Raw genomic sequence first — 56,217 nt, 5'->3', positions numbered from 1 at the left:
GCGGGTTCTGGTCGAATTCCGTGGGCGGAACGTCAGGCGAGAAGCCGAACACGCGGGACCACTGGGTCAGGTCGTAGTTCGAGTCGAAGAAGAACGCGCCAACGACGTAGTCGAAGCCGTCGAACAGCCCGCCGGCAGCGCGCAGTTCCTGGCTCCACTGGGTGTAGTGCTGGCGGCGATCGACATAGTAGAGGTCGACGGACGACCCGTCGAAATCCTGCGTCTGCTTCTCGCGGCTGTGACGCCAGCCGGTGATCGAGGTGAGCGTTACGTCGCCCAGATCGAAGTTCATTTGCAGCGTGGCGTTGGGGGCGTTGTAGTCGCTCGTCGCGGCCGCACCGAACGTCGTGTAGAGGTCGGTCGTGGTGTTGCGGTTGCACTCTTCGGCGGGCTCGAATGCGCAGAACACTTCGCTGCTGTTCGCAAGGTTGCTGACCACCGGGTCGAAGGTCTGCTCCACGTTCTCGACGGTGATCTGGGCGTCGAAGGCCGAACCAATGGGCTTGTAGATCAGGCTGGCGCCGTAGCTGTCGCCCTTGCTCCAGCCGGCGCTCGTGTCGCGTGTCTTGTTGTAGTAAAAGCCGTCGGTTTCGTTGTGGAAGTACCAGGCCTTGATGCCCCAGTTTTCGCCATCGCCGTAGTTGAGAATGGCCTTGGCGGACCATGTGTTCCAGCGGCCGTAGGTCAGTTCGGCCTTCACGCCCGGTTCCATGGTCGGCTTGGTGCGGGTGATGCTGATGACACCGCCGATGGTGTTGGCGCCGAACAGCGTGCCCTGCGGACCGCGCAGAACCTCGATCTGGGCGATGTCGAAGGCATCCTGCAACTGACCGGTATTGGTGCCGATGGTCACACCGTCGACAACCACACCGACGGTCGGCGTCTGGGACTTCTCGACGTCGGCATAGGTCAGGCCGCGGATCGAGATGTTGGCGGCCTGTGCGCCCGAGTTCTGCTGGGTGATCAGCAGGCCCGGAGCGGCGCCCTGGAGATCGCCGATGTTAACGGCCGCCTTGTTTTCCAGCATCGAGGCGTCGACCGCGGTGATGGCGATCGGCGTGTCCTGAAGCGTCTCGTCGCGGCGGCGTGCCGAAACGATGATTTCATTCGGGTCGACAGCAGCTGTCTCGGCGCTGTCTTGAGCCATGGCCGGAACGGAAAAGCCGCAGAAGGCGGTGGTGCAGAGCGCAAGAACCCACGCTCCGCGAAAACGTGCGGATGCCATCAGATATCCTCCCTTGCGGCTCGATTTTTCGAGACCGCTGTAAATTGCATCGCCGTTATGCAACGCTTCGTCGAGAAACAGACCTGCCACTATGATCAGGTGCGGCGAGAAATGTGATTGCCGAGGAACGTCTGCAATCGCGATGGAGAGATGACATGTCTGAAAACCGGCGTTTCCTGCTGATGCGCAGACCCGAAGGCACCCCGGAAGAAATCGATTTTGCTCTGCAATCGAGCGAAATTCCTGCGCCGCCCCCCGGTGGGATCGTGGTCCGTAACCGTTTTGCGTCGCTGGATCCGGCGCAGCGCGGATGGATGGACGATGCGGAAAGCTACATGCCGCCGATCCCGCTCGGAGATCCGGTAAGGGCGACGACGGTGGGTGTAGTGCACGCCTCGGACAATCCGGACTTTGCCGTCGGGCAGTGGGTCATGGGGCTGAACGCGCTCGAGGACTATTCGGTCGCCTCCCCCGGCGGCTTCACCATGCCGATCGATGCCGATGCGGTCGCCTCGCCTTCGAACTATCTGTCGGCACTGGGGGCCGTGGGGCTCACGGCCTATTTCGGCCTGCTGGAAGTGGCGCAGCCGCAGGCGGGGGAAACGCTGCTGGTCTCGGGCGCGGCGGGTGCGGTCGGCTCGGCGGTAGGTCAGATCGGCAAGATCAAGGGGTGCAGGGTCGTCGGCATCGCCGGCGGACCGGAAAAGTGCCGCCGCCTGATCGATGACTACGGCTTCGATGCGGCCATCGACTACAAGGGCAAGGATCACGAGGCTCTGGTCGAGGCGATTGCCGAAGCGGCTCCGGACGGCGCCAACATGGTCTTCGAGAACGTGGGCGGCCCGGTGATGGAGGCCGAGGTGTTCAACCTGGCGCACCATGCCCGCATCGTTCTGTGCGGCCTGATCAGCGAGTACAACGCGCCCGAGAAGGTAGGTCTGCGTAACCTGTGGCAAGTGCTGGCCCGGCGCGCGACGATCCATGGTTTTCTCATTGCCGATTATGCCGAGCGCTTTGCCGAAGGCGGCGCGCAAATGGCGCAGTGGCTCGCCGAAGGAAAGCTGCGCATGGACGAGGACGTGCAGAAGGGGCTGGAGAATGCCTATCCCGCCTTCATGCGGCTGTTTACCGGAGCCAATACCGGCAAGCTCGTGCTGAAGATCGCATGAGCGGCCGGCTGCATGGCCGCCGTGCCATCGTTACCGGTGCCGGATCGGGCATAGGCGCTGCTGTCGCGGCAAAGTTGCTTGCGGACGGCGCAGAGGTGTTCACGGCCGATGTGCAGGGCGATGTGGACTTTACGGCGGATCTGACCCGAGACGCCGTAAACACACGCCTTGTCGCGGAGGCTGTGGAGGCGATGGGAGGGCTCGACACCGTCGTACCCTGTGCCGGCGTCAGCGCCTTTCACCCGCTTGAAGGTCACGACGACGCCTATTTCCTGCGGGTGCTGGATGTGAACCTGATCGCGGTGTTCCGGCTCGTGCGCGAGGCGACACCGCATCTGAAGGCCCATGGGGCCGGGCGCATCGTCACGATCGGGTCGACGACGTCGAGCTATGGTGACGAGGGGCTGTGCGCCTACGCGGCCTCCAAGCATGCTGTGCTCGGTTTCACCAAGTCCGTCGCAGCCGAGCTTGGCCCGTTCGGGGTTACGGCAACGTGCGTCCAGCCGGGCGCCATTGCCACGCCCATGACCGCCCCGGCTTTCGAGCAGATGCCCGAATACCAGACCTTCTGGGAAAACAAGGCGCCGCTGCGGCGTCTGGGCCGGCCAGAGGACATCGCCGATGTCGTGGCCTTCCTGTGCAGCAAGGCCGCGCGCTTCGTCTCCGGACATGGCCTATGGGTCGATGGCGGCGCGATGGGACGGCATTGAAGAAACTAGCGCGGTTCGGCGTTACACACTGAGGTAATCGGCCGACTGCGGCGTCTGTTCAGCATTCCACGGCAAAGTCCATCTGCGGGAAGGCTGGATCGATGCGCTTGAACCTGATTGTCCTGGGCCTGGCTCTTCAGGCCTGCTCTACGCCGGCGCTTGCGGCGGAAGCGAGTGTCATCGGGGCTTCGGCGGAGGCCGCCATGCCTGCAAGCGTTGCCTGGTCGGTGACGGATCGGGCCATCATCAACAAGGCCAAGACGCGAAGCCTCGCCAACGACAGCGGTACCGACGGGTGGGGGCTGGAGTACGTCTCGCTGCGGTCACTGCATCTGGATGGCTTGCCGCTTGTCGCCACGCGGCTGAAGATTCACGCGCGCCACCTGAAATTCGCTGCCTGGCATTATGTGGGGACGGATACGGCACTGGGCCTTAGCGCCTTTGCCGGAACGACGAGCCGGCTCGATCGGTCCTCCTCGATTTTCCCCAAAAAGACCAAGGCCCAATATGCGGGCGTGGAGCTGGCTCTGGTGCAGGGCGAAAACTGGCGGCTGCGCGGCGACGTGTTCTATCAGGGCGGCTGGGGTGGACGCTCGCTTGAAGCGGATGCCATCCGCATGACCAACGGGGAACCGGCCAAGGCACGCGGCCTGCGCGCGACGCTGGAAGTTCCCGTTGCCGAGAGCGGCGCGATGCTCAGCCTCGTCGCGGACGTGGGGCCGAAAGCCCTGGCGCCGGGAGAACCTGTTCACCATCGCCGGCAATTGGGCCTCGGGCTGACAGCCTCGTTCTGACGCAGCCCTTCAAACAGAGCAAAAGGGCGACAGGTTGCCCCGCCGCCCTTGCTGGGAGAGCTGGTGAGTGCGTGACCTATCCCTTCATGACCGGCGCAGGCGTCTGGCCAGTCTCGTCGAGATAGTAATCCACCCACTTGTGGAAGAACTGGTTGCCCGGCTCGTTGCGGCCGAACACCTGATGGGTCATGGCGCCGCTTTCGAGCCCGTTCTGGACCTGCAGGCCCAGCAGATAGTCTTCCTCCTCCACGACGTTGAAGAAGAAGTCGCACATCTCGTCGAGGGACTTGAGGCCTTCCTCGGTTTCGGGTTTCTTCGGGAAGCAGTAGTTCATCACGGTTACGTTCTTATCCGGCGCATCCCCCGGGAAAAGCTGCGCGAACTGGCACATCTCGGGCGCTAGGAAGAGCGCGAAGTTGGGGAACAGCATGCGGATGAAATCGTAGCCGTTGTTCTCCTGCTTGCCCCAGTCCTCGCGCGGGAGGTCGTGAAGGCGGGTGATCGCGTTCTGCGGAAAGCCGATCAGGATGTGTGGTCCGTGCCCCTCGTAGATCGCCCGGTTTGAGGGCGAGCGGGTGGCCACCGTGTTCGTGTGCGCCGCCTGGAAGTGATAGCCTTCCAGATAGCCGTCGTAGGCGACCTTCCAGTTGGCGCCGTGCATGACCTTGCTCTTGTGGAAGTACCACTTTTCCAGTTCGAGGTCGGCGAAGTACTCGTACATGTCACCCAGCCAAGCCCTGGCATCGATTTCCAGACCTGGCGTGAGGATCACGAAGATCATGCCCGCCACTTCATCGCAGGGCAGTTCAGTCATGTTCAGGGTGGAGCGGTCGACGTCGCCGAAGGTGCTCGCTTCGGCAATGCCCATAAGATTGCCGTCGTTGGCGTAGGTCCAGCCATGGTAGGGGCAGGCGAAAGCCTTGCAGTTGCCCCGGCCTTCGGGCGCAAGGTGCGCGGCGCGGTGCTTGCAGACGTTGAGGAACGCGCGGGCCTTGCCGTCCTTGGCGCGCGTGATGACGACGGGCATGCCCATCACGTCCATCGCCTTGTAGTCGTTGACTTCGGGCAGCTCGATGGTGAGCGCCAGCATCAGCGGAACGCGCTTGAAGATGCGCTCCTTCTCGCGCTCCCAGCGCTTGGCGTCGAGGTAGTTGGTGACGGGCACATGGAAGACCTCGGGCGCCTGATCGGTCGTTCGGGTCTCAACGAAATTGAGCATCCGTTCGGCGGCGTTGGCGTACTTGTCGAAATTCTCGGTCATCGGGGGGCTCCCTCAATCGGCCAGGTACGTGTCGAGTGTCTGGTGAAAGTGGCGGATGCGCACTTCCTGATAGTCTCCCAGTTCCACGCTCTGGTTCTTCGAGACTTTCAGGCCTTCGTGGGTCAGTTCCATGTTGGACATGTCCTGATCGACCACGCCGCCCAGCACGCCGAGTTCGGGCGCGTCGGACCAGTCCTCGTCCTCACCCAGCATGTGCATCGGCACGCCCTTGGGGCGGGGCTCGCCTTCGGGTACGCGGGCGATTACGCGCACTTCCATCAGGCAGTGGTCCTGATCGGGCCAGGGCCGCCAGCGGTAGACGATGTTGGGCATGAACCCGCCCCACGGCGCGAAGTTCGGAAAGACGTTGTAGACCAGCGCGTCGAGCAGCTCGCTTTCCGAGATCTGCGAGTAGTCGCCGCCGAACATCTTCTGCGACGTGGCCCGCATCGCTTCACCGAGCGCCTGCCGCGCAGTCCGGCCCTCGGGTACCTCGACCGCACCGGCATCGTCCTCGCCATCGTAGTTGTCGGCGGAGCGGCCGTTGTACTTGCCGAACTCCTCGATGATCCACTGCTCGGAAAGCTTCTTTTCCGAGATGTGCGGGCTGACGACGCCGAAGGGCGTGTAGTTCACGTTCACATGGTCGGAAAGAACGTGATAGGCCGCGTTCGCATCGCCGGTGAAAGGCATGAGCTGCGGGTGCGTGACGTAGGCGTGGTAGCTTTCCATGAAGGCTTCCATGGTGATCTTCCAGTTGGCCTTCACGACCTTGCCGACCCACGCGACCGTCACGCATTCCTCGTGCTTCCAGCGCTTGAAGTACTCGGGCAGCGGGCTGAGGAATTCCTCCAGCGAGGAGCCTTCTTCGCTTTCGCGCACGAAAATGTAGCCCTGCCAGCGACCGACGCTGGCTTCGGGAAGCTGCATCTTCTCGTCGGAAAGATGGCCGAAGTCCCAGCGGCACGGGATGTTGCGCAGCGAACCGTCCGGGTTCCACGAAAAGCCGTGGAAGGGGCACAGGAACTGGTCCGCATTGCCATTGTTGGTGGCGAGCTTGCGGCCACGGTGAAGGCAGACATTGTGGAAGGCCTTCACTTCGCCGTCGGCCTGCCGCACGATCAGGTAGGAACGACCGGCGTTCTCATAGGTGACGTAGTCGCCCGGTTCGGGCAGATCCTCTTCGCGCGCGGCGAACTGCCACACGCGGGGCCACATGCGTTCATTCTCGAGCGCGAAGAATTCCGGATCGTAATAGCGCTTCGCATCGATCGGTTCGGAGCCGAGATAGCGGTACTGGTCCTGCGCGACGAAGTCCGGCGGTGCGATGTCGTCTGCAGCAAGAATGTCTTCCCAGCCCGGGCCGGGACAACGGGCGGGAAGGAAATCGTCGCGGGAATCGAAATCAGCCATTCTTGCCTCTCCGTTTCTTCGTTGGAGAGGAAATCTCACAAAGCCCGTTTCAGCGCTTGATCGAGGTCAAGAAAAGCGCCCATTCTGACCTGACATTTGTGATAGGAAGTGCAGCTTAAAGGCGGGATTGAAGTCAATAACAGGCACAATTGCCTTTTTCTGATTGGCGCCGGGCTTCTACCTAACAAAAAAAGCGGCGAGCCCAACCGGACCCGCCGCCAGATTCCCTGTGTGAGGGTGGGAAAAGGATCGATCAGTCGATCAGAATTGCACGCGCTTTGTGAAGGCGCCGTCGACCACGATGTTCGCGCCCGTCATCGCCTTGCAGGCAGGCGAGGCGGTGAAGACGATCGCGTTGGCCAGTTCCTCGCCGGTGGTCATGCGGCCAGCCGGAATGGCGCCGACGATCTGATCGAAGAACTCGGGCGCGCCTTCCTTGATCTGCGGCCAGGGGCCGTCCTCGGTCCAGACCGGGCCGGGGGTGATGCAGTTGGCGCGCACACCCTCTGCTGCCAGTGCCTGCGAGAGCGCCGCGCTGTAGTTGATCACCGCTGCCTTGAGCGCGTTGTAGGGCTGCACGCCCATGAATTCTTCCACGGCGCCGGTTGAGCTGATGCACACGATCGATCCGTCCTCGGACTTGGCGAGGAACGGGCGGGCAGCAGCGATGCCGCGGCGCATGGGGAGGATGTCGGTGCCCAGCACGGTTTCCCATGCGGCATCGGTGTCTTCGCCGGGATTGACCGAGGTGAAGCTGATGAAGATGTCGCAGCCGCCGAGCTCACCCGCTGCCTTCTCGACAAAGGCGGGAACGGTTTCCGCATCGGAAACGTCGAGCGCTTCGCCATAGGTCTTCACGCCGATCTTGGAGAGTTCGGCGACGACCTTGTCGACCTTGTCCTGGTTACGTCCGCAGATTGCGACGTCGCAGCCTTCCTTGGCCAGCGTGTGGGCGACCACGCGGCCGATGCCGCCGTTGGCGCCAAGCAGGATGGCTTTCTTGCCCTTCAATCCGAGATCCATTGATCAGTTCCTCTGCCGTTACCGGAATCGTGTTCCTGTTTCTTGCGAATGCTCCCTTTCAACCCTGGAGGCGAGCCGGACCACTACACTTTTGGTCAGGAATGAACGCATCCCTGCCGTGCTAGCCGTCCCTATCAGACAAAAAGACAGGAGAGCGACATGGCAAGATTGCAGGGAAAGCGCGCGGTCATTCTCGGCGCCAGCAGCCCGGACAACATGGGGCAGCACATCGCCACGCGGTTCCTCGATGAAGGGGCAAAGGTGCTTGTCTCGGGCCGCAAGGAAGGCCCGCTGGCCGACTTTGCCACGCAGCACGGATGCGAGTGGGCCGCGTGCGATATCATCGATCAGGCCAACGTCGATGCCTTCGCCGACGAGGCCGCGCGCAAGCTGGGCGGGATCGACATTGCCATCAACGCCACCGGCTGGGGCCTGCTCAAGCCGTTCCTCGACACCACGCACGAGGAACTCATGGCGATGACGATGCTGCAGTACGTCGGGCCGTTCCATTTCTATCAGGCCATGCTGCGCAAGATGATGCGGTCGGCGGGCGGGCAGGGCGGCTCGATCATCCAGATCAGCTCCGCTACGGCCACGATCATGCTCAACGATCATGCGGCCTACATGGGAACCAAGGCGGGCGCCGACCACGTAATCCGCTGCATCGCGCACGAGTTCGGCGCGGAAGGGGTGCGCGCCAACTCGATCTCGCCGGGCCTTACCGATACGCCGATGACCAATGACGCCAAGCAGGTCCCCGGCCTGTTCGACGCCTTTCTGGCCGGCTACCCGCTCGGCCGCATCGGCACCTCGGACGACATCGCTGCCGCTGCCGTTTTCCTCGCCAGCGACGAGTGCTTCATGACCGGAGAGAACCTGCAGGTGAACGGCGGGCTGACGCTGCGGCGCAATCCGATGAAGAGCGAGATCGACGCCGCCGTGGCCGCGGCGATGGAGGGCTGAACAGGATGAGTGCCGCCGAGATACCCGAAGTTGTTGCCGCGGCCGATGTCGCCCAGTGGGCGCGGGAGGTCGATGTCGTCGTCGCCGGGCAGGGCGTCGCCGGCACTTGCGCCGCGCTCGAGGCGCACCGTGCGGGCGCGGACGTGCTGATCGTCGAGCGCGCTTCGGGCGGCGGCGGGGCAAGCGCCATGTCGTCCGGCATCTTCTATCTGGGCGGAGGCACAGCGGTACAGGAAGCGGCGGGCTACGAGGACGACGCCGAGCAGATGGCCGCGTTCCTCATGGCCAGCTGCGACCCGCTCGATCCCAATGCAGCGCTTGCGTTCTGCAGGGACAGCAAGGCGCATTTCGACTGGCTGGAAGCGCAGGGCGTGCCGTTCGAACGCAGCTACTTCGGCGGCAAGGCGGTGTTCCTGCTGGATACCACTTGCCTGATGTGGACGGGCAACGAAAAGGCCTGGCCCTATCGCGAAGCGGCGCGACCGGCTCCGCGCGGGCACAAGGTGGCGGGCGCCGGCGAGAATGCGGGGGCAGCGGGCATGCAGCCGCTCATTCAGCGCTGCGAGGACGAGGGCATCGCCGCGATCTACGACAGCGCCGTGATCGCGCTGGTGAAGGACGACGACGGCCGAGTGGTCGGCGTCAAGGTCAAGCAGACCACCGGCACCTTCTTCGTCAAGGCCCGGCGCGGCGTGATCATCGCCTGCGGCAGCCACAACCTGTGCGAGCCGCTGCTGAAGGAACACCTGCCGCTCTTGAGCGAGACCAGCGAACCGCTGGCGATCCCCAGCAACGACGGCGCCGGTGTGCGGCTCGGCCTGTCGGCGGGCGCCCATGCGATCGCGATGGACGGGGTAATCCCAACGGCCTCGATCTATCCGCCCGCGCAGCTCATCAAGGGCATCATCGTCAACCGCAACGGCGAGTGTTTCGTGGCCGAGGACGTCTATCATGGCCGTCTGGCGAATTTCGTGATGGAGCAGCCGGGGCAGACGGCCTACCTGATCCTCGACGAGGAAATCTTCGCCTACCCCGAAAACCCGTTCAGCAATCATACGCTGGTCGACGGCTGGGAAACGATCGAGGAGATGGAAGCCGGGCTGGACCTGCCGACCGGTTCGCTGGTGCGGACCCTGGCGGACTACAATGCCGATGCCGAAAAAGGTGTCGACACGCGCTTTCACAAGCATCCCGACTGGATCAAGCCGCTCAACAAGGGTGCGTTTGCAGCGTTCGATATCAGCTTCGATAAGTCGAGCTATCTGTTCATCACGCTCGGCGGGATCAAGACCGACGAGGTCGGCCGCGCGCTCGACCTGAAGTCGAACGAGATACCCGGCCTTTATGTCGTGGGTGCCAGCGCGGCGCATATCCCGCGCTCGGGCAAGGCCTATGCCAGCGGCCTCAGTCTCGGGCCGGGCAGCTATTTCGGCCGCCGCGCGGGTGCCCACGCTGCCGGAGCGAACTGGATCTGAAGCACTTCCTGGGGAGGAAGGGCGGCGGCGGTATCGAAAGGTGCCGCCGCCGATTTCGTTTCAGGCTTCGGCGGCTTCCACCAGAGCCTTCACGTCGGCGCGCAACTGGTCCTTGCGGACCTTGCCCGAAGCCGTACGCGGGAAGTCCTCGCGAAACTCGAAGCGTTCCGGGATTTTCTGCTTGGCAAGGCCGCTGGCTGCCACATGTGCCGCCAGATCCTGTGCAGACGGCGCCGCTCCCTCGGCCAGAATATAGGCGCATACACCTTCGCCGAGACGAGCGTGCGGCATGGCGACTACGGCTGCTTCGCGCACCTGCGGGTGGCCGTGCAGCACGTCCTCTATTTCCTTGGCGGAGATATTCTCGCCGCCGCGAATGATAAGGTCCTTCTTGCGGCCGGTAATCGTGATCGCGCCTTCCGGACTGCGCACGCCGAGATCGCCGGTACGGAAATAGCCGTCGGTCGTGATCGCTTCACGGCTCTGCGCCTCGTCTGCATAGCCCAGCATCATCCCCGGGCCGCGCGCGAGGATTTCGCCTTCCTGGCCATCGGGCAGGTCGCGGTCCTCATAGTCGACGATCCGCACGCCATAGTCGACGATGGCGCCATCGGTTGTGGCCGCTAGGGTTTCGACGTTGGGCCAACCGAAAGTGACCAGCGGAACTTCCGAAGCACCGAAGACGCGAAAGGCGCGGCAGTTGGCGAACGCGGCATTGGCGGCAGGGATCAGGTCGTTGGGTACGGCTGCACCACCGCAGGCGAAGAAGCGGAAGCTTGGCAGGGGATTGCCTGCCTTGCGCGCTGCCGCAGCCAGCTCGACTAGGAACGGGGTCGCCGCCACTGTGCCGACGAGCTGGTGCCGGTCGATCAGCGCGAGTGCTTCCTCGGCATTCCAGCTTTCCATCAGCACAGTGCGCGTGCCGCAGATGAACGGGGCTTCGAGGCCGTTCGCGTATCCCGAGACATGGGTGACCGGGGAAGGCATAAGCGTGGCCTCACCGGGGGCAATACCCCAGTAGTCGCCGCTTTCCCGAAGGATGCGGGCAATCGAGACGTGGCTGTGCAGCACGCCCTTGGGCCTGCCGGTCGTGCCCGAGGTATAAAGCACCATCTTCACGCCGAGCGGGTCGACCTTGGGCCGCGCAAAGGACATGTCGCGTCCTTCGGCGATCAGCGCGGCATAATCATCCGGCCCCTCACCGCGTACGGTGAAGACATGATCCAGCTCGGGCAGGTTCGCCCGAATGCGAGTCGCCATTGCCGCGAAGTCATATTTGCGGAATGTGGATGCCACGAAGAAGGCCTTGGCGCCGCAGTCCCCCAGCATCAGGGTGACTTCATGGTCCCGGTAGATAGGCACGATCGGGTTGACGACCAGCCCGGACATGGCTGCGGCGGTGTTGATCACCATGGCCTCGCGCCAGTTGGGAACCTGAAAGGCGATCACGTCGCCCGGTCGCAGCCCACGGGCGTGCATCGCTGCGGACAAGGCTTCGGCATCGGCCACGATCTGTGCCCGCGAGACCTGCTCATCGCCCTCGATCAGGGCTACGAAACCCGGATCGGCCTCGGCAAGCGCGGTTGCCTGCTCGGCGATGGTGCGTTCGTCCCACACGCCGGTGCCGGCATAGGCGGCCAGATGCGGCGGTGGTATCTCAAGCCATGCCCAAGGTGGGCTTTTCCTCTCCGTCATGCCGCATGAGTGCCCTTGATCGATAGGCTAGGCCAACTGTCCAAAGTGCCAAGATTGCCGAAGGAACTAGCACCTTGTTCAGCTTGCCGCCAATCGGCCGTTCGCCCAGACTTGCCTTCGAAAAATCAAATCCGGGAGAAGACCGTGGACCGCTTGAAGCAGCTTGGCGACGTCGCAGAAATCATGCTCGACTACGTCGAGAACAAGAAGACCTTCCAGACCGACAAGCCGCTGCGGGTGCCGTCGAAGACCTATACCGACAAAGACCAGTTCAATGCCGAGATGGAGCTTGTGTTCAAGCGTACGCCGCTGATGCTGGCATTTACCGCTGAGTTGCCCAATCCCGGCGATTACAAGGCGATGGAAGCGGTCGGCATGCCGGTGCTGATCAACCGCGACAAGCAGGGCAAGGTCCGCGCCTTTCTCAACGTCTGTTCGCACCGCGGCGCGCCGGTCGCCGAAGGCAAGGGCAACTGCGCCCGCTTTACCTGCAAGTACCACTCCTGGACGTTCGGGGCAGACGGCAAGCTGATCGGCATTGCGGAGGCGAGTACGTTCGGCGATGTCGACAAGTCGCAGATGGGGCTGCGCGAGCTGCCGTGCGAAGAACGCGCGGGCATGATCTTCGTGTGTCTCACGCCCAACGCACCGATGAACCTCGATACCTACTTCCGGGGCTATCTTGAGGACTTCGAGGCGCTGGATTTTGCCAACTGGACCTATCTCGGCAACCGCACGATCGAGGGCGCCAACTGGAAAATCGCCTTCGACGGCTATCTGGAAGGCTATCACTTCAAGTCGCTGCATCCGGACACGATCTTTCCGCGAACGCCCTCGAATACCACGCATTACGAGGGCTTCGGCCCGAACATGCGTATCGGCTTTCCGCAGCACACCATTGCCGAGCAGCTCAAGGACGTGCCGCGCGAGAAGTGGGGCGAGTGCGAGAATGAAGGCTACGACTTCGTGCGCATCTTCTTCCCGAACGTGTCCATTTTCGTAGCGCCCGAGATCACCCAGGTCGCGCAGCTGTTCCCGGGGCCGACGCCCGACAAGAACCGCACGGTGCTCAACTACCTGCGCCGCGAGCCGGTGAAGGACGATGCCGACCGCGAGGCCGTGGAAGCGGCGATGAACTTCTTCCGCGACGTCACGTACGAGGAAGACTACGTGATCGGCATGCAGATCCAGAAGGGGCTGGAATCCGGTGCGCATGACGAACTGGTGTTCGGCCGTAACGAGCGCGGCAACCAGTTCTTCCACGAATGGCTGAACTGGTATCTCGAAGACGATCCTTCGACGCCCGAACCGAAGATGTGATCCTGAAACGCGAGCCGGGAGAGGGCCGCATGCACAAGCTTTCGCTGGCATCGGGCGTGTTGCCCGAATTCGGCGCCGTCGACGTCGTCGAGGCGGGGAGAGCGGCGGGATACGACGCGGTCGGCCTCTGGGTCGAACCGTCCGAGTGGACGGCGCAGACAACCCGCGAGACCCGCGCGGCGCTGAATGGCACCGGGCTGCCGGTGCTCGATGTCGAGGTCATCTGGATCAAGCCCGATTCCGCGCTCGACGATCATCGCAAGGTGATCGATGTCGGGGCGGAACTGGGCGCGGCCAACGTGCTATGCGTTTCGTCCGATCCCGATCACGGCGCTACGGCCGACAAGCTGGCGGCGCTGTGTCGGCATGCGGAGGGTTCGGGGATGCGCGTCGCGCTGGAGTTCGGGATATTCACCGAAGTGAAGGACCTGAGGCAGGCGCTCGCCATTCTCGATCGGGTCGGCCATCCCTTGCGGGCTGTGTTGATCGATCCGATCCACGTCGACCGCTCGGGCACGAGCATCGACCAGATTGCGGCGATCGATCGGGCGCTGCTGCCCTACGCGCAGATCTGCGATGCGCGCGGCGAAAGGCCGGAGCCGGCGGACTTCGATGCCGTAATCACCGATGCCATCGATTTGCGCGAACAGTGCGGCGAGGGCGTCCTGCCGCTGGCCGCGATGGTAGCGGCGCTGCCCGAGAATATCCCGCTTTCCATCGAGCTTCGCAGCGCGGCCCTGCGAGAGGCGTTTGCGCATCCCGCGCTTCGGGCCAGGGCGGTGCTCGATGCAACGCGCAGTTGGTTGGACGGGCTGACGTGACGGTTACGGGCATTTCGCTGCTCAAGCGCAGGGCAGGCATGAGCCGGGAAGACTTCCGCGCCTATTACGAGAACAATCACCGTCTCATCGGCGAGAAAGTCCTGGCCGGATACGCCACGCGCTATGCCCGCCGATTCATCGAACCTGCCGACGGTATCGATCAGGAGCAGGATTTCGACGTGATCCTGGAAATCGACTTTCCCGACGCGGCCACGCGCGATGCGTGCTTTGCCGCGATGGGCGATCCGGCGACAATGGCGACGATCGTCGAGGATGAGGAAAAGCTGTTCGATCGCAGCCGGATGCGGACTTTCAGCGTCTCAGAAAGTCGGTCGGAGATGCCGCCGCTCGGCTGATGCGAGCGGCGGCGTGCTGTTTCAGTCGTTGAGGACCGAGCGATAGGCGCGGCGGGTGAAGAGCCATTGTCCGTCACGCTTTTCCAGTTCGTCGTCGTAGCGGCCGGTTGTGCGCGTGCGCTTGCCGGTGTCGGGATCGTCGTAGATCTCGATGGTGTACGCGACGGTCTTCGCCCGGTTGCCCTCGATCTCGATGGCCCCCGGCTGCATGAAGTAGATCATCGGCTTCGACATCTCTTCGAGCCCGTAGCGCTTCATGGATTCGGTCCAGGCGTCGACGATCGTTTCCTTGCCGTCGAATCCGCCGAGGTCGGGGTATTCGGGCAATTCCCAGTAGGCATCTTCAGCCCAGATCGAGCCCCACAGCTCGGGGTCCCTGGTCATCACGCCGTGGGCGTGGGTATCCATCAGTTCGCGGATCGCGAGGCGGTCGTCGACGGGTCCGGTAAAGGCCATGATCTGCGTCTCCTTACCAGTCGTGCTTTTCGCCGTTCCACTTGAAGAACTCGCCGGTGTCCTCGAGCTTCCAGCCTTCGGCGAGCGCGATGATCTGATTGGCGCTGTCTTCCGGCGTGATCTCGGCATCGGGGCCGCCCATGTCGGTCTGGACGTAGCCCGGATGGATCAGCCCGACGACGATTCCGCGATCCTTCAGGTCGATGGCCACGGAGCGCATCATGCGGTTGAGCCCGGCCTTGGTGGCGACATAGGGATAGAATCCGCCGTAGGGCCAGGTCGAGGCGGCGAGCTGGCTGGAGAAGTTCATTACCTTGCTGCCCGCGCTCATGCGCGGCAGGAACGCGGCCAGCACGCGTAGCGGCCCCTTGAGCATGATCTCGATGGCGTCGTCGAAATCTTTCCAGTCCACCTTGTCGAGCTGCGGCGCCATTTCGCCGACGATACCTGCCACGTTGTAAAGCAGGTCGATCGGCCCATCGCCGGTCGCGGCTGCCCCGGCCTGCACGGATTCGTCGCTGCCGACGTCCATGGTATGGACCGTCAGCTTGCCATCGGAGCCTGCCGCCAGGTCATTGAGCGCCTCGGAACCGGCAGGGTTGCGGACGAGCGCATAGACGCGGTCCCCCTTGGCCAGATGCTGCCTGGCGAGTTCCAATGCGATACCGCGACCGGCGCCGGTGATTGCCACGTTGGCCATGGGATTCCTTTCTAGGGTCCTCTCGTCGAACCTGTGGCTCCGCCGCGTGCCGGCAGGCCGGATTCGATCTTCGTCTTGGGGCGAAGTCTGAAAGACGCGGGCGGCGCAGGCTACCTGTCACTTGTGAGAGCAACCCTGAGCTCCCGGCGTCAGCGATTCTCGTAAAGCTCCTGCATGGTACGGGCGGCAAAGCGCTGCAGGCGCTCCATGCGTTCGGGCGAGCCGAACATGGGGCCGTGCAGCAGCATGCCCATGTGGATCGCGCTGGTAAAATCGTTCGCGAGCTTCAGCAGATCCCAGTGGTCTTGCCACTGCGGGAAAGCCTCGATCATCTCGCTGGTCCACACCTCGTCGTAGCGGCGGGCGGCGGGATCGAAGATGGCCGCAAGCTCGGTGTCGGTGCGGGCGGCGACGGTCAGTTCCAGCCAGGCGGCATAGTCGCGGGTCTGGACGGAACGCCAGTGCGCGGCACAGGCGAGTTCGATCAGCGGCTCGTCCTTGCGCTGCTCCACGGCCTCGAAATAGTCGGCAAGGAAGGTGCGCATGCGGTGATAGACGACATGGTCGACGACGGCGGCGACGAGTTCCATGCGCGTCTGGAAGTGATGGTGCATCGCCCCGCGTGAAACGCCCGATCGCGCAGCCACTGCGGCCGTGGTCAGGCCGGGATAGCCATTCTCGACAAGGCAATCGACCGCGGCCGAGACCAGCCTTTCGCGCATTTTCGCGCTTTTGCGCTGCTGCCATTTCGCCGGCGGTTCGGTTTCGTGGGCGGGCTGCAGGGCGCTGAGCACCCGGTCCCGAATGGCTGTCGTCTGGCTTTGCATGGCTTCCCAAATCCTACTCGGCCGCTTGCGCGACTACCTAGCCAAATTCGCAGGTGGGCCGGAAGCGCACAAGCTAGCATAAAAACCGGCAGATGAGTCGGTTTATTCGAAACCGGCAGAAGAAGGTCGCGCCGGACAGCAAGATCCGGACGATCGGGAGAGGGGAGAGCCTGGGGATGAAGACCGCGCCGAAGAACTATCTGTCGTACCTGCTTGCCGGCACCTGCATGGCGGTGTCCGCACCTGCGCTTGCGCAGGAACAGGGCGCGCAGGGTTCGGCTACAGGAGGGCTGAAAGAGATCGTCGTGACAGCGCAGAAGCAGGCGCAAAGCCAGCAGGACGTGCCGATCTCGGTAACGGCTGTCACTGGGGAGATGCTTCAGGAAGCGCAGGTCAACAACATTGCGGACATGTCCAACTCGATCCCCAATGTGCAGATCAATACCTTTTCGAACTCGCCCGATTCCGCCGTCTTCACCATCCGCGGCGTCGGTGTGAACGACGCCGACCCTTATGTCGGCACGACCGTTTCGGTCGTTGTTGATGGTGTGGTTGTCGGTGTGAACACGGCTGCGCTGCTCTCGCTGTTCGATATCGATCGGGTGGAAGTGCTGCGCGGGCCGCAGGGAACGCTGTTCGGCGCGAATACCACCGGCGGCGTCATCAATGTCGTGACCAAGCAGCCCACCGGGGTGATGGGCGGCGAATTCGAGGCGGTCTACGGCAACTACAACCACCTCGAACTCAATGCGGCGCTGAACTTTCCGATCACCGATAACCTTTCGGGCAAGATCTCGATGCTGCACAATTCGATGGACGGCTATTTCCGTAACTATGCGGACAATCGCCGTATCGGCGAACGCAACATTACCACGCTGCGCGGTTACCTGAAGTACGAGCAGGGCGACTACGACGCGACGCTGATCGGCCAGTACGTGCGCAGCCGCAACGGATCGCAGACCGGCGTTATCGTGGCCGGGCCGGGCGAACTGTTCTATGTGCCCGGCCAGACCGACAACCCCTTCGATTTCAAGCGCGGGCTCAGCTACGATCAGCCGGACGCCAACGATCGCGATTCCTATGCGGCCACCTTTACCCAGAACCTGACGACGGGGATTGGCGATCTCACCTCGATCACGGCCTATCGCGAATACGACAACGATCTCTATTCGGACGATGATGCGACCACCAATGTGTGGCTGCAGACCCACCGCCGCATCAAGCATCACCAGTTCAGCCAGGAACTGCGCGATCTCGTCGATCTGAGCGATACCACCCGGCTGATTCTGGGCGGTTATTATTTCCGTCAGCACTATACGCTTGACCAGCAGGGCAAGCTCGACGGATTCCTTCCGGGACTCGGCCAGCCGCAGACGCAGGAGCAGACCAACTGGTCACTCTCCGGTTTCGCGCAGCTCTATCAGGATATCACCGATAACCTGCGCCTGCAGGCGGGCATTCGCTACAGCCACGAAAAGACCGAAGCCACCTCGACGACGGCCAACACCTTCAATGCTTCGGGTCAGTCGACCTTCAACGATCCCGTCATTCCGGGCAGCCTGATCGTCGCCAGCGGCAAGAAGTCGTGGGACAACGTGGGCTGGAAAGTGGGGCTCGACTACAAGATCAACCCGGACGTGATGCTCTACGGCTACTACGCCCGCGGCTTCAAGTCGGGCGGTTTTACCGGTCGCATCGCCATTGCGCAGGACATCGGGCCCTACAATCCGGAAACGCTCGATACCATTGAGGCCGGCTTCAAGGCGGACCTGCTTGATCGTCACCTGCGCGTGAACCTGGCCGCGTTCTACAACTGGTACTCCGACATGCAGGTGGTCCAGAACATCACCTATCCCTCGGGCGCGAATTCGGCCTCGATCGCCAATGCCGGCAGTGCCCGGACCAAGGGCTTCGAACTCGAAGTGAGTGCGGTTCCTGTTTACGGCCTGACGCTGACCGGATCGCTCGCCTACCTCGACGCCAAGTACAAGGAATACGACACGCAGGTCCTCGACCCGGCGACGGGCGGTCTTGTGCCCGCGTCCTATGCCGGCAACAGCCTTATGAACTCGCCGAAGTGGAATGCCGCGTTCGGGGTGAACTGGAAGCAGCCGGTGGGCAGTGGCACGCTGAGCACTAACGCCCAGTACAGCTACACCAGCTCCAAGTTCACCAGCTACACCAACCTTCCGGTCGAGCGCGTCGGTCCGGTGGAACTGGTGAATGCCAGCATGAACTGGGGCCCGGACGATGCCGGATGGAAAATAGGAGCGTTTGCGCGCAATCTGTTCAACGAAAAATACTTCAACCAGAAGCTGAGTCTGGCCGGGATCGGCACGCTAGCCTCGCTCGGTGCGCCGCGCGAATATGGCGTCAACTTCCGGTACAGCTTCTGAGAATGAACGGGAGAGGACGGGCATGGCAACGGTCATGACAACCGCATTCGATCTGGAAGCGGAAATCCGCGACCTTGCCGCGCGCCGGGACATCAACGCTGCCGTGCAGCGCTATATGCGCGGTCTCGACCGGCTCGACGCGGATTTGCAGCGCAGTGCCTTTCATGCCGACGCGGTGATCGACTGCGGGCTGATGAAGGGCGGTGTCGATGAATTCGTGACGTTCGCGCAGGATCTGCTCGCCGGGATGGACGCCACGCACCACCTGCTCGGGCAGGTGCAGATCGACCTGAACGGAGATGTCGGGCAGGGCGAGTGCTACTTCCAGGCCTGGCACCGCACGGCAGGCGAGGATGGCGGCGTGCGCGACCTGTTCATCGCCGGTCGCTATATCGACGATTACGCCTGCCGCGACGGCGAATGGCGCATTTCCGCCCGCACGCTGGTGACCGACTGGGTCAAGGACGATCCCGGTTCTCTCGATTTCTTCGAAGCCAATCCCTCTGCTCCGCGCGGCGCGCGGGGCGGGGCGGATCTCAGCCAGACCCGTACCTCCTCCCCCCAAGCCAAGATCTGAAAAGGAAGCCCCCATGAACGTCCAGAGCACAGCCTCGCGCTACTCGCCCGATTTCGACATGCCGGTGCGTGGCGATCCGATCACCGCCGAGCGTTACATCTCGAAAGAGTGGATGGACCTCGAGACCAAGAACCTGTGGCCCAAGGTCTGGCACCTCGGTGCGGTGATCGCCGAGTTCGAGGAACCGGGCGACATCGTGCGCCACAACTTCGGCAAAGAGTCCGTCATCATGGTCAAGCAGGAGGACGGCTCGATCAAGGCCTTCTACAATGCCTGCCCGCACCGCGGCAACCGCCTGATCCTGGGTGAACAGGCCAGCGTCGCGAAGATCACCTGCGCCTATCACTCGTGGACCTACGACCTCGACGGGACGCTCACCAAGGTACAGGACCCGGACGATTTCGAGGGCGGCAGCCCCTGCGGCAAGGTGCACTTGTCCGAGCTGCGCTGCGACACCTGGGGGCCCTTCGTGTTCTGGTGCATGGACGATGACGTCGCCCCGCTGCATGAATGGCTCGCCCCGTTCCCCGAGCGCCTGAAGGGCTACGGCGTCGACAACTGGGTGCGCGTGCTCAAGCTCTCGTGCGATGCGGACTTCAACTGGAAGATCATCCGCGACAACTTCAACGAGAGCTATCACCTCCCGACGATCCACCCGGAACTGTCGACCTTCATCAACGATGGCTTGCCCGACACGCTGTTCGAGATGTATCCCTCGGGCCACAACGCGATGTGGATGAAGGGCCACCAGGCGACCACCCGCGTCGACTACCACACCACCGAGGTACCCGCTCCGCTCGACGACGTGGCGCGGGCCTGGGAAATCGATCCGGCCGAGTACAACGGGCACACCGGCGATCTGCGCGCCGCGATCATCGAGGCGAAGCGCCGTCTTGGCCCGTCGCGCGGCTACACCAATTACGAGAACATGAGCGACCAGCAGCTCGTGGACTATTTCCACTGCACGCTGTTTCCCAATTTAACGCTCACCATGAGCCCGGAACAACTGCAGGTGCTGCGCACCGAACCGCATCCGACCGATCCCGAAAAGTGCATCTTCCAGCACTGGTGCCTCTATCCGCCGGTCGAAGGCATGAAGGAAGTGGTCACGCCGATCGGCAACGAGCCGCTCGAGCATGATGCCGTGGTGCGCCATTCGGTCTACGGGGACGGCGTGTCGCTCGGCTTCGTGGCGGATCAGGACCTTTCGATCGGCACCAGCCAGCAGCAAGGCCTCAATTCGCGCGGCTTCAAGGGCTGTATCCTGCCGGGTCAGGAAAAGCGCATCCAGCGCTTCCATGAACTGCTCAACGACTACGTTGCCGGCGTCGAACCGGCCGGCAAGGCGTAAGCGTCGTGGTTCCCGCTCCCGGTGTTCCCGGCAAACATTTCATGCAGGTCGCGATGATGGTCGACGACATCGAAACGGCCTGCGCGAACTGGACCCGGACCACCGGGATCGGGCCTTTCCTGCACGTCCCGCACGTGGTTCTAGAGGAATTCAGCTATCGCGGAGAGGCATCGTCCGGGCTCGATTTCTCGGTCGCCATCGCCCAGTCGGGCGGGATGCAGATCGAGCTGGTGCAGCAGCACAGCGATGGACCTTCCGCCTATCGCGACACCATCGCCAAGGGGGAAGGGGGCTTCCACCACCTGGCGATCTACACCGACGATTACGACGCGACCTATTCCCGGTACGTCGACGAGGGTTTCGTTGCCGCTGTCGACGGCACATTCGGCGGCTATCGCTTCAGCTACATCGATACCAGCGCGGCAATCGGCTGCATGGTCGAACTGATCGAGGCCAACCCGCTGCAGACCGACTTCTTCGAACGCATCGCTGCCGCAGCCTAGGGCTGGGATGGCGTGACCGATCCTATCCGCCCCGGCTTTCCGGCCGAGGCGCAATAACCAGCGATAAAAACAACACAACAACCACCCGGTGCGCCGGGGAGAAGACCGGGACGAAAAGGAACCAAGTCATGGCGACCCGTTACCTCGATACCCCGACCAAGTCCGATACGTACCCGACCCATCCCGACGCGCAGTTCCCGGTGGCGCGCGGCGATGCGATCACCGGTGATCGCTATTATTCCAGGGAATTCGCCGAGCGCGAATGGGAACACATGTGGAAACGCGTGTGGCACGTAGGCGGACGCGAAAGTCAGCTGGAAGAAACGGGTGATTTCATCGTCCATAACTTCAAGCATGAATCGGTGATCATGATCCGTCAGGAAGACGGTTCGGTCCGCGCCTTCTTCAACGTCTGCCGCCATCGCGGCAACCGCCTCGTCAATGTCGAGGAAGGCGGCGTCGCAAAGCACCTGACCTGCCCGTACCACAACTGGAAGTGGAACATTAACGGCGCGCTCGACGAAGTGCAGGACCCGGAGGATTTCCCCCAGGGAAACCCCTGCGGCAAGCTGCGCATGAAGGAACTGCCCTGCGAGACCTGGGGCGGTTTCGTGTTCTACAGCTTCGATCCCAACGTACTGCCGCTGATGGAATATCTCGATCCTATCCCGTCGCTGCTCGCCAACCGGGATCTTGCGAACTGGAAGCGCGTCGTGTGGCTGACGCTGCGGGTGAACACCAACTGGAAGTTCGCCAGCGACAACTTCAACGAGAGCTACCACATCCCGGCGGTGCATCCGCAGTTCCAGCCGATGATCGACGATCACTATTCGACGACGATCTTCGAGATGTACCCGAACGGGCACAACCGCATGATCGAGAAGCTGCAGCCTTCCAGCCGCTATGAGACCTCGGTCAACGTCATGCCGCTCTGGGCCGATGTGCTCAAGGAATGGGATCTCGACCCGGCCGAGTTCGAGGGCCGCGCGCAGGAGGCGCGCCTTGCCCTGCAGCAGGCCCGCCGCAAGCTCGGGCCGGAACGGGGCTATCATTACATGGCCCAGCTTTCGGACGACGAACTGACCGACCAGTTCCACCACACCGGCTTTCCGAACCTGACACTGACCGGCACGCCCGAAGGCCTGCACATGTTCCGCACCGAGCCGGACGCGGATGATCCGAACTGGTCGACCTTCGACTACTGGTACATGGTCCCCGAGGTCGAGGGCATGGACGAGGTCGCCACGATCTACGGCATGCGCCCTCTCGAAGAGGCCGAGCACCAGACCGAACTGTTCGGCGCCGAAGGCCAGCAGATCGCACAGGGCGATTTCCTTGCGCAGGACCTCTCGCTCGCCGTCACCCAGCAGCAGGGCCTGCGTTCGATGGGCTTCGAGCAGGCTTATCTCGCCGAACAGGAAACCCGCATCAGCCGCTTCCACGAAGTGATCAACGACTACCTCGAAGGCCGCCGCTGATACGCAGAAATCCTCCCTGGGGCCGGTCGCCGACGCGGTGACCGGCCCGCTTTTTACAACAACGATTTCAAGAGAGAGGAATACCCTAAATGACCGTTGCCTGCCCCGTCGAGGACCGCCTTGCCATTCAGGACCTGCTGATCGCCTATGCGCACGCGGTGGACAGCCTGCACGATGTCGACGGCATCTGCGATGTCTTCGTTGAGGACGCCGTGTTCGATCTGTCGGGCATCAAGTTCCCGAGCCTCAACGGCCACGCGGAGATCCGCAAGTTCTTCGAGGACACCTTCGATGCAATGTCCGCCCATGCCCACTACCTGACCAACTTCGCGATCACCTCCTACGAAGGCGGCTCGGTGGGCTCCAAGGCGTCCATCCGCGCCTATGTGATCGGAATGGGCAACTACAAGGCGGGCGGCAACATCGTCGTGAACGGCCGCTACTACTTCGACGTGATCCTCACGGAAGCGGGATGGAAGGCCACGCGCTACACGATGGACTTTCTGATCCCGCCTGCGGAATAAGCTGCTACCGGGGTGAGGCTCAATTGCCGAGCGTCACCCCGAATACCTCGCGGCGCGGCCAGCCGTCGTCGCCATAGACCGGCTCCACCCCGGCCACGGAATAGATCAGCACGCCGAACCCGGTCAGGTCCCAGTTTTCGAGGTGATTGCGCATCGCGAGGTAGGAATCGTGGCAGAAGTGGTTGAGCAGATCTTCTTCGCTTTCCCATTCCTCGTAAACCTGGATCTTGCCCGGCTCGAGCGGATCGATGGACCAGTTGTAGGCGACGCAGCCTTTCTCGGCGCGGCTGGAGGCGATGTGGTCCGCGCCTCCGGTTATGATGTCTCGGCAGGTGCTTTCATCGCCCGCATAAGTCAGCGAGCCGGCCACGATGATGCGCATGCAGAATTCCTCTCTCGATTGCGTTTGCTGTCGGAAGGCTAGGAACGGCGCAGATCGAGCGCCGCTGGCACTTTGCACAGGTGTCCACGCGGGCCCGAAAAGGGTTCATTCGCGGCCGAAACAAAATTGGCGCGTCCAAGCGCGGAGAGGACGGAAATGACGGGACGGATCGAAGGCAAGGTGGCACTGGTAACGGGTGCCGCCTCGGGGCTTGGAGATGCCATTGTGCGGCGCTTTGCGGCAGAAGGTGCGGCCGTGGTTCTGGCCGATATCGATGCTGACAACGGCCAAGCCCTGGCCAAGGAAATGGGGCCGAACGCCGCTTTCGTCGTCCTTGATGTGACCATGGAAGATCAGTGGATTTCCGCCTTCGAAGAGATCGATGCGCGGCATGGCCGACTGGACGTTCTCGTCAATTGCGCAGGGATCACGACATATGGATCGGTCGAGGAGGTAACGCTCGACGCATTCCGGCACGAGCTGGATGTCGATCTTCTCGGCCCGTTTCTTGGCTGCAAGCACGCGGTACCGCTGATGCGCAGGACCGGCGGGTCGGTGATCAATATCGCCTCGATGGCGAGCATCCGGGCCGAGCATTACCTGGTCGCCTATAATGCGGCCAAGGCGGGCGTCACCCATATGACCAAGTCCGTAGCGCTACATTATGCCAAAGCCGGAACCGGCATTCGCTGCAATTCTGTGCATCCCGGCGTGATCCACACGCCCATCCTCGACAAGGTGCTGGCGCAGGCCGAAGACCCCGACGCGCTCTACGCGGAGTGGCTGGCACTCCATCCCGTCGGTCGCATCGGCAAGCCGGAGGAAGTGGCGGCGCTGTGCCTCTACCTCGCCAGTGACGAGAGCGCCTTCGCCACGGGCGCCGAGTTTGTGCTGGATGGCGGATCGTCTCTGTAAGTCGACCTTTTCCAGCCTCTCTGATCGTCATCCCAGCGCAGGCCGGGATCGCGGGCGTCCGGGCACATCGGTTAGCGGACCCAGCCTGCGCGGGGGTGACGGCCATGCCGCCTCAGATCGGCAGGATCTCGTCGGTCTGGTGAATTTCCAGTATCTCGAACACGTTCCCGAAGAAGTCGCGGCAATAGGTCCCCGCATAGCCCCGCTTCGTGCCATCGGTATCGGTGGTGATGGTCGAAAGCTCTGGCGGCGTATGAACGGGGAGACCGGCGGCGACGATGCGGTCGTGGACGGCGGTGATGTCCTCCACTTGCAGGGCAATGTGGGTGTAGCCGTACTCGTTCACGCCGCGCCTGGTATCGAGTGGCTGCTGCTGCGGAGCGCTGTACTCGAAGACCTCGATCTGGAGATTCCCAAGCCGGCAGAAGAACTGGCGGGCAGCACTGTCCTCCAGCCCCACAACCTTGTCGATGAAAGGATTATCCGCCCATTCCAGTGGCGCGACCTCCTCCACGGCGCCGAGGACGTCGAGATAGAATTCGCGCGCCTTCTCCAGATCGGGCACAGAGACGCCGATGTGGTGGACGCCCAGCACGCCGGGAAGTTTCCGTGACATGGCGTTCTCCTCGATAGGGGTCAGGCGCTTTCCGTAGCCGCGCTGTTTGCGCCGACATTGCGCTGCGCCGCGTCGCGCCCGGCGATGAAGCCGAAGGTCATGCCCGGTCCCAGCGTCCCGCCGGCGCCGCCGTAGGCCTCGCCCAGCACTGCCGCCATGGCGTTGCCTGCTGCGTAAAGGCCGAGGATCGGGTTATCGTCCCAGTCGAGGACCTGCGCCTTGGCGTTGGTGCGGGGGCCGCCGGCGGTGCCGAGCGCACCGGCCTCCATCTTGACGGCGTAGAACGGCCCCTGATCGATCATGCCCAGCGTGCGATAGGGGGGATCGAATGCGGGATCGCCCCACATGTAGAAGTTGTCGTAGGTATTGTCGCCGCGCTGGAAGTCGTCGTCGTGGCCCTTGCGCACCATGTCGTTGAACCGCGCCACGGCCGCAACCAGACCGGCGGCGTCGATCCCCGCCTTGTCGGCCAGCTCCTCCAGCGTGTCGGCCTGCATCATGTAGGAAGGGACGGGCGAGCCCGGCATGGAATTGAATGTAGGGTACTTGTCCCTGTAGCGCTGGTCGATGATCAGCCAGTAGGGCAGGTTGGCGTATGTGTGGCTCCCCGCGTCGAAGGCGTGGAGCGCCTTGCCAACAGCATTGTAGTTGGCGGCCTCGTTCACGAACCGCTTGCCGGCGCGGTTGACGAGGATAGCGCCGGGACGGGCGCGCTCGTCCGAGCCCAGCAGGTAGTTCGGCTTGGCGGCGCGGTGTTGCGGCGTGAATTCCAGCACGCTCTGCATCCAGAAGGCATGCTGCATGTTACCCAACTGGGCGCCCGCATCGATTGCCATCAGGAGCCCGTCGCCCTCGTTCTCGGGCACGCTCACGGGGCCGGTGAGCGGACCGCGCAGGAAGGTTTGTACGAGCTTCTCGTTCCATTCGAAACCGCCCGTTGCAATCACCACGCCGCGGCGGGCACGCACCCGGAAATCGCGTCCATTGGCGTCCTCGGCGATGACACCGATCACTTCGCCGTCGTCCTTGATCAGCTTGCGCGCGCGCTTTTCGAATTCGACCGGTATGCCGCGATCGAGCACTGCCAGATAAAGCGATCCGATCAGGGCCTGACCCAGCCCCCGGTAATCTTTCGCCTCGCGCTCGGCGAGCGCTGCCTCGTCGAGCGTACCCTGCACCGCCTCCATCAGGCTGCCGCGCAGCGGATAGGCCATCTTGCTCGGGTTTACCCGGCTCGCCCATTTCCCGAGCCGTTCGAAGGAAAAGGCTTCGTTGTCGAGCGAACGGCCGCCGTCGGGTTTCGCGCCCGGCATGTACGGCTGGTAGTCGGGAAAATCGGTGAAGACATGGAAGCGGACAGGGGTCTTTTCCGCGAAGTGACGCAGCATCTCGGGCCCGTTTTCCATGAACGCCATAAGCGTGTCGGGGTCGAGCTGGCCCGGTGCGAGGGCATCGAGATAGGCGACGATGTCCTCGTCGTCCTCTTCGATCCCGGCTTCCTGCTGGTGGTGGTTACCCGGAATCCAGAGCATTCCGCCCGACATCGCCGTGGTGCCGCCGACCATCCCGGACCGCTCCAGTATCACGACCTCTTGGGCGCCGAAATCATGCGCGGAAATCGCCGCCGTCAGCGCCGCGCCGCCCGATCCCAGCACGACGACGTCGGCTTCCAGATCCCATTGGTGATGTGAAGACATTGTTGCTCTCCTTTTCTCAGACCTGGGTGAAGCCGCCGTCCATCACCAGTTCGTCGCAGGTCATGAAGCTGGAGGCTTCGCTGACAAGGAACACTACGCCGCCTGCCATTTCCTCCGGCTTGCCGAGGCGGCCGATGGGGTGGGTAGTGTTCATGGCCTGAACCGAGGCTTCGACCGAGGGCGCGGCACCCAGATCGACGTAGCGCTGCATGATCGATTTCAGCATCGGCGTTTCGATCCCGCCGGGATGCACCGAATTGACGCGGATGTTGTAGCCCAGCGCGGCGAATTCGGCGCCGAGGCACTTGCTCAACATGCGAATCGCGGCCTTGCTGGTGCAGTAGGCGGCGTTGAACGCGGCGCCGTTGATGCCGCCCACGCTCGAGAAGTTCACCACCGAGGCGCCGGCCTTGCGGGCCTTGCCGCCCGCCTTGAGCAGTTCGAGCATGATCTGGCAGCCGATAATCGCCGAATCCACGTTGACCGCGTTGACCTTGTGGAATTCCGATAGCGGCGTGTCCTCGAACTTGGTGACGATCGAGAACCCGGCGTTGTTTACCAGGGCATCGAGACGGCCATGGGTTTTGCGCACATAGCTTTCCACGGCGCGCCAGTCGGCTTCGCTGGTGACATCGTGCTTGAGGTAGTGGTCCGCGCCATCGACTTCGGCGCTGTCCTGAAGGTCGGTGGCGATCACGGTGGCGCCGGCTGCCTTCATGGCCTTTACGATCTCGCGGCCGATGCCGCCAGCCGCACCGGTGACGACGGCAACGACGTCGGGAAGGGCGATGGTCATGGTCTTGGTCTCTCCCGTGTGTTCTCGTGCCGCCGGGGGCTTAGACAAGCTGAGCCAGAGCGGGATCGAGAGTGATTTTCTGTGCCTCCGCGCGGGCTGAGCCTGTCGCAGCCCGCCGAGCCAGTGCGCTTATTGGGCGGTCCAGCCGCCATCGATGACGAGTTCGGCGCCGGTCATGTAGGAGCTGTCGCTGCTCGCCAGGAAGAACACGGCGCTGGCCAGTTCGGACGGCTCGGCGAGGCGGCCCATCGGTGTCTTGCCGGCGACCATGTCGACCAGATCCTGCGCCTTTTCGGCGACGCCGCTGTCGACCCAGCGCTGGAAGCCTTCCTTGAGCAGCGGAGTGACGACGAAGCCGGGATGCAGCGAATTGGCGCGGATCGGCATCTTCTTTTCCGCGAATTCGAGCGCGATCGACTTGGTGAAGAGCCGCACCGCGCCCTTGCTGGCGTTGTAGCCGGAGACCTCGCTCATGCCGACAAGGCCCATGATCGAGCTGACATTGATGATCGACGCGCCACCTTTCACGTCCACGCCGCTCTTTTCCATCAGCGGAACGAACGTGCGCACGCCAAGGAACACGCCGTCGACGTTGATGCTCATGATCCGGCGCCAGCCCTCCATCGAGGTTTCGGCGACGGGACCGGTCAGGTCGATGCCCGCGTTGTTGACGAGGATGTGCAGTTTGCCGTGCTGATCCTCGACAGCCTTGCGCACGCCCGCCCAATCATCCTCGCTGGTGACGTTGGCCTGAACATAGCTGGCGGCTTGTCCGAGGCGGCTCATCGTGGAGGTCGCCAGTTCGCTGTCGGCGGCTTCCAGATCGGTCAGGACGACTTCCGCGCCCTCTGCCAGGAACCGCTCGACGCAGGCGAGGCCGATGCCGCGCAGACCGCCGGTGACGAGGGCGACGCGCCCCTCCAGACGCTTTGAACCCAGATCGGTCATGGCCTCAGACTCCATTCATGCCGGCGGTGCTGGCACCGTCCATGGTAAATTCTCCGCCGGAGCAGAACGCCGCCTCGTCGGACGAAAGCCACGCGACCATGCCGGCCACTTCCTCGACCGTGGCCATGCGGCCCATCGGCGAGAGCCCCTCGTAAGCGCCGCGGGTGGCGGCGGGATCTTCCGATTTCTCGATCAGGTTGCGGATCATGGAGGTTTCCACCACGCCCGGCAGTACCGCGTTGATGCGGATCTTGTACTTCTGGTTGCCGGCATGGACTGCCGAAGACTTGACCAGCGCGATCACCGCCGATTTCGAAACCGAGTAAGCCACAAAGTTGCCCATGGCTCGGTGCGCATTCATCGACGAATTGACGATGATCGATCCGGTCGGGCCGTCCGAATTCTTCGCCATGGCGCGCATCGCATGCTGCACGGTGAGCATGACGCCGGTGAGGTTCACGTTCATGACGTTGTTCCAGCCGTCGATCGAGATATCCTCGATCGATCCATCGCCGCTTTCGGTGCCGGCGTTGGCGAAGGCGATGTCCAGCCGACCATGCTTTTCGAGGATTTGGGCGATAAGCCCGTCCCATGCAGCGGCATCGGTCACGTCGTGCTTGACGAATTCGGCCCCGGTCGCGGCGCAGACTTTTTGCGCTGCGGCTTCGTTCGAACCGGTAAAGATAACTTTGGCGCCTTCCGCGCTCAGGCGCTCCACAGTGCCGGAGCCGATTCCCGAGGTTCCCCCGGTAATGAGCGCTACCTTGCCTTCAAGCCGTCCACTCACGGCAATCTCCCATCTGACTATTGCTGCCCTACATGACCTATCCACAGCGACCGGCAACCTATGATTTCGGCAAGGTGACTCCGGCCTTGTCAGCAGGCAGACAAGGCCCAAACAGGGAAAATCCATTCTTGGGAGAATGTAGAGCAATGGCCGACCGCGACCCCGAACTGACCGGCGATATGAAGCTGGGCGAGGACCGTTCCGAAGGCGTGAGCTGGGCCGAACTCATGGCGAGCGACTCCGTGCCGCCTCCCCAGTTTCTGCGTGACGAGAGCTACACTTATCGTGGCTCCGCCCCGATCCCCGCCGAGCGCTACACGAGCGAGGAATTCGCGAAGCTGGAGCGCGAGCGCATGTGGCCCTACGTGTGGCAGTTCGTCGCGCGCGAGGAGGAACTGCCCGAGCCCGGCGACTATGTCGTCTTCGAGAACGCCGGGCGCAGCTTTATCCTCAGCCGGCACGACGACGGTTCTATCCGTGCCTTTCACAATGTCTGCCTCCACCGCGGCCGCAAGCTGCGCACCGAGGACGGCCATGCGGACACCTTCACCTGCCCGTTCCACGCCTTCTCGTGGAACAAGGACGCCAGCTTCAACAAGATGCCCTGCGAGTGGGACTTCCCGCACCTGAAGAAGGACCAGATGGACCTGCCGCAGGCCGAAGTCGGCCGCTGGGCGGGTTACGTCTTCATCCGCGAGGAAAGCGGTGGGCCGAGCCTCGAGGAATACCTCGCGCCGCTGCCCGAGCATTTCAAGCGCTGGCGGCACGAGGAATGCGCGACGGTGATGCACGTCGCCAAGGAAGTTCCGGCCAACTGGAAAGTGACGATGGAGGCCTTCATGGAGGCCTGGCACACGATCGTGACCCACCCGCAGCTGCTGCCCTTCACCGGCGATTCCAATGCCGCCTACTGGACCTGGGGCGACAATGTGAACGTCAATCTCGTCCCCTTCGGCGTGATGAGCCCGCATATCGAGCAAGGGCAGGGCGAGCAGTGGATCGTCGACGAGTTCATCAAGTACAACGGTCGCAGCTCGGACAACTACGATCCCGATGGCGACCCCATGAAGATCGAGGTGCCGGAAGGCCAGAAGGCGCGCGAGGCGCTCGGCAACCGGATGCGGCAGGTCTATACCGAACAGACCGGCTACGACCACTCCGATGCGACCGACGCCGAAGTGCTCGACGCGCTGGTCTACAACGTGTTCCCCAACTTCGCGCCCTGGGGCGGGTTCATGCCGAACATCGTCTATAGCTGGAAGCCGGGCGCCACGCCCGATACCTGCGTGATGGAAGTGCGCATTCTTGCGCGTATGAAGAAGGGCGAGCCGATCCCGCGTGCCGCGCCGCGCAAGTTCCTGCGTCTCGACCAGAAGTGGACCGAGGCCACCGAACTGGGCGGACTTGGCGACGTGTTCGAACAGGACATGGATAACCTGCCTTATGTGCAGGACGGTCTGCATGCCTCGAAGACGGGCAAGGTGAACCTCGGCAACTACCAGGAAATCCGCATTCGCCAGTTCCAGGACACCATGATGAAGTATATCGAGGGTGAACTGGGGGGCAGCAAGGACAAGCCGGCATGAGCGGAGAAGGCGCATACGGCGGCGAAGTGCCGCCGCCCAAGGCCGAGCCGGAACATCCGCCGCGCATCAACTGCGTGCTGGTCTGCGGTGGTGTGTGGCACGATATGGACTTTGCGCGGCTCGAGTTGCTCAAGCTGCTGGCCGAAGACCAGAGCGTGCGCACGCGCGTCTTCGAGAATTATGAAACGCTCGAAGCGATCCGCGAGGCCGACATCCTCATCACCTACACGTGCGACGTCACGCCTTCGCTGGCGGCACAGGAGGTGCTGCGAGATTGGCTGACTGCTGGCGGGCGCTGGTATGCTTTGCATGGGACCAATTCGGTACTGCGGATGCTGGACGACGGGCCCAACAAGGGATTGTGGGATGCGCCGCGCTGGGCGCCGCTGTTTATGGACCTCCTCGGCACGCAGTTCCTCACCCATCCGCCGATCGCACCCTATACGGTCACGGTCGCCGATCCCGATCACGAACTGACCAAGGGTATCGAGCCGTTCGAGACGACCGACGAACTCTATCACATGGAGCGTCACGGCGACCTGCATGTGTTGCTGGAAACCGAATGCACCGAAGAGGGCACCGGTTTCGTGGAAGCCGCGGACGCGCCAGGCACGCACCCGGTCATGTACATCAAGCGCCATGGCAAGGGGGCGGTGCTCTACAACACGCTCGGCCATTGCCGCGGGCACTACGACCTGCAGCCAATGCTCGACTGGTGGCCGACGGTGGATCGCTGCGCATGGGACCTGCCGGTATTCTACGACCTGCTGCGGCGCGGCATTTCCTGGATCAAGGCGCGCGAGAGCGCCTGACAAAGTTCCTCGCTCCCATGAGGATAAAAGGAAGGGGCGGTCGGGATTTCCCGGCCGCCCCTTTTGCAGGGTGAGGAGACTCTTAGTTGAGCAAGCCGGCGTAGCGGTCGAGCGCGGCCTGCGGGCTTTCGGGCCAGCGCGAGAGCACAAGCAGCCGCTTGTGCCCGCCGCCGATGGCCAGTTCGTCGGTCACGCCCATGCCGCCGTGGAACTGGATCATCTCATGCCCGAGCGTGAGCGAATGCTCTGCGATATAAGCGCGGGCACCATAGACAGCGCTTTCGAACTGGTCGGTGTCCCAACTGACAAGCGCCAGGTTTAGAAGGGCGCGGCTCTGTTCGATCGCTGCATATTGCGTGACCATGCGGTGCTGGATGGCCTGGAACGACCCCAGCGGGGCACCGAACTGGTCGCGGGTGCGCAGGTAATCGATGGTCTCGCTGAACAGGCGCTCCATGATGCCCAGAGCTTCCGCGCTGCGGGCCAGTGCCGCCAGCACTTCCACTTCGTCGATCGCTTCGATCCCGCCGCCGAGGCGGTTGCCGGCAGGAATGCGCACTTTGTTCAGAGTCAGGGATGTGGCGATACTGCCGTCCGCCAGATGCCAGGTGTTTGCGGACAGGCCAGCTGCATCGGCCGGGACGAGGAACAAGTCTACGCCCTCTTTGTCCTGCGCGTCACCTGAGGTCCGGGCTGACACGATGAAGCCGTCAGCTCCGCCGCTAGCAATGCAGTAGGGCTTGGTACCGGACAGAACGACTTCGTCGCCGTTAATCTGCGCGCTGGTTACCACCCAGGGCAGGCGACCGCGGGTTTCGGCTTCGGCATGGGCGAGCGAGAGGCGTTTTTCGCCGGTCAGCAACGAATCCATCCATTCGCCGATCAGGTGCTCGGGCGCATGCTGTGCGAAGAGGCGTCCGGCCAGAACGACGTTTTCCGCCAGTGGCTCCACGACGAGTCCGCGGCCCAGCGCTTCGAACACGGTGGCAATGCCGGTGGCATCAAGGCCGAGCCCGCCCAGTTCCTCCGGGAAGGGGGCGGCAATCAGGCCCAGCTCTCCGAGCAACGCCCAGTTGGTGGCGGAAAAGCCGTTCGGCTCGTTCAGGAAAGCCCGGCGGCTGTCATGATCGTAATGGTTGGTAACGAAGCGCTCGGTCAGAGCCTTGAGCATTTCTTCGTCTTCGTTGAGATCGAAATTCACGTTCCACTCCCGTCTGTGGGATTGGTCTATCATCACCTTGCGCGGTCCTCCGCTGCGCAAAAGACTAGGGCGAAATGCAGGATTCGGGCCGGTGCAGCGATTGTGCCGGGTGGTCTGGCAGGCTAAAGGTGGGGCGGAGAGGAACCCATGCAACTGCTGTCACAAGAAAACATCGACGCCGTCCGGGTCGCATCGCCCGATGGCATTCGCGCTGCTGCAGAGGCCTTGCATCGCATAGCCCAGGAACATGGCATGCGCGCGGCCCCCGCACACGACATCGCGGACAAGCGAACGCCGGTGGACGCGGAAGGCAATATGCTTGCCACCGAAGTCTTCGGCTGGAACGACGATGATCGCGTGTGGTGGCGCAATTCGCGCATCGCGCTGGATTCGCCGCTGACCACGGCGTGCCGGTTCGAGAGCCAGCCGTTCTGGGCCAATGCGGAGGGTTTCCGCACGCGCGAACCCAACGCCTATCTCGATTCCATAGATATCAACAACTTCGAGCAGCGGGCCATGACCCGCGCCGCGATTGCCGTGCCGGTGCACCTGCCGTTCGGTCAGATCGGGGCGGTCAGCTTCAATCCGGTGGACAAGAACAAGACCGATCTTGCCGAGGAATTCGATCGGCTTTCGGATGCCTTCGGGATCTATGCCCGCACGTTTATCGCCACTTATGTGCAGGTGATGGGCTCAGTGCAGGCACTGCCGCCAGAATCGAGGCTTTCCAAGCGCGAGGTCGAGTGTCTGCGCTGGGCGGCCATCGGTAAAACCGATCTGGAAATCAGCATGATCATGTCGCGCAGCCGCGCAACGGTGCGTTTCCACATCCACAATGCCGCGACCAAGCTCAATGCGGTCAACCGCAGCCAGACCGTCTTCAAGGCAGCGCAGTTGGGCTATATCTCGCTGCAGCGGTAACGGGGCGGGACGCAGGCCCTTAGCCGCGATCTTCCAGTACCATGCTGGCGCCGCGCAGGCCTACTGCCATGGCCGGAGCATTGGTGTTGCCGGTAACATGGCCGGGGATCACCGAGCAGTCGGCCACACGAACGCCGGTGACGCCCTTCACCCGCAGGCGCGGATCGACGACCGCCGCTTCGTCGCTGCCCATGCGGCACGAGCGGATCGCGTGAAGACCGCAACTCGACAGCCGGCGAAACATCGCGAGGATATCCTCGTCGCTCTCGACCTGGGCGCCCGGCACCAGTTCCGCGCCGATCATGTCGCCCAGCGGCGGCGCGGCCATGAACGCGCGCATCTTGCGGACAAGGGCGATGGCAGAACGCTGATCGTGTTCGGTCGTCAGGAAGTTGTGCCTGATATCGGGCAGGTCGCTGCCGGAGGGACCGCTGGCGCGTACCGCACTCTCGCTGGTGAGGCGCAGGAGCTGGCCGTAGATGGTCACGCCCGGCTTGGGATCGATCTTGTCGAGCGGGACCGGATCGTTGTCGTCGCCGACCTTGAACGTATAGCCGCCAAGATAGAACTGCGCATCGGTGCGGCCGTCGGGATGGGCGACGTTGCAGAAGGCGCCGACTTCGAAGGGGCCGGTGGCCAGAATGCCGTCGTGGCGCACGAGATAGCGCAGCATGGCGAGCGCGGCGCCAATGCCGAAGAAGCTCTTGTTGGTGCCGCGTCCCTGCTCGAGCCGGAACGGCATCGATAGCGACAGGTGCTCGATCATGCGCTCGCCGACATCAGGTGAGTGGACGAGCGGCGCGATGCCCGCAGCTTTCAGCCGTTCTCTATCGCCGATGCCTGACCGCTGCAGCAGAAGCGGGCTTTCCATGGCCCCGGCCGAGACGATGATTTCTCCGGCGCAATCGAAGCGGGTCGGCTTTCCGTTCACGGTTGTCTCGATGCCGATGGCGCGAGTCCCCTCGAACAGTATCCTCTCAGCCATCACGCCGGTCCGCACCGACACGTTGGGGCGCTTGCGGGCCTGCGCGAGATACGTGCGGGCGGACGACTCGCGCTTGCCGCAGCGAATGTTGTGGCTGAACAGGCCAACCCGTGGGCCGGTGGCGCCATTAAGGTCGTCGACGCGCTTCAGCCCGAGCGTCTCCCCCGACTCGATCATCGTTTCAGCAAGCGGATAAGTGAAACAGGCCGGATCGACATGCACCAGACCGCCGCTGCCACGCATGGGGCCAGGCCCGGCGGCATGATCCTCCAGTTCCAGAAAAGCCTCGGTCATGCTGGCCCCGTTCCAGCCCGTGGCGCCTGCATCGCTTTCCCAGGCGTCGTAGTCGGCGGGTTCGCCGCGGCTCCAGATCATGCCGTTGATTGCCGATGAACCGCCGAGACCCTTGCCGCGAATCCACACTTCGCCGCCGCCTTCCGCGCCTTCCTCGCGCGGCTGGGCGACAGGGTAGGCCCACATATGTTCGGGTTTCTGCACCAGCTTGGCCACGCCCTTGGGCAAGGTAACCCAGAAGCTGTCGTTTTCGCCGCCTGCTTCCAGCACCAGAACTCGAGAGCGGCCATCCGCGCTGAGCCTCTCGGCCATAACGCATCCGGCGGATCCGGCGCCGACGATGATGTAATCCCAGATTTCAGCCATGCATGTTTCTCCCGGGAAACTGCCTCGCACGACCTAGCCGAATGGACACCCTAGCGTTTTGATGAGTCACAATGGCGGCCTTTGCGGGCCTACAGGTTTTCCATGACCGGACTCGAAAACCGGAGTGGGAGCGAGATGCACGCGATTGCGGAAAACCTGTTTACCGACGAGACGCCGTCACGGCTGATCGGCGGGCGTGACCGGGAGACCGGGCGCATCGTCTTTCCCTGCCCCGAAGGCAATCAGTACGAAGCCGTGCCGCTCGCGAGCGAGGGGACGCTGTGGTCCTATACGGTGCAGCGCTTCCGTCCCAAGAGCCCGCCCTATGCCGGACCGGAGGCCTTTGCGCCCTGGATCGTCGCCTATGTCGAACTGCCCGGGCAGGTGATCGTCGAGGCGCGGCTGGTCGACATCGATTTCGATGCCGTGAAGATCGGCATGCCGGTGCGGTTCAAGCCAGTGCCGCTCGATCCCGATGCGCCCGGCAGTGCGTTGATTCCGGCCTATGCACCTGTGGGAGACAAGGCATGAGCGATGTGTGCATCGTCGGCATCGGTATTCATCCCTTTGGCCGTACCGATGGCGTTTCGGGCGTGGATCAGGGTGTTCATGCCGCTCGGGCGGCGATGGCCGATGCCGGTATCGCATGGCCGCAGGTCCAGTTCGCCTACGGCAGTTCGGATGCGGCCGGCAACCCCGATACCATGGTCGACCGTCTCGGTCTGACCGGAGTTCAGTTTATCAATGTCCGCAATGGCTGCGCCGCGGGCGGCTCCGCGCTGTTCAGCGCGCAGATGGCGATCAAGTCGGGCGAGTTCGACATCGGTCTCGCCGTCGGTTTCGACAAGCACCCGCGCGGTGCCTTCGATGCCAAACCCGCGGAGTACAACCTGCCTGACTGGTACGGCGATGCCGGCTACATGGTCACGACGCAGTTCTTCGCGGCCAAGATCATGCGCTATATGCACATGTTCGGGATTTCCCGCGAAACATTGGGCCGGGTCGCCGAAAAGGCATTCCGCAACGGTGCGAAAACGCCCCACGCATGGCGCCGTCAGCCGGTTTCGATTGAGGAAATCCTCGAGGCGCCAATGATCAGCGATCCCTATAGCAAGTACATGTTCTGTTCGCCCGGTGAAGGGGGTGTGGCGCTGATCCTAGCCAGCGAGAAAAAGGCGCGCGAGCTGGGCAAGCCGCTGGTCCGTCTCAAGGCCGCGACCATGCGCACACGTCCGCCGCACAGTTTCGAGGTCTTCGCACCGTCGGTCGATGTGGTCGAGAACGATACCGGCCCGCGCGGCACGGCCTCGCAGATCGCTTCGGCAGATGCTTTCCGCATGGCCGGGATGGGGCCGGGGGACATCGATGTCGCCCAGCTGCAGGATACCGAGGCCGGTGCCGAAGTCATGCACATGGCCGAGAACGGCTTTTGCGCGCACGGTGATCAGGAGAAGTGGCTGGCCGAAGGGCGCACGGAAATCGGTGGCGCGCTGCCGGTCAATACCGATGGCGGCTGCCTGGCCTGCGGCGAGCCGATCGGCGCATCCGGTCTGCGCCAGGTCTATGAAAACGTCGTGCAACTCCGCGGCGATGGGGGAGACCGTCAGGTCCCGGGCAATCCCAAGACGGCATACAGTCACGTCTACGGGGCGCCGGGCGTCTCGGCGGTGACGATACTGGAACGATAAGAACAATGGATATCGAACTTTCGCCCGAAGACGCTGCATTCCGCGAAGAGGTTCGCGCCTTTTTGCGCGATCACCTGCCGCAGGACGTGAAGGACGGCGCCGCCGCGACTCCCTCCGTCTTCGTCGAACCGGACATCGGGCAGGCGTGGAACGCGGTTCTGCACGAGAAGGGCTGGCTGGGCTATCAGTGGCCGCAAGAGCACGGCGGCACCGGCTGGACCCCGCTGCAACGCTACCTGTTCGAGAAGGAATGCGCCGCTGCCGGTGCGCCGAACCTGACAGTGCTCGGTCTCAAGCTGCTTGCGCCGGTCATCTGGACCTTCGGCACCGAAGAGCAGAAGCAGGTCTATCTGCCGCGTATCCTTTCGGGTGAAGACTACTGGTGTCAGGGCTTTTCGGAACCCGGCGCGGGATCGGACCTTGCCAGCCTCAAGACCCGTGCGGTCCTCGATGGCTACAAGTATGTGGTGAACGGGTCGAAGATCTGGACGACCCATGCTCACCACGCGAACATGATGTTCACGCTGGTGCGAACCAACACCGAGGTGAAAAAGCAGGCGGGCATTTCCTTCCTGTTGATCGATCTTTCATCCCCCGGCGTGTCGGTTCGGCCGATCCTGACCAATGCCGGTGATCACGAGGTCAATCAGGTCTTCCTCGAAGATGTCGTCGTTCCGGCGGAGAATCTTGTCGGCGAAGAAGGGCAGGGCTGGACCATCGCCAAGTTCCTCCTCGAGAACGAACGCGGCGGGTCGTGTCATGCGCCCAAGCTCTGCTACGATCTCGACCAGATCGAGGCGGCGGCTGATGAACAGAGCGATGGCAAGGGCGGCAGGCTGGCGGATCAGCGCGACTGGCGCCGCCGTGTCGCCAGGGCGCGGCTCGGCGTCAATGCGCTGGACATGATCGAACTCAAGATCGTTTCCGAGATCGCCAAGGGCAGCCAGCCTGGACCGCAGACTTCGCTCACCAAGCTGCTGGCTTCGAACCTGCGGCAGGAAATCGACCTGCTGGCCGTCGATGTCTACGGTCTGGCTGGCTTGCAGCTCGACACCACGCGGCCGCTCTATGGTGCGAACGCTCCGGAGCCGATGGGCTCCAAGGGCGCGCAGATAGCCGCGGCGCGCTATCTCAACAGCCGGGCCTGGACGATCTTCGGCGGCACCAACGAGGTGCAGAGCACGATCATCGCCAAGTCCGTGCTTGGCCTCTGACATACGATGACGCACACCGTAGAAAACTTGAACCAAGAGAGGATGCTCCCATGCAGCTGAACCGCGAGGCGCTGACCCGCGCCTATCGGCAGATGAAGCTGATCCGCGAATTCGAGGAACGTCTCCACGAGGAGATCCAGACCGGTGAGATCGCCGGGTTCACGCACCTCTATTGCGGTCAGGAAGCCGTTGCCGTCGGCGTGTGCGAGCACCTGACCCCGCGCGACAAGATTGTCTCCACCCACCGCGGGCACGGCCACTGCCTTGCCAAGGGCTGCGACGTGAACGGGATGATGAAGGAGATCTGGGGCAGCCAGGATGGCCTTTGCAATGGCAAGGGTGGCTCGATGCACATCGCCGACCTCGACAAGGGCATGCTCGGCGCGAACGGCATCGTCGGTGCCGGTGCGCCGATTGCGGTGGGCGCGGCGCTTTCCAACAAGATCGACGGGCCCGACGAGGATGGAAAACTTGCGATCTCCATTGCCTTTTCCGGCGACGGCGCCTGCAACCAGGGCACGACCTTCGAAGCGATGAACCTTGCTGCGGTCACCAAGGCCCCGGCGATCTTCGTCTTCGAAAACAACCACTATTCCGAGCACACCGGCGACGCCTATGCCGTCGGAACGAGCAAGGACATCGCCAGCCGCGCCGAAGCCTTCGGCATGAAGGTCTGGCGCGCGGACGGCACGGACTTCTTCGCAGTCTATGACTGTATGCGCGAAGTGCTCGACTACGTCCGCACGCCGGGCAATGGCCCGGCGGCGGTGGAATTCGATACCGAGCGCTTCTTCGGCCACTTCGAGGGCGATCCGCAGCGCTATCGCGGCGAGGGTGAGCTCGACCGGCTGCGCGCCACGCGCGACTGCATCAAGAAGTTCCGCGAGAGCGTGACCGGCGCCAAGCTGCTTTCCGACGAGGATCTCGACACGATCGACGCCGACGCGCTCGATGCCATCGAGACGGCGGTTCAGGAAGCGCGCAAGGCGCCGCGTCCTCAGCCCGAGAACGTCCTCGACAACGTCTACATCAGCTACTGAACGGCGGGAGCGAAGACATGGCAAAAATGATGTACCGCGACGCCATTCGCAATACGATTTTCCAGGAAATGCAGCGCGATGAACGCGTCGTCGTTCTCGGCGAGGACGTTGTCGGCGGCATGGGTACGGCCGGTGGCCCCGAGGCTATCGGCGGCATCTGGTCGACCTCGACGGGCCTCTACGATGCTTTCGGTCCCGAACGCGTCATCGACACGCCGATCTCCGAAAGCGCCATCATGGGCGCTGCCGGTGGTCTCGCGCTGGCGGGTAAGCGCCCGGTGGCCGAAATCATGTTCGCCGACTTCATCGGCGTATGCATGGACCAGCTGTGGAACCAGATCGCCAAGTTCCGCTACATGTTCGGGGGCAAGTCGATCTGCCCGGCGGTGATCCGCATGCCGGCGGGTGCGGGCTACAATGCCGCTGCCCAGCACAGCCAGATGATCAGCCAGTTCGTCACCAACATGCCGGGCATCAAGGTCGTCATGCCGGCAACCCCTGCCGATGCCTGCGGCCTGCTGCGTCAGGCGATCCGCGACGACGATCCGGTGGTCTTCCTCGAGCACAAGTTCCTCTACGCGATGAGCGGGGAAGTGCCCGACGATCCGGACTTCTGCATTCCCTTCGGCCACGCGCGGCTGGCCCGCGCGGGCGAGGACGTGACCATTGTCGCTTCAGGCATGATGGTCGGATACGCCGAAACCGCTGCCGACGATCTCGCGCAGAACGGAATTGGCTGTGATGTCATCGATCTTCGCACCACTTCGCCGCTCGACGAGGAAGCGATCCTCGACTCGGTCGAGGTGACCGGTCGTCTCGTCATTGTCGACGAGGCCCCGCCGCGTTGTTCGCTGGCGACTGACATTTCCGCATTGGTCGCCAACAAGGCTTTCGCGAGCCTCAAGGCGCCGATCGAGATGGTCACGGCGCCGCATACGCCGGTGCCTTTCGCGCGCGAGCTGGAAGGCGCCTACCTGCCGAGCCCGGTCAAGGTTGCCGCTGCGGTTCGCAAGACACTCGAATACCGTTGAGGAGGGCCCGGACATGAGCCGTATCCGCGCCTTTACGATGCCCAAGTGGGGCATCGAAATGACCGAGGGCACGATTGCCGAATGGATGGTGAAAGAGGGGGACTCCTTCAAGCGCGGCGATACGCTGTGCCTGATCGAGACCGCCAAGATTACCAATGAGGTCGAAGCCGAATACGACGCCACCGTGCGCAAGATTATCGTCGATGGCGGCTCTGAAGCCGAACCCGTCGGCGCGCTGCTGGCCGTTTTTGACGACGGCAGCAATTCGGATGCCGACATCGAGGCGTTCGTGGCCAGCTTCAAGCCAGCCGAAGGCGGCTTGGCGCAGGGCGCTTCGAAGGCCAGGGCCGAGCCGGAACCGGCCCCTGCGGTGGCCGCACCGGCGGAAGTCGAAAAGAAGCGAATCAAGATCGATACCAACCGTCCGATCAGTCCGGAGGCGCTGCGCCTGGCTGAAGAGGAAGGCGTCGACATTGGCGATATCGAGGGTTCCGGTCGCGGTGGCCGCATCACCCATCAGGACGTCGTAAAGGCACTTCGCGGCCCTGCCTCGCCGTCGCTCAAGGGTACGGTCGCGGTGGAGGAAGACGACCTCAAGGTCTTTGCCTCGCCACTGGCACGCCGGATTGCCGCTATCAATGGCATTGCGCTGTCGGGCGTGACCGGGACCGGCGCGCGCGGCCGTATTTCAAAGGCCGACGTACTGGCGCTGATGCCCAAGCCCTGTTCGGGCAGCGTGGGCATACCGGAGTTCGTACCCGGCGAGAACCGGCCCGAAGTCGTCCCGTTCGATCGCATTCGCAAGGTTGTGGCCCAGCGCCTCACCCAGGCGAAGCAGGAACTGCCGCACTTCTACCTGCGTATGTCCGCCAGTGCCGATGCACTGCTGGAAATGCGAAAGACCGCGAACCTCGTGCTGGGCTGCAAGGCTTCGGTGAACGACTGGATCGTCAAGGCCTCGGCCATGGCGCTGGTCAAGCATCCTGACGTCAACGTGCAGGTCCACGGGCAGGAAATCCACCGCTTCCCGCACGCTGACGTGTCGATTGCGGTTGCCAGCCCCAAGGGCCTCGTCACCCCGGTCGTGCGTCAGGCCAATCTGATGCGCATCGACCAGCTTGCCGCCGAAACCCGCCGCCTGATCGACAAGGCACAAGGCAAGGGCCTCTCCATGGAGGATATGGAAGGCGGAACGTTCTCCGTCTCCAATCTCGGCATGTTCGGCATCGAGAACTTCGATGCGATCATCAATCCGCCGCAGGGTGCGATCCTTGCCGTCGGCGCGGCGCAGCGTCAGCCGGTCGAGACTGCCGCGGGGGGCATTGCCTTCGAGACCCGCATCTCGTTCACGCTCTCGGTCGACCACCGGGCGATCGACGGGGCTGCCGGCGCGCAGTTCCTGCAGACGCTCAAGGACTTGATCGAGAAACCGGAAGGACTCTTCGCATGATCCCGAACCCTGCAGCGCCGGGGCCGCTCAAGGCGCTCGGCCCGGTGATCCAGCTTGCCTATTTCCCGACCGATTTCGATGCGGCGATGACATACTGGATCGAGACGGTCGGTGTCGGGCCGTTCTTCGTCCTCAACGACGTCAAGCTCGGCGAGATGAAGTACAAGGGCGCTCCGACCGAGGCTGTTTTCACGATGGCGATCGGCTACTGGAACGACATCCAGATCGAACTGATCAAGACGGACAGCACCGAGCCGTCGCTCTACCACGGCGAATACGCGGTGCGGGACCGCCTGCACCACGTCTGCGTGTTCGTCGATGATATCAAGGCCGCCCGAGCGGCCTGTGCCGAGTCGGGTGCGGAAGTGATCGTCGAGGGCAAAGTTGGGGAAGACGGAGAAGTGATCTACGTCGATCCGGGCAAGGGCCCGGGCTACGTGATCGAATATCTCCAGCCGATGGCGGGTTCCGAGGGCCTGTTCCAGATGATGAAGGATGCCGCCCGTGACTGGGACGGCACCGATCCTGTGAGAGTGCTCCAGTAATGACCGTACTTCAGACCAACCCGGCTGCCATTTCCGACTATGCGCGCGAGATGGGCGCGAAAGTCGAGGCTTTCGTGCGCGAAGTCGTCGTGCCCTACGAAAAGGACACGCGCCGCGATCATCACGGCGCGCCGACCGACGAACTCGTGATGGAAATGCGCGATAAGGCTCGCGCCGCCGGCGTGCTGACGCCGCACATCCGTGACGATGGTTCGCACCTGACGCAGCGCGAGACGGCCTATGTCCTGATCAAGTCGGGCCTGTCGCCGCTGGGCCCGCTGGCTTGCAACACCTTCGCGCCCGACGAGGGGAACATGTACCTGATCGGTCATGTCGGCTCGCCCGAACTCAAGGAGCGCTTCCTCAACAAGCTGATCGACGGCACCGCGCGTTCGGCCTTCTTCATGACCGAGCCCGCCGAATGGGGCGGAGCGGGCTCCGATCCCTCAATGATGAAGACGACCTGCCGCCGCGACGGCAACCACTGGATCGTCAATGGCCGCAAGACCTTCATCACCGGTGCCAAGGGCGCGAAGGTCGGCATCGTCATGGCCGCGTCCGAGGAAGAGGACACCAAGGGCGGCGCCTGTATGTTTCTCGTCGACCTGCCCGATGACGCGATCCGCATCGACGAGATACCCAACACTATCGACAGTTCGATGCCGGGCGGCCACGCGACGCTGACGCTAGATAACCTGCGCATTCCGGCGGACCAGATGCTCGGCCAGCCGGGCGAAGGCTTCAAGTACGCGCAGGTGCGCCTGTCGCCAGCGCGCCTTTCGCACTGCATGCGCTGGCTGGGTGCCTGCATCCGCGCGCAGGAGATCGCCACCGACTACGCCTGCCGCCGCGAGGCTTTCGGTAAGACGCTGATCGATCACGAGGGCGTGGGCTTCATGCTGGCGCAGAACAAGATCCTGATCGAGCAGAGTGAACTGATGATCGACTGGTGTGCCAGCGTTCTCGACACTGGCTCGCTCGGCACCGTCGAAAGCTCGATGACCAAGGTTTCGGTCAGCGAGTCGATGATGACGATTGCCGACAACTGCGTGCAGGTGATGGGCGGTACCGGCGTGACCGACCGCACCATCGTCGAGCAGGTCTTCCGCGAAGTCCGCGCCTTCCGCATCTACGACGGCCCGACCGAGGTTCACAAGTGGAGCCTCGCCAAGAAGATCAAGCGGGAGTGGAAGCAGGCGCAGGAAGCGCAGAACGCATGAACGACCTCGCCGAAGCCAATACCGGGACCACGGCCGTTCGCGAGGGCTATGCCTTCGACGAGGCGGCGCTCGAAAACTGGCTAAAGGCCAATGTCGAAGGCTACGCCGGGCCGCTGGGCGTCGAGCAGTTCAAAGGTGGGCAGTCGAACCCGACCTACAAGCTTGTGACCCCCGCGCGCAGCTATGTCCTGCGCCGCAAGCCGCCCGGCGAGATCCTCAAGGGCGCCCATGCCGTGGAGCGCGAGGCCAAGGTGCTGACCGCGCTCCATGCGCAGGGCTTCCCGGTCGCGCGCGTCTACGGCTTGTGCACTGATGAGAGCGTGATCGGCACCTGGTTCTACGTGATGGAAATGGTCGAGGGCCGCATCTTCTGGGATGCAACCGTACCCGGCGTTTCCAACGAAGAACGCGCCGCGATCTTCGACGCGATGAACGCGACGATCGCGCAGCTCCATTCCTATGATCCCGAGACGATCGGCCTCGGCGATTACGGCAAGCCGGGCAATTACTTCGCCCGGCAAGTCGGCCGCTGGTCGCGCCAGTACCGCGAGGACGAGGCGGCGGGGCGCGACGAGGCCATGGACGCGGTGATCGAGTGGCTGGAGGTGAACATGCCCGAGGACGATGGCGCCTCCTCCGTTATCCACGGCGACTTCCGCATCGACAACATGATCTTCCACCCGACCGAGCCGCGCGTGCTGGCGGTGCTCGACTGGGAGCTATCGACGCTGGGCCATCCGCTGGCGGACTTCGCCTATCACGCGATGATGTACCACATGCCGCCGCACATCGTGGCAGGGCTCGGCGGCGCGGACATCGCCGCGCTCGGCATTCCCAGTGAGGAAGACTACGTCGCTGCCTATTGCCGCCGCACGGGCCGCGAGGGGCTGCCCGACTACCGCTACTACCTGGCGTTCAACTTTTTCCGCCTCGCCGCGATCTTTCACGGCATCAAGGGGCGCGTCATTCGTGGCACCGCCGCCAACGCGCAGGCGAAGGAACGGGCCGAAGCGTTTCCCGAACTGGCCAGGCTGGCACTGGGATTTACCGACGCTTGATCCGGCCAGGCGATCTTAAGCCGCGTTTCCAGCCAAAGAACCGAGGTTCAAGAAAAATTTAGGACATCTCTGTCTAAATTGTCCTCGTAGTTGTGAGGGCGTCACATGACGGACGATCACCAGCCGAAGCAATCGTGGGGCCAGCGCCGCGAAAAACGCCTTACCTTGGGCGCGTCGGCAGTCGTGCGCGATAGTTGCAAGACGCGGATTGGCGGCACCATGCTCGACATTTCGCAATGGGGCTGCCGGATTCAGCTTTCGTCTCCAACTGCAAGTCCTGGACGATGCGTCACTATCAAGCTGGAAGGGATGGAATCGTGGTCCGGCTATGTGCGCTGGGCCAATGCCACGCAGGTTGGCGTCGAATTCGAGCGGCCCCTGCATCTGGCCATCGTCGATCACCTGGCGCAGGTTCATCCCGAAGTGGAAATCCTCTCCGCAGCCTGACGGAGTTCGGGGCGCCAGTGCTGGCTTGAAAGCGCCTCTGCCAGAACTTTCAAATCCTGGACGAAACGGGCTGTCTCCCGCTCGCGCGCATCGCCTTCCAGCCGCAGCAGATAGCTTGGATGGGCGGTCAGCAGCATGTGCGTGCCGTCGGGGAGGGGCACAGGAACACCGCGTTCACGGCCCACGCTGGGGGTGCGTCCGAGCAGGGCGCGGCCTGCGCTGGCGCCCAAGGCGAGAATCCAGTCCGGGCGCACCAGCGCGCGTTCGGCGTCCAGCCACCAGCGGCAGTGATCGATCTCTCTGGCAGAAGGGTTCTGGTGCAGCCGTTTCTTGCCGCGCGGTAAGAATTTGAAATGCTTCACGGCATTGGTGAGGTAGGCTGCACTCCGGTCGATGCCGGCTTCCGCCAGATGCCTATCGAGCACGGCTCCCGCAGGTCCGACGAAAGGACGGCCCATGGTTTCCTCGGTATCGCCGGGCTGCTCGCCGAGTATGAGCAGCCGCGCCTGCGTCGGGCCTTCACCGGGCACTGCGCGCGTACCATTGCAGCCGATGGGGCAGCGGCTGCAGTCGGAGATACCTTCGGCTATGTCCGCCAGATTTGCAGGCATGGGCGACGATGCGATGTCTTCGCCGGCGATGGCGATCATTGCGGCCTCGCGGGCCTGCGCACCTGCTATCAGGTCCGGGATCAGCCGCGTCTCGGGCATGTTCTTCCAGTACTTGCGCGGCATTTCCTTGAGCATCGCGCTCACTTTCAGCCGCGCCGGATTGAAGATCGAGGCATAGTAGCGCTGCCATGCCGCTTCGGTGGCGTCGTGATCGGGGGCATCCTCGCGCCGGGCTGCCGGGCCTTCCTGCAGCGCCGACCCGTCCCAATGCAGGCTGAGCGAGGGCGTGAGGATGGACCACTGCTGATTGGCGAAGCGGTCGACGAAGAAGGCGGCATTGGCCCGCACGATGTGGTGTTCCGGTTCGAACCAGGCGACGAAGCGCTCGCCTCCGGTCTCGTCGCGCATGCTGCGAAAGCGCACGAAGGCCCGCATCTTGTGGATGTCGCGCCGAACGGTCCGGGCCAGCCGCTCGAGTTCGCGGACCTGCCCGTCGGCGGCATCGTCCATCAGGTGCCGGTTTGCTTGCAGGCGCCAGAGCAGGTCGTAGAGCAGCGAGAAGCGTTCAGGCGCGCGGTGCAGCAGGGCCGTTTTTGCGAGATCGAGAAACCGGGCGCTGGCACGAACCAGTGCAGCTGGGTTCGCTTCCGGCGGAGGAGCGCTGGCCATGGTAGCGAAGAGATCCCCCGTCGTGCCACCGGCAACGCTCCAAGACACGTGCTCCGGCGCGATATGCGCTGCCACCAGAGCCCTTGCCCGTTCGCGCCAGCCTGCGAAATCATCAGGGGCATCAAGCTCCACGTGAACCCTCTCGGCGATTTTGCGGGCCGGAGTCATGCAAACAGTTCCAGCTGCTGTTGCGGCGGGGCCAGCATCCGGCGCAGGTCGACGCGGTCCGTGAGGCGGGTGGGGCGCCAGTCGGCCGCCACCAGAAAAGGGCGTAGCCGGGCGACGGAAACGGTCAGCCGCGCCACATCGTCCAGCCGCAGGCGCCGATGCCGGCGGGCGGCGAGCAGGGCATCGACTGCGCGCGTTCCAAGCCCCGGCACCCGCAGCAGCGCCTCGCGCGGGGCGGTATTCACGTCGACGGGAAAGGCCTCCCGCCGCTTGAGGGCCCAGGCCAGTTTGGGATCGATGTCGAGCGGCAGCATACCATCGTCCTGCGCGGCTTCGGCGATTTCTTCCGGCGCGAAGCCGTAGAACCGGGTGAGCCAGTCGCTCTGGTAGAGCCGGTGCTCGCGGATCAGCGGCGGGCGCTTCAGCGGCAGGATGGCACTGGCGTCGGGGATCGGGCTGAAGGCGGAGTAGTAAACCCGGCGCAGGCCGAAGCGGCCGTAGAGACTGCTGGCGCGCTGGATGATCGCGATATCGTTCGCGCCATCTGCGCCGACGATCATCTGCGTCGATTGCCCGGCAGGCGCAAAGCGCGGGGCATGGCGGAAGCGTTTGCGCGCGTCCTTTGCTTCATCGATGGCGCTGCCGATATGGCCCATTGCGCCTTCGATCCGCGCCGCGTTCTTGTCCGGCGCGAGGCGGGCGAGTCCTGGATCGGTCGGCAGTTCGACGTTGATCGAGATGCGATCGGCCCAGAGCCCGGCTTGCTCGACCAGTTCGGGATCGGCCTCTGGAATGGCCTTCAGGTGGATGTAGCCGCGAAAGTCGTGATCCTCGCGCAGCGAGCGGGCGACTTCGGTCAGTTGCTCCATCGTATGGTTGGAGGACTTCACGATCCCGGACGAGAGGAACAGTCCCTCGATGTAGTTGCGGCGGTAGAAGTCGAGCGTCAGCTGCACCACCTCAGCCGGCGTGAAGCGCGCGCGGCGGACGTTCGAGCTCTTGCGGTTTATGCAGTAGTGGCAATCGAAGATGCAGTGGTTGGTCAGCAGCACCTTGAGCAGCGAGATGCAGCGCCCATCCGGCGCGTAGGCATGGCAAATACCCATGCCCTGTGTTGACCCGACGCCGCGCCCACCCCGGCTCGAACGCTTGTCCGTGCCGGAAGAGGCGCAGGATGCATCGTACTTGGCTGCATCGGCGAGAATCCCCAGCCGTTCGAGCAGATCGGAACCAGACATTGGTTCTTATTATGTTCTTATCATCGGAAGGGCAATATCCAATCGCGGGCAGCCGTCGATCGCAGGCTATTGCTGTCCCGATCCCGCAACCGATCGCGGTTTACAGGATGCCCGGCAGATCCAGCCCCTTCTCGCGGGCGCAATCGAGCGCTATGTCGTAGCCAGCATCGGCATGGCGCATCACGCCCGTCGCCGGATCGTTCCAAAGTACCCGTTCCAGACGCCTCGCAGCCGCTTCGGTGCCGTCGGCGACGATCACCATCCCCGCATGCTGCGAATAGCCCATGCCCACGCCGCCGCCGTGGTGCAGCGAGACCCATGTCGCGCCGCTGGCGGTGTTGAGCAAGGCATTGAGCAGCGGCCAGTCCGACACCGAATCGGAGCCGTCGCGCATCGCTTCGGTCTCGCGATTGGGACTGGCGACCGAGCCGGAATCGAGATGGTCGCGCCCGATCACCATCGGTGCCTTCAACTCGCCGCTGGCGACCATTTCATTGAAGGCGAGGCCGAGCCGGTGGCGGTCGCCGAGCCCGACCCAGCAGATGCGTGCAGGCAGGCCCTGAAAGTGGATGCGCTCGCGTGCCATGTCGAGCCAGCGGTGCAGGTGCGCGTCATCGGGCATCAGTTCCTTCACCTTGGCGTCGGTCTTGTAGATGTCCTCCGGATCTCCGGAAAGTGCCGTCCAGCGGAACGGGCCGATGCCGCGGCAGAACAGCGGGCGGATATAGGCGGGCACGAAGCCGGGGAAGTCGAAGGCGTTCTCCACCCCTTCGTCCTTGGCCATCTGACGGATGTTGTTGCCGTAATCGACGGTCGGCACCCCTGCGGCCTGAAAGTCGAGCATGGCGCGCACATGAATTGCCATCGAGGCCTTGGCCGCCTTGGCAACGGCATCGGGTTCCCGCTCGCGGCGTTCCAGCCATTCGGCCACGCTCCACCCGGCAGGCAGGTAGCCGTTGACCGGATCGTGCGCCGAGGTCTGATCGGTCAGCAGGTTCGGCCGAATGCCGCGGGCGTACATCTCGGGCAGGATTTCCGCCGCATTGCCGAGCAGGCCGACCGAGACGGCCCTGCCTTCGTTCTTGGCCTTGTCGATCAGGGCCACGGCCTCTTCGATGGTATCGGCGCGGTGGTCTAGGTACCCGGTACGCAGGCGCATCTCGATGCGGCTTTCCTGGCATTCCACGGCAAGGCACGAGGCGCCGGCCATGACCGCCGCCAGCGGCTGCGCACCGCCCATGCCGCCAAGCCCGGCCGTGAGCAGCCAGCGGCCTTGCAGGTCGGCGTCATAGTGCTGGCGCCCCATCTCGGCGAAAGTCTCGTAAGTCCCCTGAACGATGCCCTGGCTGCCGATGTAGATCCACGATCCCGCGGTCATCTGGCCGTACATCGCCAGCCCCTTGCGATCGAGTTCTTGGAAATGCTCCCAGGTTGCCCACCTGGGCACGAGGTTGGAGTTGGCGAGCAACACGCGCGGCGCATCGGCATGGGTGCGGAACACCCCGACCGGCTTTCCCGACTGGATCAGCAGCGTTTCGTCGTCTCCAAGCCGGCGCAGCGTCTCGACGATCCGGTCGTAGCTCTCCCAGTCGCGCGCGGCGCGGCCGATGCCGCCGTAGACCACGAGTTCCTCGGGGCGCTCGGCGACGTCCGGGTGCAGGTTGTTCATCAGCATGCGCAGCGGGGCTTCGGTCAGCCAGCTTCGGGCGGTGCGCGCGGTGCCGGTTGCCGGAACGATCCGGCGCGAATTGTCGAGGCGGGTCATGATCGGCCTTTCGCGAAGTCGAGACATGCGTCGATGACGCGGTGCAGGGGGGGCAGAACAACGGGCGCCTCGGCGAGAGGGGCGGGCCAGTTCTCGGGCGAGGGCGCGTCGGGTTCGGTGAGATAGCCGCGCATGGCCAGTTCCATCTGGATGGCGTGGATCCCGCTTTCCGGCGTGCCATAGTGGCGGGTGGTCCAGCCGCCACGGAACCGGCCGTCGACCACGTGCGACAGGCCACTTTGGATGCAGGTATGCGTGACGGCATAGCGCAGGGCGGAATCGCAGGTGCGCCCGCCATCGGTGCCGATGTTGAATTGCGGCAATTCGCCCTCGAACAGGCGCGGCACATGGCTGCGGATCGAGTGGGCGTCGTAGAGGACCACGCGCTCATGCGCGGCGCGAAGGCGCTCGATCTCAGCTGCTATGGCGGCGTGGTAGGGATCGAACCCGGCCTTGCGGCGGCGCCCGATCTCCGCAGCGTCGGGGGGATCGGCAGAGTAGAGCGCTTCGCCGTCGAAGGTCTCGACCGGGCACAGGCCCGTGGTCGTCTGGCCCGGATAGAGCGAGGCGCCCGATGGATCGCGGTTGCAGTCCACGACCGTGCGCGAAATCGAGGTCGCGACTGTTGTCGCACCGCGTTCGCGGACGAAGGCATAGAGCTGGGCGATGTGCCAGTCGGCGTCCTTGCGGGCCAGCCAAGGGGAGGTGAGGCGCGCTTCGAGATCCTGCGGGATAGCCGAGCCGCCGTGCGGGAAACACACGATCAGCGGGGCGTCCCCGCGCTGGATGTCGATCCAGTCGGTCATGCCAGCGCCGGCAGGTCCATCCCGGCCGTCTCGGTAACGGCGCCCGACCGCACGAGGGCATTGGCCGCTTCCATGTCGGGATGGAAATGCCGGTCCGATCCGAGTGCGGGTACGGCCTCGCGCACGAGGCTGCGCACCGCTTCGAGCGCATCGCTCGAGGTGAGCGGGGCATGGAAATCGCAGCCTTGGGCCGCCGCCAGCAGTTCGATGCCGACGACGGCGGTGGCATTCTGCACCATACCTGTCAGGCGCCGGGCGCCATGCGCGGCCATCGAAACGTGGTCTTCCTGATTGGCCGATGTCGGGATCGAATCCACCGAGGCCGGATAGGCCCGCTGCTTGTTCTCCGAGACGAGCGCGGCGGCCGTCACCTGCGGGATCATGAAGCCGGAATTGAGGCCGGGTTCCGGGGTGAGGAACGCCGGCAGGCCGGACAGCGCCGGATCGACGAGCATCGCCACGCGCCGCTCGCTCAGTGAACCGATCTCGCACACGGCCAGCGCGATCATGTCGGCGGCGAACGCTACGGGTTCGGCGTGGAAATTGCCGCCGGATAGCGCTTCGTCGGTCTCCGTGAAGATCAGCGGATTGTCCGAAACGCCGTTTGCTTCGATGGCCAGTGTCGTTGCAGCTTGCCGCAGCAGGTCGAGCGCGGCGCCCATGACCTGCGGCTGGCAGCGCAGGCAATACGGGTCCTGCACGCGGATGTCGTTGACGATGTGGCTGGCGCGGATGGCGGAACCGGCCATCAACTCGCGCAGGACATGGGCGGTGTCGATCTGACCGCGATGCCCGCGCAGGGTATGAATGCGCGGGTCGAACGGCGCGTCCGAGCCTTTGGCCGCCTCGGTCGAGAGTGCGCCGGTGACGAGGGCGGTCTGCAGCAGCCGTTCGGTGTCGAACAGGCCGGCAAGAGCCCATGCGCAAGAGAACTGGGTGCCGTTGAGCAGCGCGAGGCCTTCCTTCGGGCCGAGCCGGGCAGGCTCCAGCCCAGCGTCCGCAAGGGCTTTTTCCGCCGGAAGCCGGGCCCCATCGACGAAGACATCGCCGACACCGATCATGGCAGCGGCCATGTGCGCGAGCGGGGCAAGGTCGCCGCTGGCGCCGACCGAGCCCTGGCTGGGGATGACCGGCGTGATGCCCTTCACCAGCATCGCTTCGAGCAGGTCAGCGGTGGCCGGGGCGATGCCGGAGGCGCCCTGTGCGAGGCTGGCGAGCTTGAGCGCCATCATCAGGCGCGCAACGGGAACGGGCGTCGGTTCGCCGGTGCCGGCAGCGTGGCTGAGCACAATGTTGCGCTGGAGCGTCGCAAGATCGGCATCCTCGATGCGGATGCTGGCGAGTTTTCCGAAGCCGGTGTTGATGCCGTAGACCGGTTCGCCATGCGCGATGATCCGGGCGACCGCCTGCGCGCTGCGGGCAATGCCGGGCGCGGCGTCCGGGTGCAGGCGCACCTCGGCGCCGCGGTAGATCGCGCGCCAGTCGCTCAGCGAGACGTCGCCGGGGGTGAGAGTGATCGTGCTCAATGGCCTCTCCGAATGCGGGTATGAAGGGGATTGAAGCCGATGCGGTAGACCAGCTCGGCAGGGTTCTCGATGGTCCAGACGGCCAGATCGCAAGCCTTGCCCGCTTCCAGCGTGCCGATCTCGCCATCCATTCCCAGCGCCTGCGCGGCATGGCGGGTGACGCCGAGCAGGCATTCCTCGACCGTCATCCGGAACAGTGTGGCGCCCATGTTCATCGTGAGCAGCAGCGAAGTGAGCGGGGACGTGCCTGGATTGCAGTCTGTCGCCAGTGCCATCGGTACCCCGGCTTCGCGCAGGGCGGCAATCGGCGGCAGGCGGGTTTCGCGAGTGAAGTAATAGGCGCCGGGCAGTATCGTGGCGACGGTACCAGCGCGGGCCATCGCAGCGACACCCTCATCGTCGAGCCATTCGAGGTGATCGGCGGACAGCGCGCCGAATTCTGCCGCGAGGGCCGAGCCGTGCTGATTGGACAATTGTTCTGCATGGAGCTTGACCGGGAGACCGGCCTTGCGCGCGGCTTCCAGTACGCGGCGGGTCTGCGCGTTGGTGAAGCCGATGGACTCGCAGAAGGCATCGACCGCATCGGCAAGGCCTTCTCCCGCCAGCGCCGGGATCATCTCCTGCACTACCGCGTCGATATAGCCATCGGCATTGCCGGCATATTCCTTGGGCAGGGCATGAGCGCCGAGGAACGTGGTCGTCACGCCAACATCGCGCTCTTCCCCGAGGCGCCGGGCGGCGCGTAGCATACGCCGTTCGGCTTCCAGCGAGAGGCCGTAGCCCGATTTCACTTCGACGGTCGTGACGCCCTCGGCGATCAGCGCGTCGAGGCGGGGGAGGGCGCCAGCGACGAGATCGTCCTCCGACGCGGCGCGTGTGGCGGCGACCGTGGAAACGATGCCTCCGCCAGCGCGCGCGATTTCTTCATAGCTGGCGCCTTGCAGCCGCAGTTCGAATTCATGCGCGCGGTTGCCGGCGTGGATCAGGTGGGTGTGGCAGTCGATCAGGCCTGGCGTGATCCAGCGGCCTTCACAGTCGTGCACTTCGGCCCTTGCGAAGTTCGGGGCCGAGGCAGCCGGTCCGGCATAGACGATCCGGCCATCCAGACTGGCGATAACGCCGTTGTCGATCAGCCCCAGGCGATCTGCGCCGTCCCCGCACATCGTCGCGAGGCGCGCGTTGGTCCAGGCCCTGTCGCATTGCATCGCAGCCGAATCTCCCTTCCCGGCCTGTTCGCCGCCGGCACGTTCTTGGCAGCGCGCCTCATTAATGTATAGACATTACATCCGCCCAGCAAGGAAGGGTTCGATGGGCACGGTAACGACACTCCATTTCGCCTCGCTGTTCACACCGGATGGCTGGTGCCGCGATGCGCGCGTGACCGTCGCCGATGGTCTCGTGGCAGCATTGGCAATGGACACCCCGCCGCAGCCGGAGGACGAGCGCCATGCCGTCGGTCTCCCCGGTATGCCCAACCTGCACAGCCACGCCTTCCAGCGCGGCATGGCGGGGCTGGCTGAGCATCGGGGGCAGGGCGAGGACAGCTTCTGGACGTGGCGGGAGGCCATGTACCGTTTTGTCCACGCCCTTGATCCTGATACGTTCGAGGCGATTGCCGCGCTGGCCTACATGGAAATGCTCGAGGCCGGCTTCACCCGCGTCGGCGAATTCCACTATCTGCACAATGCGCCTGATGGGGGCTCCTATGACAACCCGGCGCGCATGGCCGGGGCTCTGGCGGCCGCAGCCGCGAGCACCGGTCAGGCGCTGACGATGCTGCCCGTCTTCTATGCGCAGGGCGGCTTCGGCGGCATTACGGCAGGGGCTCAGCAGCGACGGTTCGTCACCGATCCGGAAAGCTATGGGCGCCTGCTGGATGGCGCGCGCGCCGCTCTGGCGGGACTGGATGACGCGAGACTGGGAGTCGCCCCGCATTCGTTGCGCGCGGTGACGCCTGCCTCCTTGCGGGAAGTGCTGGCCGTTGCACCCGCGGGGCCGGTTCACATCCACATCGCCGAACAGGAACGCGAAGTGGCCGACTGCCGCGACTGGAGCGGTGCGCGCCCGGTGCAATGGCTGATGGACAATGCCGATGTCGGCGCCGACTGGTGCCTCGTTCATGCCACCCACGTCGACCGGAGCGAATTGGCTGCCATTGCCCGGAGTAAGGCCGTGGCAGGGCTGTGCCCGATCACCGAAGCGAACCTTGGCGATGGCGTGTTTCCCGCCGTCGAGGCGCTGGGGCAGGGCGTGCGGTTCGGGATCGGGTCGGATTCCAATGTGCGGATCGACATGACCGAGGAACTGCGCTTGCTCGAATACGGGCAGAGGCTGATCCACCGCCGCCGTAATTGTCTTGCGGGATCGGAAGGAGGATCGGCGGGAAGGGTGCTGTTCGAGCGGGCGCTTGCCGGAGGACAGCAGGCGCTCGCGGCGCCATCTCCGCTGGGCCTCGGTTCGCCTGCGGACATCGTCAGTCTCGAGGCCGATCATCCTTCATTGATCGGTCGCAGCGGTGACGCGCTGCTGGACGGCTTGCTGTTCGCGGCGGGGCAGGGCGCTATCGACTGCGTCTGGCGGCGGGGCATCAAATGGGTCGAAGGCGGACGGCACCGGAACCGCGATGCCATCAGGACCAGGTATCGCATGACGCTGGAAGGGCTGCTGGCATGACCAGACCGCTCGGCGAACGCATCCGCAGCCAGGTCGAGGCGCGTATTCTCTCGGGTGACCTTGCCCCGGGCGAGCGCCTCCCCACCGAAGCCGAACTGATGCAGCAGTTCGGCTGTTCGCGCATGACGGTCAGCAAGGCGCTATCCGCGCTGGCCGATGCTGGGCTGATCGAACGGCGCAAGCGGGCGGGTTCCTTTGTGTCGCGGCCGCGCGTGCATTCCATGGTTCTCGACATTCACGACCTTGCCGAGGAAGTGGCCGCGCGCGGGCAGGCGCATCGTTATCGTCTGATCCGCCGCGAAGTGAGCGAGGCCGGCATCGCGCACTTCGGCCCGGAAGGCGGACAAGTGCTGGCGCTGGACGGCCTGCATCTGGCCGACAACGTGCCCTTCGCTTTCGAACAACGGCTGGTCGACATCGCGGCGGTGCCGGACATTGCCGGGGTCGATTTCGACCACCTCGCGCCCGGCTCCTGGCTGCTGCGGCACGTTCCCTGGGACGAAGCGGAGACCCGGATCGCGGCGGAAGGGGCCAGCGGCAGCATTGCCGACTGGCTGGACGTCGAAGTCGGGGTCGCAACGCTCGTGGTCGAGCGGCGGACCTGGCGCGGCCCGGATAGTATCACCTTCGTGCGGCAACACTTCCGGGCCGATCAGTACGACCTCGTCGCACGCTTCGGGCAGCGTTCTGCCAGCCGCTCGAGCGGGTAGGTCAGCCTTGAAGCCCTGACCGGTCAGCCAGCGCACGAGCGAGTTTTCCGGCGAAAGGTCGAGGATGTAATACTTCATGATCCACGCCGGCACGATCAGCACCGGCTCGGGCCGGACCTGCGCGGTGGTCGGTTCGTACTGGATCAGTTCGATCAGGTCGTTGCGATAGACGACCTTGCCGGGCGTGGTGGCGACCTTTTCGCCGACCGGGAATTGCTCGGCGCCGACCGGCGGTTCGCCGCGGGCCTGCCGTTCGAAATCCTCAATGAAGTATTTCCAGCCATCGGCGAGGCAAAGCCCGCCGGTTTCGAGCAGGCGCTTCTGCAGGACCGGATTGGTGGCGATGAAATTGCTCGGCGCTGCCACATCGAGCATCTGCCGGGCCATGAACGAAACGATGTCCTGATGATGGCGGCTGACGCCCGGAACCCCGGTGGTGGCCGCATGCCACCACTGCTGGGTCAGCAGAAACATCTGCGCGATCAGCCCGTAAGGCGCTTCTCGCCATGCCGGATCGTCGAACCGGTGGTCCTGCGGCAGTGGCTCGATTGCCGGGCAGGGTTCGTCTTCGCGGGCGCAGCGCGTGGCGTAATCGGTCAGCCGGACATTCTTGCGATAGGCCTTTTCGGCCAGTTGGAGCTGCTTGCCCGGCGCCACCGCGACATGGATACACCAGTCCATGGCGGAGAGCGCAAGCGTCGCCGGGGATATACCGCCGGTGAGCCGCGAAATGCCGGCCATCGCCATGTGGTCGAGCGTTTCGGCAACACCATCGATCGGATCGGGAGGCGTGAAGGGTTGGTCTGATGAAGTCATCGTCGTTCCCGCAATCTGGCCCGCCGCCATGGCAATCCGGTGTCACTGCATGAAGTGAGCCTCGAATCGCAATGACTTGCGCGTCTGCCTGCCGCCCATAGCATCTCCCGGCCTTCTTAGGGGGCGGGTTTGTCTAGAGCGGTTTTCGATCATTCTGGTTCGTACCCGCATGATTTGAAGTAGTTGGCGCATTCGTGGG

52 protein-coding genes and 1 pseudogene (1 of these 53 only partly in view) are annotated in these 56,217 nt (G+C 63.8%); 30 read left to right on the top strand and 23 right to left on the bottom strand.

Annotated features, from left to right (window positions below):
* Window positions 1-1,225 carry the 5' portion of a TonB-dependent receptor gene (locus tag IEX64_RS19405; RefSeq protein ID WP_188822365.1) on the bottom strand. 1,043 nt of this gene lie to the left of the window's left edge, so only the first 1,225 of its 2,268 coding nucleotides appear in the window; the start codon lies at window positions 1,223-1,225; the stop codon falls past the left edge of the window.
* A 155-nt stretch (window positions 1,226-1,380) separates the two neighbouring features.
* On the opposite strand from IEX64_RS19405, the gene IEX64_RS19400 reads away from it, so the two are divergent.
* The 3 genes from IEX64_RS19400 to IEX64_RS19390 all read left to right on the top strand — a co-directional run bounded on the left by IEX64_RS19400 (window position 1,381) and on the right by IEX64_RS19390 (window position 3,898).
* The gene (locus IEX64_RS19400; RefSeq protein WP_188822363.1) at window positions 1,381-2,394 is read left to right on the top strand and encodes an NADP-dependent oxidoreductase; all 1,014 of its coding nucleotides are present in this window, start codon (window positions 1,381-1,383) and stop codon (window positions 2,392-2,394) included.
* Window positions 2,391-3,104, top strand: a complete 714-nt coding sequence (locus tag IEX64_RS19395) for an SDR family NAD(P)-dependent oxidoreductase (protein ID WP_188822361.1) — start codon at window positions 2,391-2,393, stop codon at window positions 3,102-3,104. The genes IEX64_RS19400 and IEX64_RS19395 overlap by 4 nt, the downstream gene beginning before the upstream one ends.
* Before the next feature lie 107 nt (window positions 3,105-3,211).
* The gene (locus IEX64_RS19390; RefSeq protein ID WP_188822359.1) at window positions 3,212-3,898 is read left to right on the top strand and encodes a hypothetical protein; all 687 of its coding nucleotides are present in this window, start codon (window positions 3,212-3,214) and stop codon (window positions 3,896-3,898) included.
* Window positions 3,899-3,974: 76 nt separating this feature from the next.
* Here IEX64_RS19390 and IEX64_RS19385 read toward each other — a convergent pair whose 3' ends face one another.
* From IEX64_RS19385 to IEX64_RS19375, 3 genes are all read right to left on the bottom strand, one after another.
* Window positions 3,975-5,159 (bottom strand): aromatic ring-hydroxylating oxygenase subunit alpha, encoded by a 1,185-nt coding sequence (locus IEX64_RS19385; RefSeq protein ID WP_188822357.1) that lies wholly within the window; start codon window positions 5,157-5,159, stop codon window positions 3,975-3,977.
* Window positions 5,160-5,171: 12 nt separating this feature from the next.
* Entirely contained in the window at window positions 5,172-6,572 is a 1,401-nt protein-coding gene (locus IEX64_RS19380; RefSeq protein WP_188822355.1) for an aromatic ring-hydroxylating oxygenase subunit alpha, read from the bottom strand.
* 261 nt (window positions 6,573-6,833) lie between these two features.
* A complete protein-coding gene (locus tag IEX64_RS19375) occupies window positions 6,834-7,595 on the bottom strand; it encodes an SDR family NAD(P)-dependent oxidoreductase (protein WP_188822353.1) in 762 nt (253 codons plus the stop codon).
* Between the two features lie 159 nt (window positions 7,596-7,754).
* On the opposite strand from IEX64_RS19375, the gene IEX64_RS19370 reads away from it, so the two are divergent.
* Window positions 7,755-8,558, top strand: coding sequence for an SDR family NAD(P)-dependent oxidoreductase (locus tag IEX64_RS19370; RefSeq protein WP_188822350.1), 804 nt, complete (start codon window positions 7,755-7,757; stop codon window positions 8,556-8,558).
* Window positions 8,559-8,563: 5 nt separating this feature from the next.
* Entirely contained in the window at window positions 8,564-10,033 is a 1,470-nt protein-coding gene (locus tag IEX64_RS19365; RefSeq protein WP_188822348.1) for an FAD-dependent oxidoreductase, read from the top strand.
* A 60-nt stretch (window positions 10,034-10,093) separates the two neighbouring features.
* Here the strand turns inward: IEX64_RS19365 and IEX64_RS19360 are convergent, their stop codons facing one another.
* Window positions 10,094-11,728, bottom strand: coding sequence for an AMP-binding protein (locus tag IEX64_RS19360; RefSeq protein WP_188822346.1), 1,635 nt, complete (start codon window positions 11,726-11,728; stop codon window positions 10,094-10,096).
* A 183-nt stretch (window positions 11,729-11,911) separates the two neighbouring features.
* Here IEX64_RS19360 and IEX64_RS19355 point away from each other — a divergent pair, with 183 nt between their 5' ends.
* Genes IEX64_RS19355 through IEX64_RS19345 form a run of 3 tightly spaced genes read left to right on the top strand, consistent with a single transcriptional unit; the run spans window position 11,912 to window position 14,225 of the window.
* Window positions 11,912-13,048 (top strand): aromatic ring-hydroxylating oxygenase subunit alpha, encoded by a 1,137-nt coding sequence (locus IEX64_RS19355; protein WP_188822392.1) that lies wholly within the window; start codon window positions 11,912-11,914, stop codon window positions 13,046-13,048.
* Window positions 13,049-13,077: 29 nt separating this feature from the next.
* Window positions 13,078-13,869, top strand: coding sequence for a sugar phosphate isomerase/epimerase family protein (locus IEX64_RS19350; protein ID WP_188822343.1), 792 nt, complete (start codon window positions 13,078-13,080; stop codon window positions 13,867-13,869).
* Window positions 13,866-14,225, top strand: a complete 360-nt coding sequence (locus tag IEX64_RS19345) for an EthD domain-containing protein (protein ID WP_188822340.1) — start codon at window positions 13,866-13,868, stop codon at window positions 14,223-14,225. Before IEX64_RS19350 ends, IEX64_RS19345 begins: the two co-directional genes overlap by 4 nt.
* Before the next feature lie 21 nt (window positions 14,226-14,246).
* On the opposite strand, the gene IEX64_RS19340 is transcribed toward IEX64_RS19345, so the two are convergent.
* The 3 genes from IEX64_RS19340 to IEX64_RS19330 all read right to left on the bottom strand — a co-directional run bounded on the left by IEX64_RS19340 (window position 14,247) and on the right by IEX64_RS19330 (window position 16,208).
* A complete protein-coding gene (locus IEX64_RS19340; protein ID WP_188822338.1) occupies window positions 14,247-14,681 on the bottom strand; it encodes a nuclear transport factor 2 family protein in 435 nt (144 codons plus the stop codon).
* Window positions 14,682-14,694: 13 nt separating this feature from the next.
* Window positions 14,695-15,381: an SDR family NAD(P)-dependent oxidoreductase gene (locus tag IEX64_RS19335; protein ID WP_188822335.1), complete on the bottom strand. Its 687-nt coding sequence runs from the start codon at window positions 15,379-15,381 to the stop codon at window positions 14,695-14,697.
* 149 nt (window positions 15,382-15,530) lie between these two features.
* Complete coding sequence (locus IEX64_RS19330) at window positions 15,531-16,208, bottom strand: TetR/AcrR family transcriptional regulator (protein ID WP_188822333.1); 678 nt, start codon at window positions 16,206-16,208, stop codon at window positions 15,531-15,533.
* Window positions 16,209-16,384: 176 nt separating this feature from the next.
* Here IEX64_RS19330 and IEX64_RS19325 point away from each other — a divergent pair, with 176 nt between their 5' ends.
* From IEX64_RS19325 to IEX64_RS19300, 6 genes are all read left to right on the top strand, one after another.
* Window positions 16,385-18,604 carry a TonB-dependent receptor gene (locus IEX64_RS19325; protein WP_188822331.1) on the top strand — a complete coding sequence of 740 codons (2,220 nt, stop codon included), beginning with the start codon at window positions 16,385-16,387 and terminating at the stop codon, window positions 18,602-18,604.
* A gap of 22 nt (window positions 18,605-18,626) precedes the next feature.
* On the top strand, window positions 18,627-19,181 hold the full coding sequence (locus IEX64_RS19320) for a nuclear transport factor 2 family protein (RefSeq protein WP_188822329.1): 555 nt from the start codon (window positions 18,627-18,629) through the stop codon (window positions 19,179-19,181).
* A gap of 13 nt (window positions 19,182-19,194) precedes the next feature.
* The gene (locus tag IEX64_RS19315) at window positions 19,195-20,532 is read left to right on the top strand and encodes an aromatic ring-hydroxylating oxygenase subunit alpha (protein ID WP_188822327.1); all 1,338 of its coding nucleotides are present in this window, start codon (window positions 19,195-19,197) and stop codon (window positions 20,530-20,532) included.
* A 41-nt stretch (window positions 20,533-20,573) separates the two neighbouring features.
* Window positions 20,574-21,035, top strand: a complete 462-nt coding sequence (locus IEX64_RS19310; protein ID WP_188822325.1) for a VOC family protein — start codon at window positions 20,574-20,576, stop codon at window positions 21,033-21,035.
* 128 nt (window positions 21,036-21,163) lie between these two features.
* Window positions 21,164-22,513, top strand: a complete 1,350-nt coding sequence (locus tag IEX64_RS19305) for an aromatic ring-hydroxylating oxygenase subunit alpha (protein WP_188822324.1) — start codon at window positions 21,164-21,166, stop codon at window positions 22,511-22,513.
* Window positions 22,514-22,602: 89 nt separating this feature from the next.
* Window positions 22,603-23,037, top strand: a complete 435-nt coding sequence (locus IEX64_RS19300) for a nuclear transport factor 2 family protein (protein ID WP_188822321.1) — start codon at window positions 22,603-22,605, stop codon at window positions 23,035-23,037.
* A gap of 19 nt (window positions 23,038-23,056) precedes the next feature.
* Here IEX64_RS19300 and IEX64_RS19295 read toward each other — a convergent pair whose 3' ends face one another.
* Window positions 23,057-23,419: a putative quinol monooxygenase gene (locus IEX64_RS19295; RefSeq protein WP_188822319.1), complete on the bottom strand. Its 363-nt coding sequence runs from the start codon at window positions 23,417-23,419 to the stop codon at window positions 23,057-23,059.
* A gap of 156 nt (window positions 23,420-23,575) precedes the next feature.
* Between IEX64_RS19295 and IEX64_RS19290 the strand changes: the two genes are divergently transcribed.
* Entirely contained in the window at window positions 23,576-24,334 is a 759-nt protein-coding gene (locus IEX64_RS19290; protein ID WP_188822317.1) for a glucose 1-dehydrogenase, read from the top strand.
* A 112-nt stretch (window positions 24,335-24,446) separates the two neighbouring features.
* Here IEX64_RS19290 and IEX64_RS19285 read toward each other — a convergent pair whose 3' ends face one another.
* The 5 genes from IEX64_RS19285 to IEX64_RS19265 all read right to left on the bottom strand — a co-directional run bounded on the left by IEX64_RS19285 (window position 24,447) and on the right by IEX64_RS19265 (window position 29,178).
* The gene (locus tag IEX64_RS19285; RefSeq protein WP_188822315.1) at window positions 24,447-24,950 is read right to left on the bottom strand and encodes a VOC family protein; all 504 of its coding nucleotides are present in this window, start codon (window positions 24,948-24,950) and stop codon (window positions 24,447-24,449) included.
* Between the two features lie 20 nt (window positions 24,951-24,970).
* Window positions 24,971-26,647, bottom strand: a complete 1,677-nt coding sequence (locus tag IEX64_RS19280; RefSeq protein WP_188822312.1) for an FAD-dependent oxidoreductase — start codon at window positions 26,645-26,647, stop codon at window positions 24,971-24,973.
* 16 nt (window positions 26,648-26,663) lie between these two features.
* The gene (locus IEX64_RS19275) at window positions 26,664-27,443 is read right to left on the bottom strand and encodes an SDR family oxidoreductase (protein WP_188822309.1); all 780 of its coding nucleotides are present in this window, start codon (window positions 27,441-27,443) and stop codon (window positions 26,664-26,666) included.
* Window positions 27,444-27,572: 129 nt separating this feature from the next.
* Window positions 27,573-28,391 carry an SDR family NAD(P)-dependent oxidoreductase gene (locus IEX64_RS19270; RefSeq protein ID WP_188822307.1) on the bottom strand — a complete coding sequence of 273 codons (819 nt, stop codon included), beginning with the start codon at window positions 28,389-28,391 and terminating at the stop codon, window positions 27,573-27,575.
* 4 nt (window positions 28,392-28,395) lie between these two features.
* A complete protein-coding gene (locus IEX64_RS19265) occupies window positions 28,396-29,178 on the bottom strand; it encodes an SDR family NAD(P)-dependent oxidoreductase (RefSeq protein WP_229710584.1) in 783 nt (260 codons plus the stop codon).
* Between the two features lie 146 nt (window positions 29,179-29,324).
* Between IEX64_RS19265 and IEX64_RS19260 the strand changes: the two genes are divergently transcribed.
* Complete coding sequence (locus IEX64_RS19260) at window positions 29,325-30,764, top strand: aromatic ring-hydroxylating oxygenase subunit alpha (protein ID WP_188822303.1); 1,440 nt, start codon at window positions 29,325-29,327, stop codon at window positions 30,762-30,764.
* Window positions 30,761-31,576: a ThuA domain-containing protein gene (locus IEX64_RS19255; protein ID WP_188822301.1), complete on the top strand. Its 816-nt coding sequence runs from the start codon at window positions 30,761-30,763 to the stop codon at window positions 31,574-31,576. The genes IEX64_RS19260 and IEX64_RS19255 overlap by 4 nt, the downstream gene beginning before the upstream one ends.
* A gap of 82 nt (window positions 31,577-31,658) precedes the next feature.
* Here IEX64_RS19255 and IEX64_RS19250 read toward each other — a convergent pair whose 3' ends face one another.
* Window positions 31,659-32,777 carry an acyl-CoA dehydrogenase family protein gene (locus IEX64_RS19250; protein WP_188822298.1) on the bottom strand — a complete coding sequence of 373 codons (1,119 nt, stop codon included), beginning with the start codon at window positions 32,775-32,777 and terminating at the stop codon, window positions 31,659-31,661.
* Window positions 32,778-32,924: 147 nt separating this feature from the next.
* On the opposite strand from IEX64_RS19250, the gene IEX64_RS19245 reads away from it, so the two are divergent.
* Window positions 32,925-33,698 carry a helix-turn-helix transcriptional regulator gene (locus IEX64_RS19245; protein WP_188822296.1) on the top strand — a complete coding sequence of 258 codons (774 nt, stop codon included), beginning with the start codon at window positions 32,925-32,927 and terminating at the stop codon, window positions 33,696-33,698.
* A 19-nt stretch (window positions 33,699-33,717) separates the two neighbouring features.
* Here the strand turns inward: IEX64_RS19245 and IEX64_RS19240 are convergent, their stop codons facing one another.
* On the bottom strand, window positions 33,718-35,343 hold the full coding sequence (locus IEX64_RS19240) for a GMC family oxidoreductase (RefSeq protein ID WP_188822294.1): 1,626 nt from the start codon (window positions 35,341-35,343) through the stop codon (window positions 33,718-33,720).
* 102 nt (window positions 35,344-35,445) lie between these two features.
* Between IEX64_RS19240 and IEX64_RS19235 the strand changes: the two genes are divergently transcribed.
* The 10 genes from IEX64_RS19235 (at window position 35,446) to IEX64_RS19190 (ending at window position 45,036) form a co-directional block, all read left to right on the top strand.
* On the top strand, window positions 35,446-35,874 hold the full coding sequence (locus IEX64_RS19235; RefSeq protein WP_373290172.1) for a Zn-ribbon domain-containing OB-fold protein: 429 nt from the start codon (window positions 35,446-35,448) through the stop codon (window positions 35,872-35,874).
* Window positions 35,871-37,031 carry a thiolase family protein gene (locus IEX64_RS19230; protein WP_188822292.1) on the top strand — a complete coding sequence of 387 codons (1,161 nt, stop codon included), beginning with the start codon at window positions 35,871-35,873 and terminating at the stop codon, window positions 37,029-37,031. Before IEX64_RS19235 ends, IEX64_RS19230 begins: the two co-directional genes overlap by 4 nt.
* 5 nt (window positions 37,032-37,036) lie before the next feature.
* Window positions 37,037-38,245 (top strand): acyl-CoA dehydrogenase family protein, encoded by a 1,209-nt coding sequence (locus tag IEX64_RS19225; RefSeq protein ID WP_188822290.1) that lies wholly within the window; start codon window positions 37,037-37,039, stop codon window positions 38,243-38,245.
* Window positions 38,246-38,295: 50 nt separating this feature from the next.
* Window positions 38,296-39,285 (top strand): thiamine pyrophosphate-dependent dehydrogenase E1 component subunit alpha, encoded by a 990-nt coding sequence (locus IEX64_RS19220; RefSeq protein WP_188822288.1) that lies wholly within the window; start codon window positions 38,296-38,298, stop codon window positions 39,283-39,285.
* 17 nt (window positions 39,286-39,302) lie between these two features.
* Entirely contained in the window at window positions 39,303-40,316 is a 1,014-nt protein-coding gene (locus IEX64_RS19215) for an alpha-ketoacid dehydrogenase subunit beta (RefSeq protein WP_188822286.1), read from the top strand.
* Between the two features lie 13 nt (window positions 40,317-40,329).
* The gene (locus tag IEX64_RS19210; protein WP_188822284.1) at window positions 40,330-41,766 is read left to right on the top strand and encodes a dihydrolipoamide acetyltransferase family protein; all 1,437 of its coding nucleotides are present in this window, start codon (window positions 40,330-40,332) and stop codon (window positions 41,764-41,766) included.
* Window positions 41,763-42,311, top strand: a complete 549-nt coding sequence (locus IEX64_RS19205) for a VOC family protein (protein WP_188822282.1) — start codon at window positions 41,763-41,765, stop codon at window positions 42,309-42,311. The genes IEX64_RS19210 and IEX64_RS19205 overlap by 4 nt, the downstream gene beginning before the upstream one ends.
* Entirely contained in the window at window positions 42,311-43,531 is a 1,221-nt protein-coding gene (locus IEX64_RS19200) for an acyl-CoA dehydrogenase family protein (RefSeq protein WP_229710583.1), read from the top strand. Before IEX64_RS19205 ends, IEX64_RS19200 begins: the two co-directional genes overlap by 1 nt.
* Window positions 43,528-44,589, top strand: a complete 1,062-nt coding sequence (locus IEX64_RS19195) for a phosphotransferase (RefSeq protein ID WP_188822280.1) — start codon at window positions 43,528-43,530, stop codon at window positions 44,587-44,589. The genes IEX64_RS19200 and IEX64_RS19195 overlap by 4 nt, the downstream gene beginning before the upstream one ends.
* 105 nt (window positions 44,590-44,694) lie before the next feature.
* On the top strand, window positions 44,695-45,036 hold the full coding sequence (locus IEX64_RS19190) for a PilZ domain-containing protein (RefSeq protein ID WP_188822277.1): 342 nt from the start codon (window positions 44,695-44,697) through the stop codon (window positions 45,034-45,036).
* Here the strand turns inward: IEX64_RS19190 and IEX64_RS19185 are convergent.
* The 6 genes from IEX64_RS19185 to hutI form a co-directional block, all read right to left on the bottom strand.
* Window positions 45,003-46,484 carry a UdgX family uracil-DNA binding protein gene (locus tag IEX64_RS19185; protein WP_188822276.1) on the bottom strand — a complete coding sequence of 494 codons (1,482 nt, stop codon included), beginning with the start codon at window positions 46,482-46,484 and terminating at the stop codon, window positions 45,003-45,005. The two genes, IEX64_RS19190 and IEX64_RS19185, sit on opposite strands and share 34 nt — an antisense overlap.
* A complete protein-coding gene (locus IEX64_RS19180) occupies window positions 46,481-47,722 on the bottom strand; it encodes a putative DNA modification/repair radical SAM protein (protein WP_188822274.1) in 1,242 nt (413 codons plus the stop codon). Before IEX64_RS19180 ends, IEX64_RS19185 begins: the two co-directional genes overlap by 4 nt.
* Before the next feature lie 100 nt (window positions 47,723-47,822).
* Window positions 47,823-49,487: a urocanate hydratase gene (gene hutU, locus IEX64_RS19175; RefSeq protein WP_188822272.1), complete on the bottom strand. Its 1,665-nt coding sequence runs from the start codon at window positions 49,485-49,487 to the stop codon at window positions 47,823-47,825.
* Window positions 49,484-50,293: an N-formylglutamate deformylase gene (gene hutG, locus IEX64_RS19170; protein ID WP_188822270.1), complete on the bottom strand. Its 810-nt coding sequence runs from the start codon at window positions 50,291-50,293 to the stop codon at window positions 49,484-49,486. The genes hutU and hutG overlap by 4 nt, the downstream gene beginning before the upstream one ends.
* Window positions 50,290-51,819 (bottom strand): histidine ammonia-lyase, encoded by a 1,530-nt coding sequence (gene hutH / locus IEX64_RS19165; RefSeq protein WP_188822268.1) that lies wholly within the window; start codon window positions 51,817-51,819, stop codon window positions 50,290-50,292. The genes hutG and hutH overlap by 4 nt, the downstream gene beginning before the upstream one ends.
* On the bottom strand, window positions 51,816-53,024 hold the full coding sequence (gene hutI, locus IEX64_RS19160) for an imidazolonepropionase (protein ID WP_188822266.1): 1,209 nt from the start codon (window positions 53,022-53,024) through the stop codon (window positions 51,816-51,818). The genes hutH and hutI overlap by 4 nt, the downstream gene beginning before the upstream one ends.
* A 103-nt stretch (window positions 53,025-53,127) precedes the next feature.
* On the opposite strand from hutI, the gene IEX64_RS19155 reads away from it, so the two are divergent.
* Window positions 53,128-54,492 carry a formimidoylglutamate deiminase gene (locus tag IEX64_RS19155; RefSeq protein ID WP_188822264.1) on the top strand — a complete coding sequence of 455 codons (1,365 nt, stop codon included), beginning with the start codon at window positions 53,128-53,130 and terminating at the stop codon, window positions 54,490-54,492.
* A complete protein-coding gene (gene hutC, locus IEX64_RS19150; protein WP_188822385.1) occupies window positions 54,489-55,202 on the top strand; it encodes a histidine utilization transcriptional repressor HutC in 714 nt (237 codons plus the stop codon). The genes IEX64_RS19155 and hutC overlap by 4 nt, the downstream gene beginning before the upstream one ends.
* A 9-nt stretch (window positions 55,203-55,211) precedes the next feature.
* On the opposite strand, the pseudogene IEX64_RS19145 reads toward hutC, so the two are convergent.
* A pseudogene (locus tag IEX64_RS19145) lies at window positions 55,212-56,018 on the bottom strand (poly-beta-hydroxybutyrate polymerase N-terminal domain-containing protein); the annotation flags it as partial.
* Window positions 56,019-56,217: the final 199 nt, after the last annotated feature.

Origin of the sequence: Novosphingobium indicum, assembly GCF_014645195.1 — a bacterium.
GTDB lineage: Bacteria > Pseudomonadota > Alphaproteobacteria > Sphingomonadales > Sphingomonadaceae > Novosphingobium > Novosphingobium indicum.
This window is presented reverse-complemented; position numbering and strand designations above follow the sequence as displayed.

Bases quoted from the DNA above. Each gene is read 5' to 3' on its own strand.
- IEX64_RS19320 (WP_188822329.1), top strand. From the start codon at position 18,627: ATGGCAACGGTCATGACAACCGCATTCGATCTGGAAGCGGAAATCCGC.
- IEX64_RS19270 (WP_188822307.1), bottom strand. From the start codon at position 28,391: ATGACCGATCTGGGTTCAAAGCGTCTGGAGGGGCGCGTCGCCCTCGTC.
- IEX64_RS19225 (WP_188822290.1), top strand. From the start codon at position 37,037: ATGGATATCGAACTTTCGCCCGAAGACGCTGCATTCCGCGAAGAGGTT.
- IEX64_RS19245 (WP_188822296.1), top strand. From the start codon at position 32,925: ATGCAACTGCTGTCACAAGAAAACATCGACGCCGTCCGGGTCGCATCG.
- hutI (WP_188822266.1), bottom strand. From the start codon at position 53,024: ATGCAATGCGACAGGGCCTGGACCAACGCGCGCCTCGCGACGATGTGC.
- IEX64_RS19400 (WP_188822363.1), top strand. From the start codon at position 1,381: ATGTCTGAAAACCGGCGTTTCCTGCTGATGCGCAGACCCGAAGGCACC.
- IEX64_RS19355 (WP_188822392.1), top strand. From the start codon at position 11,912: ATGCTCGACTACGTCGAGAACAAGAAGACCTTCCAGACCGACAAGCCG.
- IEX64_RS19200 (WP_229710583.1), top strand. From the start codon at position 42,311: ATGACCGTACTTCAGACCAACCCGGCTGCCATTTCCGACTATGCGCGC.
- IEX64_RS19340 (WP_188822338.1), bottom strand. From the start codon at position 14,681: ATGGCCTTTACCGGACCCGTCGACGACCGCCTCGCGATCCGCGAACTG.
- hutC (WP_188822385.1), top strand. From the start codon at position 54,489: ATGACCAGACCGCTCGGCGAACGCATCCGCAGCCAGGTCGAGGCGCGT.
- IEX64_RS19195 (WP_188822280.1), top strand. From the start codon at position 43,528: ATGAACGACCTCGCCGAAGCCAATACCGGGACCACGGCCGTTCGCGAG.
- IEX64_RS19180 (WP_188822274.1), bottom strand. From the start codon at position 47,722: ATGTCTGGTTCCGATCTGCTCGAACGGCTGGGGATTCTCGCCGATGCA.
- IEX64_RS19230 (WP_188822292.1), top strand. From the start codon at position 35,871: ATGAGCGATGTGTGCATCGTCGGCATCGGTATTCATCCCTTTGGCCGT.
- IEX64_RS19220 (WP_188822288.1), top strand. From the start codon at position 38,296: ATGCAGCTGAACCGCGAGGCGCTGACCCGCGCCTATCGGCAGATGAAG.
- IEX64_RS19385 (WP_188822357.1), bottom strand. From the start codon at position 5,159: ATGACCGAGAATTTCGACAAGTACGCCAACGCCGCCGAACGGATGCTC.
- IEX64_RS19325 (WP_188822331.1), top strand. From the start codon at position 16,385: ATGAAGACCGCGCCGAAGAACTATCTGTCGTACCTGCTTGCCGGCACC.
- IEX64_RS19395 (WP_188822361.1), top strand. From the start codon at position 2,391: ATGAGCGGCCGGCTGCATGGCCGCCGTGCCATCGTTACCGGTGCCGGA.
- IEX64_RS19285 (WP_188822315.1), bottom strand. From the start codon at position 24,950: ATGTCACGGAAACTTCCCGGCGTGCTGGGCGTCCACCACATCGGCGTC.
- IEX64_RS19305 (WP_188822324.1), top strand. From the start codon at position 21,164: ATGGCGACCCGTTACCTCGATACCCCGACCAAGTCCGATACGTACCCG.
- IEX64_RS19255 (WP_188822301.1), top strand. From the start codon at position 30,761: ATGAGCGGAGAAGGCGCATACGGCGGCGAAGTGCCGCCGCCCAAGGCC.
- IEX64_RS19235 (WP_373290172.1), top strand. From the start codon at position 35,446: ATGACCGGACTCGAAAACCGGAGTGGGAGCGAGATGCACGCGATTGCG.
- IEX64_RS19155 (WP_188822264.1), top strand. From the start codon at position 53,128: ATGGGCACGGTAACGACACTCCATTTCGCCTCGCTGTTCACACCGGAT.
- IEX64_RS19375 (WP_188822353.1), bottom strand. From the start codon at position 7,595: ATGGATCTCGGATTGAAGGGCAAGAAAGCCATCCTGCTTGGCGCCAAC.
- IEX64_RS19280 (WP_188822312.1), bottom strand. From the start codon at position 26,647: ATGTCTTCACATCACCAATGGGATCTGGAAGCCGACGTCGTCGTGCTG.
- IEX64_RS19215 (WP_188822286.1), top strand. From the start codon at position 39,303: ATGGCAAAAATGATGTACCGCGACGCCATTCGCAATACGATTTTCCAG.
- IEX64_RS19380 (WP_188822355.1), bottom strand. From the start codon at position 6,572: ATGGCTGATTTCGATTCCCGCGACGATTTCCTTCCCGCCCGTTGTCCC.
- IEX64_RS19360 (WP_188822346.1), bottom strand. From the start codon at position 11,728: ATGACGGAGAGGAAAAGCCCACCTTGGGCATGGCTTGAGATACCACCG.
- IEX64_RS19190 (WP_188822277.1), top strand. From the start codon at position 44,695: ATGACGGACGATCACCAGCCGAAGCAATCGTGGGGCCAGCGCCGCGAA.
- IEX64_RS19330 (WP_188822333.1), bottom strand. From the start codon at position 16,208: ATGCAAAGCCAGACGACAGCCATTCGGGACCGGGTGCTCAGCGCCCTG.
- IEX64_RS19290 (WP_188822317.1), top strand. From the start codon at position 23,576: ATGACGGGACGGATCGAAGGCAAGGTGGCACTGGTAACGGGTGCCGCC.
- IEX64_RS19240 (WP_188822294.1), bottom strand. From the start codon at position 35,343: ATGGCTGAAATCTGGGATTACATCATCGTCGGCGCCGGATCCGCCGGA.
- IEX64_RS19210 (WP_188822284.1), top strand. From the start codon at position 40,330: ATGAGCCGTATCCGCGCCTTTACGATGCCCAAGTGGGGCATCGAAATG.
- IEX64_RS19260 (WP_188822303.1), top strand. From the start codon at position 29,325: ATGGCCGACCGCGACCCCGAACTGACCGGCGATATGAAGCTGGGCGAG.
- hutG (WP_188822270.1), bottom strand. From the start codon at position 50,293: ATGACCGACTGGATCGACATCCAGCGCGGGGACGCCCCGCTGATCGTG.
- IEX64_RS19350 (WP_188822343.1), top strand. From the start codon at position 13,078: ATGCACAAGCTTTCGCTGGCATCGGGCGTGTTGCCCGAATTCGGCGCC.
- IEX64_RS19185 (WP_188822276.1), bottom strand. From the start codon at position 46,484: ATGACTCCGGCCCGCAAAATCGCCGAGAGGGTTCACGTGGAGCTTGAT.
- IEX64_RS19300 (WP_188822321.1), top strand. From the start codon at position 22,603: ATGACCGTTGCCTGCCCCGTCGAGGACCGCCTTGCCATTCAGGACCTG.
- IEX64_RS19335 (WP_188822335.1), bottom strand. From the start codon at position 15,381: ATGGCCAACGTGGCAATCACCGGCGCCGGTCGCGGTATCGCATTGGAA.
- hutU (WP_188822272.1), bottom strand. From the start codon at position 49,487: ATGACCCGCCTCGACAATTCGCGCCGGATCGTTCCGGCAACCGGCACC.
- IEX64_RS19315 (WP_188822327.1), top strand. From the start codon at position 19,195: ATGAACGTCCAGAGCACAGCCTCGCGCTACTCGCCCGATTTCGACATG.
- IEX64_RS19365 (WP_188822348.1), top strand. From the start codon at position 8,564: ATGAGTGCCGCCGAGATACCCGAAGTTGTTGCCGCGGCCGATGTCGCC.
- IEX64_RS19295 (WP_188822319.1), bottom strand. From the start codon at position 23,419: ATGCGCATCATCGTGGCCGGCTCGCTGACTTATGCGGGCGATGAAAGC.
- IEX64_RS19310 (WP_188822325.1), top strand. From the start codon at position 20,574: ATGCAGGTCGCGATGATGGTCGACGACATCGAAACGGCCTGCGCGAAC.
- IEX64_RS19205 (WP_188822282.1), top strand. From the start codon at position 41,763: ATGATCCCGAACCCTGCAGCGCCGGGGCCGCTCAAGGCGCTCGGCCCG.
- IEX64_RS19370 (WP_188822350.1), top strand. From the start codon at position 7,755: ATGGCAAGATTGCAGGGAAAGCGCGCGGTCATTCTCGGCGCCAGCAGC.
- IEX64_RS19275 (WP_188822309.1), bottom strand. From the start codon at position 27,443: ATGACCATCGCCCTTCCCGACGTCGTTGCCGTCGTCACCGGTGCGGCT.